This window comes from Enterobacter cloacae complex sp. P15RS (assembly GCF_014895905.1).
GTDB lineage: Bacteria > Pseudomonadota > Gammaproteobacteria > Enterobacterales > Enterobacteriaceae > Enterobacter > Enterobacter quasihormaechei.
The window spans coordinates 1-57,671 of record NZ_JADBQL010000025.1 but is presented as its reverse complement, the minus strand read 5'-3'; the positions used below and the strand labels follow the sequence as shown (position 1 = coordinate 57,671).

At 55.8% G+C, this 57,671-nt stretch carries 52 protein-coding genes (1 of these 52 running past the window's edge); 36 read left to right on the top strand and 16 right to left on the bottom strand.

The annotated features are described in order from the left end of the window. The 7 genes from IM267_RS15685 to fhuB form a co-directional block, all read left to right on the top strand. Nucleotides 1–231 carry the end of a molecular chaperone gene (locus IM267_RS15685; protein ID WP_193033781.1) on the top strand. 483 nt of this gene lie to the left of the window's left edge, so 231 of the gene's 714 nt are visible here — the last part of the coding sequence; the start codon falls outside the window, past its left edge; it ends in the stop codon at nucleotides 229–231. A gap of 20 nt (nucleotides 232–251) precedes the next feature. Beyond that, nucleotides 252–2,729, top strand: coding sequence for a fimbria/pilus outer membrane usher protein (locus IM267_RS15680; protein ID WP_193033780.1), 2,478 nt, complete (start codon nucleotides 252–254; stop codon nucleotides 2,727–2,729). 13 nt (nucleotides 2,730–2,742) lie between these two features. Further along, nucleotides 2,743–3,750: a fimbrial protein gene (locus IM267_RS15675; RefSeq protein WP_193033779.1), complete on the top strand. Its 1,008-nt coding sequence runs from the start codon at nucleotides 2,743–2,745 to the stop codon at nucleotides 3,748–3,750. A 202-nt stretch (nucleotides 3,751–3,952) separates the two neighbouring features. After that, complete coding sequence (fhuA, locus tag IM267_RS15670; protein WP_193033778.1) at nucleotides 3,953–6,163, top strand: ferrichrome porin FhuA; 2,211 nt, start codon at nucleotides 3,953–3,955, stop codon at nucleotides 6,161–6,163. Nucleotides 6,164–6,213: 50 nt separating this feature from the next. Further along, nucleotides 6,214–7,011: a Fe3+-hydroxamate ABC transporter ATP-binding protein FhuC gene (gene fhuC / locus IM267_RS15665; protein WP_064910115.1), complete on the top strand. Its 798-nt coding sequence runs from the start codon at nucleotides 6,214–6,216 to the stop codon at nucleotides 7,009–7,011. Further along, nucleotides 7,011–7,901 carry a Fe(3+)-hydroxamate ABC transporter substrate-binding protein FhuD gene (fhuD, locus tag IM267_RS15660; RefSeq protein WP_193033777.1) on the top strand — a complete coding sequence of 297 codons (891 nt, stop codon included), beginning with the start codon at nucleotides 7,011–7,013 and terminating at the stop codon, nucleotides 7,899–7,901. Before fhuC ends, fhuD begins: the two co-directional genes overlap by 1 nt. Then, on the top strand, nucleotides 7,898–9,880 hold the full coding sequence (gene fhuB / locus IM267_RS15655) for a Fe(3+)-hydroxamate ABC transporter permease FhuB (protein WP_193033776.1): 1,983 nt from the start codon (nucleotides 7,898–7,900) through the stop codon (nucleotides 9,878–9,880). The genes fhuD and fhuB overlap by 4 nt, the downstream gene beginning before the upstream one ends. A 96-nt stretch (nucleotides 9,881–9,976) precedes the next feature. Here fhuB and hemL read toward each other — a convergent pair whose 3' ends face one another. Further along, nucleotides 9,977–11,257 (bottom strand): glutamate-1-semialdehyde 2,1-aminomutase, encoded by a 1,281-nt coding sequence (hemL, locus tag IM267_RS15650; protein ID WP_193033775.1) that lies wholly within the window; start codon nucleotides 11,255–11,257, stop codon nucleotides 9,977–9,979. 177 nt (nucleotides 11,258–11,434) lie between these two features. Between hemL and clcA the strand changes: the two genes are divergently transcribed. Together clcA and erpA are read left to right on the top strand one after the other, a co-directional pair. After that, complete coding sequence (gene clcA, locus IM267_RS15645; protein ID WP_193033774.1) at nucleotides 11,435–12,835, top strand: H(+)/Cl(-) exchange transporter ClcA; 1,401 nt, start codon at nucleotides 11,435–11,437, stop codon at nucleotides 12,833–12,835. Between the two features lie 85 nt (nucleotides 12,836–12,920). Next, nucleotides 12,921–13,265: an iron-sulfur cluster insertion protein ErpA gene (gene erpA, locus IM267_RS15640; protein WP_003856230.1), complete on the top strand. Its 345-nt coding sequence runs from the start codon at nucleotides 12,921–12,923 to the stop codon at nucleotides 13,263–13,265. Between the two features lie 58 nt (nucleotides 13,266–13,323). Here the strand turns inward: erpA and IM267_RS15635 are convergent, their stop codons facing one another. From IM267_RS15635 to mtnN, 3 genes are read right to left on the bottom strand one after another with little or no spacing between them, the layout of a single operon-like run. Next, nucleotides 13,324–13,947, bottom strand: coding sequence for a TRIC cation channel family protein (locus tag IM267_RS15635; protein ID WP_063450603.1), 624 nt, complete (start codon nucleotides 13,945–13,947; stop codon nucleotides 13,324–13,326). A 23-nt stretch (nucleotides 13,948–13,970) separates the two neighbouring features. Then, nucleotides 13,971–14,780 carry a vitamin B12 ABC transporter substrate-binding protein BtuF gene (gene btuF / locus IM267_RS15630; protein ID WP_193033773.1) on the bottom strand — a complete coding sequence of 270 codons (810 nt, stop codon included), beginning with the start codon at nucleotides 14,778–14,780 and terminating at the stop codon, nucleotides 13,971–13,973. Further along, nucleotides 14,773–15,471, bottom strand: a complete 699-nt coding sequence (mtnN, locus tag IM267_RS15625; protein ID WP_063867494.1) for a 5'-methylthioadenosine/S-adenosylhomocysteine nucleosidase — start codon at nucleotides 15,469–15,471, stop codon at nucleotides 14,773–14,775. The genes btuF and mtnN overlap by 8 nt, the downstream gene beginning before the upstream one ends. Before the next feature lie 82 nt (nucleotides 15,472–15,553). On the opposite strand from mtnN, the gene dgt reads away from it, so the two are divergent. The 3 genes from dgt to IM267_RS15610 all read left to right on the top strand — a co-directional run bounded on the left by dgt (nucleotide 15,554) and on the right by IM267_RS15610 (nucleotide 19,941). Further along, nucleotides 15,554–17,068, top strand: coding sequence for a dGTPase (gene dgt, locus IM267_RS15620; protein WP_193033772.1), 1,515 nt, complete (start codon nucleotides 15,554–15,556; stop codon nucleotides 17,066–17,068). A 132-nt stretch (nucleotides 17,069–17,200) separates the two neighbouring features. Continuing rightward, nucleotides 17,201–18,637, top strand: a complete 1,437-nt coding sequence (gene degP / locus IM267_RS15615; RefSeq protein WP_063867496.1) for a serine endoprotease DegP — start codon at nucleotides 17,201–17,203, stop codon at nucleotides 18,635–18,637. 146 nt (nucleotides 18,638–18,783) lie between these two features. Continuing rightward, nucleotides 18,784–19,941: a CdaR family transcriptional regulator gene (locus IM267_RS15610; RefSeq protein ID WP_003856217.1), complete on the top strand. Its 1,158-nt coding sequence runs from the start codon at nucleotides 18,784–18,786 to the stop codon at nucleotides 19,939–19,941. Nucleotides 19,942–20,030: 89 nt separating this feature from the next. Here IM267_RS15610 and IM267_RS15605 read toward each other — a convergent pair whose 3' ends face one another. From IM267_RS15605 to map, 4 genes are all read right to left on the bottom strand, one after another. Beyond that, nucleotides 20,031–20,420: a DUF3461 family protein gene (locus tag IM267_RS15605; protein ID WP_063867497.1), complete on the bottom strand. Its 390-nt coding sequence runs from the start codon at nucleotides 20,418–20,420 to the stop codon at nucleotides 20,031–20,033. 111 nt (nucleotides 20,421–20,531) lie between these two features. Next, on the bottom strand, nucleotides 20,532–21,356 hold the full coding sequence (gene dapD / locus IM267_RS15600) for a 2,3,4,5-tetrahydropyridine-2,6-dicarboxylate N-succinyltransferase (protein WP_003856214.1): 825 nt from the start codon (nucleotides 21,354–21,356) through the stop codon (nucleotides 20,532–20,534). 32 nt (nucleotides 21,357–21,388) lie between these two features. Further along, entirely contained in the window at nucleotides 21,389–24,064 is a 2,676-nt protein-coding gene (gene glnD / locus IM267_RS15595; RefSeq protein WP_063450597.1) for a bifunctional uridylyltransferase/uridylyl-removing protein GlnD, read from the bottom strand. A gap of 62 nt (nucleotides 24,065–24,126) precedes the next feature. Further along, nucleotides 24,127–24,921 carry a type I methionyl aminopeptidase gene (gene map / locus IM267_RS15590; RefSeq protein ID WP_022647104.1) on the bottom strand — a complete coding sequence of 265 codons (795 nt, stop codon included), beginning with the start codon at nucleotides 24,919–24,921 and terminating at the stop codon, nucleotides 24,127–24,129. Nucleotides 24,922–25,242: 321 nt separating this feature from the next. Between map and rpsB the strand changes: the two genes are divergently transcribed. The 20 genes from rpsB to tilS all read left to right on the top strand — a co-directional run bounded on the left by rpsB (nucleotide 25,243) and on the right by tilS (nucleotide 48,723). Further along, nucleotides 25,243–25,968, top strand: coding sequence for a 30S ribosomal protein S2 (gene rpsB, locus IM267_RS15585; RefSeq protein ID WP_003856207.1), 726 nt, complete (start codon nucleotides 25,243–25,245; stop codon nucleotides 25,966–25,968). Nucleotides 25,969–26,085: 117 nt separating this feature from the next. Further along, entirely contained in the window at nucleotides 26,086–26,937 is an 852-nt protein-coding gene (tsf, locus tag IM267_RS15580; protein WP_006810044.1) for a translation elongation factor Ts, read from the top strand. 149 nt (nucleotides 26,938–27,086) lie between these two features. Beyond that, nucleotides 27,087–27,812 carry a UMP kinase gene (gene pyrH, locus IM267_RS15575; protein ID WP_008501910.1) on the top strand — a complete coding sequence of 242 codons (726 nt, stop codon included), beginning with the start codon at nucleotides 27,087–27,089 and terminating at the stop codon, nucleotides 27,810–27,812. Between the two features lie 167 nt (nucleotides 27,813–27,979). After that, nucleotides 27,980–28,537, top strand: coding sequence for a ribosome recycling factor (gene frr / locus IM267_RS15570; RefSeq protein WP_003856180.1), 558 nt, complete (start codon nucleotides 27,980–27,982; stop codon nucleotides 28,535–28,537). A 92-nt stretch (nucleotides 28,538–28,629) separates the two neighbouring features. Next, nucleotides 28,630–29,829, top strand: coding sequence for a 1-deoxy-D-xylulose-5-phosphate reductoisomerase (gene ispC / locus IM267_RS15565; protein ID WP_063450596.1), 1,200 nt, complete (start codon nucleotides 28,630–28,632; stop codon nucleotides 29,827–29,829). Nucleotides 29,830–30,014: 185 nt separating this feature from the next. Beyond that, complete coding sequence (gene ispU / locus IM267_RS15560) at nucleotides 30,015–30,773, top strand: (2E,6E)-farnesyl-diphosphate-specific ditrans,polycis-undecaprenyl-diphosphate synthase (RefSeq protein ID WP_003856176.1); 759 nt, start codon at nucleotides 30,015–30,017, stop codon at nucleotides 30,771–30,773. Between the two features lie 12 nt (nucleotides 30,774–30,785). Then, nucleotides 30,786–31,643, top strand: coding sequence for a phosphatidate cytidylyltransferase (cdsA, locus tag IM267_RS15555; protein WP_193033771.1), 858 nt, complete (start codon nucleotides 30,786–30,788; stop codon nucleotides 31,641–31,643). A gap of 11 nt (nucleotides 31,644–31,654) precedes the next feature. After that, nucleotides 31,655–33,007: a sigma E protease regulator RseP gene (gene rseP / locus IM267_RS15550; protein WP_063450594.1), complete on the top strand. Its 1,353-nt coding sequence runs from the start codon at nucleotides 31,655–31,657 to the stop codon at nucleotides 33,005–33,007. A gap of 31 nt (nucleotides 33,008–33,038) precedes the next feature. Continuing rightward, entirely contained in the window at nucleotides 33,039–35,456 is a 2,418-nt protein-coding gene (bamA, locus tag IM267_RS15545) for an outer membrane protein assembly factor BamA (protein WP_063450593.1), read from the top strand. Between the two features lie 123 nt (nucleotides 35,457–35,579). Then, nucleotides 35,580–36,074: a molecular chaperone Skp gene (skp, locus tag IM267_RS15540; RefSeq protein WP_006810039.1), complete on the top strand. Its 495-nt coding sequence runs from the start codon at nucleotides 35,580–35,582 to the stop codon at nucleotides 36,072–36,074. 3 nt (nucleotides 36,075–36,077) lie between these two features. Next, entirely contained in the window at nucleotides 36,078–37,103 is a 1,026-nt protein-coding gene (gene lpxD, locus IM267_RS15535) for a UDP-3-O-(3-hydroxymyristoyl)glucosamine N-acyltransferase (protein WP_193033770.1), read from the top strand. Between the two features lie 104 nt (nucleotides 37,104–37,207). Next, nucleotides 37,208–37,663, top strand: a complete 456-nt coding sequence (gene fabZ / locus IM267_RS15530) for a 3-hydroxyacyl-ACP dehydratase FabZ (protein WP_003856165.1) — start codon at nucleotides 37,208–37,210, stop codon at nucleotides 37,661–37,663. 3 nt (nucleotides 37,664–37,666) lie between these two features. Further along, entirely contained in the window at nucleotides 37,667–38,455 is a 789-nt protein-coding gene (gene lpxA / locus IM267_RS15525; RefSeq protein WP_102750363.1) for an acyl-ACP--UDP-N-acetylglucosamine O-acyltransferase, read from the top strand. Then, nucleotides 38,455–39,603, top strand: a complete 1,149-nt coding sequence (gene lpxB / locus IM267_RS15520; RefSeq protein ID WP_063867503.1) for a lipid-A-disaccharide synthase — start codon at nucleotides 38,455–38,457, stop codon at nucleotides 39,601–39,603. The genes lpxA and lpxB overlap by 1 nt, the downstream gene beginning before the upstream one ends. After that, the gene (gene rnhB, locus IM267_RS15515) at nucleotides 39,600–40,196 is read left to right on the top strand and encodes a ribonuclease HII (protein WP_193033769.1); all 597 of its coding nucleotides are present in this window, start codon (nucleotides 39,600–39,602) and stop codon (nucleotides 40,194–40,196) included. The genes lpxB and rnhB overlap by 4 nt, the downstream gene beginning before the upstream one ends. 38 nt (nucleotides 40,197–40,234) lie before the next feature. Beyond that, entirely contained in the window at nucleotides 40,235–43,717 is a 3,483-nt protein-coding gene (dnaE, locus tag IM267_RS15510; protein ID WP_131636709.1) for a DNA polymerase III subunit alpha, read from the top strand. Between the two features lie 12 nt (nucleotides 43,718–43,729). After that, the gene (gene accA / locus IM267_RS15505) at nucleotides 43,730–44,689 is read left to right on the top strand and encodes an acetyl-CoA carboxylase carboxyl transferase subunit alpha (RefSeq protein WP_006810033.1); all 960 of its coding nucleotides are present in this window, start codon (nucleotides 43,730–43,732) and stop codon (nucleotides 44,687–44,689) included. Nucleotides 44,690–44,789: 100 nt separating this feature from the next. Next, nucleotides 44,790–46,922 carry a lysine decarboxylase LdcC gene (locus IM267_RS15500; RefSeq protein WP_063867504.1) on the top strand — a complete coding sequence of 711 codons (2,133 nt, stop codon included), beginning with the start codon at nucleotides 44,790–44,792 and terminating at the stop codon, nucleotides 46,920–46,922. A gap of 66 nt (nucleotides 46,923–46,988) precedes the next feature. Beyond that, on the top strand, nucleotides 46,989–47,378 hold the full coding sequence (locus IM267_RS15495; protein WP_193033768.1) for a VOC family protein: 390 nt from the start codon (nucleotides 46,989–46,991) through the stop codon (nucleotides 47,376–47,378). A gap of 58 nt (nucleotides 47,379–47,436) precedes the next feature. Then, complete coding sequence (gene tilS, locus IM267_RS15490; protein ID WP_193033767.1) at nucleotides 47,437–48,723, top strand: tRNA lysidine(34) synthetase TilS; 1,287 nt, start codon at nucleotides 47,437–47,439, stop codon at nucleotides 48,721–48,723. A 26-nt stretch (nucleotides 48,724–48,749) separates the two neighbouring features. Here the strand turns inward: tilS and rof are convergent, their stop codons facing one another. After that, complete coding sequence (gene rof / locus IM267_RS15485; protein ID WP_063450586.1) at nucleotides 48,750–49,010, bottom strand: Rho-binding antiterminator; 261 nt, start codon at nucleotides 49,008–49,010, stop codon at nucleotides 48,750–48,752. Next, nucleotides 48,997–49,197, bottom strand: a complete 201-nt coding sequence (locus tag IM267_RS15480; RefSeq protein WP_003856146.1) for a YaeP family protein — start codon at nucleotides 49,195–49,197, stop codon at nucleotides 48,997–48,999. Before IM267_RS15480 ends, rof begins: the two co-directional genes overlap by 14 nt. A gap of 195 nt (nucleotides 49,198–49,392) precedes the next feature. Between IM267_RS15480 and IM267_RS15475 the strand changes: the two genes are divergently transcribed. From IM267_RS15475 to nlpE, 3 genes are read left to right on the top strand one after another with little or no spacing between them, the layout of a single operon-like run. Then, nucleotides 49,393–49,938: a YaeQ family protein gene (locus IM267_RS15475; protein WP_063867507.1), complete on the top strand. Its 546-nt coding sequence runs from the start codon at nucleotides 49,393–49,395 to the stop codon at nucleotides 49,936–49,938. Then, nucleotides 49,935–50,351 (top strand): alternative ribosome rescue aminoacyl-tRNA hydrolase ArfB, encoded by a 417-nt coding sequence (arfB, locus tag IM267_RS15470; RefSeq protein ID WP_064910107.1) that lies wholly within the window; start codon nucleotides 49,935–49,937, stop codon nucleotides 50,349–50,351. The genes IM267_RS15475 and arfB overlap by 4 nt, the downstream gene beginning before the upstream one ends. Before the next feature lie 39 nt (nucleotides 50,352–50,390). Further along, the gene (gene nlpE / locus IM267_RS15465) at nucleotides 50,391–51,089 is read left to right on the top strand and encodes an envelope stress response activation lipoprotein NlpE (RefSeq protein WP_063867509.1); all 699 of its coding nucleotides are present in this window, start codon (nucleotides 50,391–50,393) and stop codon (nucleotides 51,087–51,089) included. Nucleotides 51,090–51,134: 45 nt separating this feature from the next. Here nlpE and proS read toward each other — a convergent pair whose 3' ends face one another. The 6 genes from proS to metN form a co-directional block, all read right to left on the bottom strand. Then, the gene (gene proS / locus IM267_RS15460) at nucleotides 51,135–52,853 is read right to left on the bottom strand and encodes a proline--tRNA ligase (RefSeq protein ID WP_193033766.1); all 1,719 of its coding nucleotides are present in this window, start codon (nucleotides 52,851–52,853) and stop codon (nucleotides 51,135–51,137) included. Nucleotides 52,854–52,964: 111 nt separating this feature from the next. Beyond that, nucleotides 52,965–53,672, bottom strand: coding sequence for a tRNA (N6-threonylcarbamoyladenosine(37)-N6)-methyltransferase TrmO (gene tsaA, locus IM267_RS15455; protein WP_193033765.1), 708 nt, complete (start codon nucleotides 53,670–53,672; stop codon nucleotides 52,965–52,967). Next, nucleotides 53,669–54,073, bottom strand: a complete 405-nt coding sequence (rcsF, locus tag IM267_RS15450) for an Rcs stress response system protein RcsF (RefSeq protein ID WP_003856133.1) — start codon at nucleotides 54,071–54,073, stop codon at nucleotides 53,669–53,671. The genes tsaA and rcsF overlap by 4 nt, the downstream gene beginning before the upstream one ends. 106 nt (nucleotides 54,074–54,179) lie before the next feature. After that, a complete protein-coding gene (gene metQ, locus IM267_RS15445; RefSeq protein ID WP_006810023.1) occupies nucleotides 54,180–54,995 on the bottom strand; it encodes a methionine ABC transporter substrate-binding lipoprotein MetQ in 816 nt (271 codons plus the stop codon). A gap of 40 nt (nucleotides 54,996–55,035) precedes the next feature. Beyond that, entirely contained in the window at nucleotides 55,036–55,689 is a 654-nt protein-coding gene (locus IM267_RS15440; protein WP_003856130.1) for a methionine ABC transporter permease MetI, read from the bottom strand. Then, on the bottom strand, nucleotides 55,682–56,713 hold the full coding sequence (gene metN / locus IM267_RS15435) for a methionine ABC transporter ATP-binding protein MetN (protein ID WP_063450579.1): 1,032 nt from the start codon (nucleotides 56,711–56,713) through the stop codon (nucleotides 55,682–55,684). The genes IM267_RS15440 and metN overlap by 8 nt, the downstream gene beginning before the upstream one ends. Nucleotides 56,714–56,901: 188 nt before the next feature. Here metN and gmhB point away from each other — a divergent pair, with 188 nt between their 5' ends. Next, nucleotides 56,902–57,468: a D-glycero-beta-D-manno-heptose 1,7-bisphosphate 7-phosphatase gene (gmhB, locus tag IM267_RS15430; protein ID WP_193033764.1), complete on the top strand. Its 567-nt coding sequence runs from the start codon at nucleotides 56,902–56,904 to the stop codon at nucleotides 57,466–57,468. The last annotated feature ends 203 nt before the right edge of the window (nucleotides 57,469–57,671 follow it).

Below are 57,671 nucleotides of genomic sequence, written 5' to 3'. Positions count from 1 at the left end.
CTGATTGCAAAAAATTCCACGCCTTTTTACGTCTCATTTGGCGAACTGGCCGTTGGCGGCAAAAGCGTGCCGGTGGTGGATAACAAAACCACGCCGGGAGCGATTTCCATGATGGTTGCGCCATTCAGCGAGCAGCGTTTCGCCCTGCCCGGATCGGCAAAAGGCGTCGTGACGTGGACGGCAATCAATGATTTCGGCGCGCAAACCCCTCAACGCAGTCAGGCACTGTAAACCGATCATGCTGGTATCGTATGTCATCATCGTCACGGCTCAAACAGGTTCTGAAGGGGATCGCGCTGGCATTGCTGGCCGCGATCCAGCCTGCCGCGGCTGATGACGACTTCAACCTGCGGATTCTGGAGCTGGATACGCCGCTTGAAAATACCGCGACGCTGAAAAACTTCATCAATGATAACGGCCTGCTGCCCGGTAGTTACCAGACCACGATCCTCTGGGACGGGGATGTGCTGGATAAGCGCCCCGTAACGTATGTTCTCTCGGCGGACAAACAGCGTCTGCTGCCTGAGCTGACCAAAGCCGAGCTGCGCGCGCTGGGAGTAAAGGTGGATGCCATTGCCGATATGGCCGGGCTGGACGACGCGGCGCACATCGAAGATATCTCCCGTTTTATAAAAAATGCCCGCTACGAATTTAATCAGGATAATCAAACGCTGACGCTGGTTATTCCCCAGATGTACCGCGATCGGGCGACGGCGGGGGCCATCAGCCCTAAGCTGTGGGATGACGGTGCTCCGGCGGCCTGGACCAGCTATCAGCTTAGCGGTTCGCAGCAGCGCTATAGCGGGGGCAAAACCTCGTCAACCTGGCTGGGCCTGGACTCCGGTATTAACGTGGGCGCATGGCGCCTGCGCAACAACAGTACCTGGAGCGATACCGCCGGCTGGGATGCTATCGGCACCACGCTACAGCGCGACGTTAAGCCGCTGCAAAGCCAGATGGAGATTGGCCAGACCTATACCAACGGTGAACTTTTCGACAGCATTCAAATGACCGGGGTGAAGCTCGAGACCGACACGTCCATGCTTCCCACCGGCCAGCAGGGTTTTGCTCCGGTCATACGCGGCATTGCGAACAGCGACGCGAAGGTCACCGTGAAGCAAAACGGCTACACGATTTACCAGAGCAACGTCTCGCCGGGGCCGTTCGCGATCCGTGATTTGAGCCAGGTGGCGTCGGGCGCCGATCTGGAAGTGACCGTTGAAGAAGCGGATGGCAGCGAGCACAGCTTTATCCAGGCCAGCGCGTCGGTGCCGGTGCTCCAGCGCGAAGGAAACCTGAAATATTCTCTGGCGATGGGGCGCTATCGCGGCAGCGAGGGCGAGGATACGCCTGCGTTTGCCCAGGGAACGGCGATCTATGGCTTTCCGTATGGCATAACGGCCTATACCGGCGTGCTGGGCGCGTCGCTCTATCACGCGGCGCTGGTCGGGGCGGGGGCGGATTTGGGGCGCTTCGGTTCGGCATCGGTGGATGTCACGGGTGCCCGCACCGCTTTTAATGACGGTCGTGATGACGCGAGCGGATTATCCTGGCGCGCGCAATATGCGAAAGATATTCCGGATACGAATACCACCGTCACGCTTGCCAGCTACCGCTACTCCACCGCCGGTTTTTACACCTTTCAGGAGGCAATCGACCAGCGCGACGGTGAGATTGACGACGGGATTTATACCTATCGCCTGACCAACAACCGGCGAAGCCGTATGCAGCTTAACCTTTCTCAGCGCCTTTCGGACTGGGGGTCGGCTTACCTGAACACCTATCAGCAGGATTACTGGGACATGGATGGCCGCGAGCGCAGCGTCAGCGCCGGGCTGAGCTCCAGCTGGCGCGACATCTCCTGGTCATTAAGCTACAGCCTTACCCGGACGCCCGATGCGGATGCTGACCGGCAGATGGCCCTGACGCTGAATATTCCCTTCTCCCACTGGCTGCCCAACGCCTGGGCGAGCTACAGCGTCAACACCGCCAGCGGAGGTTTTGTCTCGCATCAGGTGGGGCTTGGCGGCACCGCGCTTGAGGATAATAAGCTCAGCTACAGCCTTCAGCAGACGTACGCAAATCACGATACCGGCTACGGCGGCAGCCTGTCCGGCCGTTATCGGGGAGCCTCCGGCGATCTGGGACTGGGGTACAGCTATGGCGGCGATAACCGGCAGTGGAACTACAGCGCGCAGGGCTCCGTCGTGGCGCATGAACATGGCGTGACCTTAGGGCAGCCGGTCCGCGACGCGTTCGCCGTTGTACATATCGAGGGCGGCGACAACGTTAAGGTTCAGAACGGCCGGGGGATTTCAACCGATCGCTTTGGCAACGCCGTTGTCCCGTCGCTGACGGCCTACCGGCATAACGTCATCACGGTGAATACCCAGGATCGGGACGATATCGACATTGAGGCAGCGACGCAGGATCTTGTCCCGACGAAAGGGGCGGCGCTGGCCGCAACGTTCGACGCGCGCGTCGGGCGGCGGGCGCTGGTCACGTTGCTTCATCGGGGCAAGGCCGTGCCGTTCGGGGCCGTGCTCGCCCTGCAAAACGCGACCGCCATCGTGGGAGACGAAGGGGAAGTGTATTTAACCGGGCTGCGCGGCAGCACAGCGTTTAACGTGCAGTGGGGAGAAGAGGGGGACGCGCAGTGCCGCGGCACGCTCGACGTACCCGCCGACGGCGCGACAGGCATTTTTAAAACAACGGTGAACTGCCAATAAAATGGGTGAAACAATGCGTCTACGTTTTTCTGTCCCCTCGCTTATCGCCTGCGCGCTGGCGCTGGGCGCGGTTGTCTTTATTCACCCGGCGAGTGCCAGCTGTAGCTTTAGCGGCGGCGAGGGCTATGGCGGGGTCGTCACGTTCCAGCTGCCTGCGGTCATCGCCGTCGCGCCCGACGCGCCGGTGGGCACCGTGATTTATGACGGTAGCGTTGAAAGTCATGAAATTACCGTGGATTGCGGCGGCGCCGACGCCCAGATCCGCCGCGGCTATTTGTCCATCACCAGCGCCGACGCGCGCGAAGACGTCATGCCCGGCGTGTACAGAACCAACGTGCCGGGAATCGGGATCCGCGCTGCCTCATCCACGGAAAAGCACCCCAGCTATACGTCAGGCGATCTCGTGCGCCCATGGGACTTTCTGGGAACCATGCATGGTTATTCGCATCAGGTATTGACCTTCCGCGCCGCCGCGCAGCTGCTGGTGATCGGGAATGTTGAAGAGGGGAACCTCGATACCGGACGATTAACCGCGCAGGATACGCTGGGCGGCGCGGTTATCGGCGAAATGCGCTTCTCGCCCACCAGCGTGCGCATTACGACCAATACCTGTAACCTGGTCGACCGGAATATTTACGTCCCGCTGAAGACCGTTAATACGCAGGATTTCACAGGCCAGTACACCGACGTGCTGACCGACAACAGCTTTAAAATTGAGATAAGCGAGTGTGCGGCAGGCACAAAGGTGGATTATCAGTTTACGAGCACAGGATCGACGGGCGTTACAAACGGGAATACGTTAGGCATTGCCGCCGGGGATCATGCCGCCGCGGGAGTCGGGATCCAGATTCTGGACGGCAATAATACGGTGCTGCAATTCGACCATAGCTATACGGCGATAACAAGCACGCAGGATAACGTGCCCGTGGAAATTCCGCTGAAAGCGCGCTACGTCAAAACGGGAGAGGTGAAAGCCGGCAAGGTTGATGCGGTTGCTACTTTTGAACTTTTTTATCGCTAATCGCCGCCCGCCCGCGCGGGTTTTTACGATCATTTCCCTACACTTTTTAACCCTCTCTTTTCATCTGGTTATTTCTTAAGCCCTCAATTCTTGTAGGGCCGCATATCGCTTGCTATGCCGCCAGCGTTTCGCATATTATTCTGCGGTCATAATAATAATTCTCGTTTACGTTATCATTCACCTTTTTCATCAGAGATCCATCATGGCGCTTTCCAATACTGCTCAGCCAATTAACACGTCGCTGCGTAAAATCGCAGCCGTCGTAGCCACAGCGGTTGCCGGCATGTCTGCTTACGCACAGGCCGCTGAAACCCCCAAGAAAGAAGAAACCATCACCGTGACTGCCGCACCGGCTGCACAGGAAAGTGCCTGGGGTCCTGCACCGACGATTGCGGCAAAACGTACCGCAACGGCGACGAAAACCGATACACCGATTGAGAAAACCCCGCAGTCTATTTCCGTGGTTACACGCGAAGAGATGGACATGAAACAGCCGGGGACGGTTAAACAGGCGTTGGCCTATACCCCAAGCGTTTTCGCAACGCGCGGCTCATCAACAACTTACGATGTGGTTTCGATTCGTGGTTTCACTACCTCCAGCACCGTGAATACCAACCAGTATCTGGATGGTATGAAGTTGCAGGGGGACAACTACTCTGAAGCGTCCATGGATCCGTACTTCCTTGAGCGCGTAGAGCTGCTGCGTGGCCCGACGTCCGTACTGTATGGTAAAAGCCATCCGGGCGGGGTGGTAAGCATGGTCAGCAAGCGTCCGACTACTGAACCGTTGAAAGAAATTCAGTTCAAAATGGGGACGGATAACCTCTGGCAGACCGGGTTTGATTTCAGCGACGCGATTGACGATAACGGTGTATGGTCATACCGTCTGACCGGCCTGGGACGCAGCGAGAACGCGCAGCAGGATATGGTGAAGTCTACTCGTTACGCGATCGCGCCGTCTTTCAGCTGGCGCCCCGATGATAAAACCGACTTCACTTTCCTGAGCAACTTCCAGAGCGATCCGGATGCAGGTTACTACGGCTGGCTGCCGCGTGAAGGTACGGTCGTGCCTTACTATGATGCAGCCGGAAAGGCGCATAAGCTGCCGACCGACTTCAACGAAGGCGATGAAGACAACAAGATCTCTCGCCGTCAGAAAATGGTGGGGTATAGCTTCGCGCATGAATTTAACGACACCTTCACCGTGCGCCAGAACCTGCGGTACACTAAAATCAACACGCTTTACCGTTCAGTTTACGGTAACGGCTATATCGCCCCGGCCCAGATCAGCCGTGCGTATGTACGTTCCGATGAAGACCTGAACTCGTTTACGGTTGATACCCAACTCCAGTCAAAATTCGCGACCGGCGTCGTTGACCATACGCTGCTGACGGGTGTGGATTACCTTCGCATGCGTAATGACATTGATGCTGACTACGGCACTGCCGATCCCATCAGCATGAATAATCCGCAGCACGGCAACGCGAACGTCAATGTGAACTTCCCGTATGCCATGCTCAATCGCCAGGAGCAGACCGGGCTCTATGCGCAGGATCAGGCGGAATGGGATAAGTGGGTACTCACCATGGGTGGCCGCTATGACTTTGCGAAAACGTCTGCCTTTAACCGTAATAACGGGACCACTGCGGAAATCAACGATCGGGCATTCACCTGGCGCGGGGGGATTAACTACCTGTTCGACAACGGGATCACCCCATACTTCAGCTACAGCGAATCCTTCGAGCCTATTTCGGGAACCACCCAGGGCGGCAAACCGTTCGATCCGGCTCGCGGCAAGCAGTATGAAGCGGGCGTGAAGTATGTGCCGAAAGATCTGCCTGTTGTAGTGACGGCAGCGGTATACCAGCTGACCAAAAACAACAACCTGACCGCCGATCCGGCGAACCCGACCAGCGGCTTTAGCGTGCAGGGCGGTGAAATTCGCTCCCGTGGCTTTGAGCTGGAAGCGAAAGCGGCGGTGTCGGCTAACGTGAACGTGACGGCGGCCTACAGCTACACCGATGCGGAATATACCCACGATACCTGGTATGAAGGACGTCGTCCGGCGGAAGTGCCGCGCAACATGGCGTCCCTGTGGGCAGATTACACCTTCCACGAGACCGCGCTGAGCGGCCTGACCGTGGGTGCGGGCGCGCGTTATATCGGTGACACCGTTTCCTACTACTCTTCGGCGTCGCCTAAAGCCTATGAGTCCTTTAACGTTGCGGGCTATGCTCTGGCGGATGCGACGGTGAAATACGATCTGGCACGCTTTGGTCTGCCGGGCTCTTCCGTCGGCGTCAACGTGAACAACATCTTTGACCGCGAGTACGTCTCCAGCTGCTACAGCGAGTATGCATGCTACTGGGGAGCAGGACGCCAGGTTGTCGCCACCGCGACCTTCCGCTTCTAACCTCTTTATGGGCACGGTTCGCCGTGCCCTTTTTATTTAAGTTGGCTGACATGCAGGATAATAAAACGCAATCCGACTCCACCTTCACGCTCAACAATCTCTCCTTCCGCGTACCCGGGCGTACCTTGTTGCATCCGCTCTCTTTGACCTTTCCCGCAGGTAAAGTTACCGGCTTAATCGGCCACAATGGTTCGGGTAAATCGACCCTGCTCAAGATGCTGGGCCGCCATCAGCCGCCGTCCGAGGGCGACATTCTGCTGGATGACCATCCGTTGGCAAGCTGGAGCAGTAAGGCCTTTGCCCGCAAGGTGGCCTATCTGCCGCAGCAGCTGCCGCAGGCGGAGGGGATGACGGTGCGCGAGCTGGTGGCGATTGGACGTTATCCGTGGCACGGTGCGCTCGGGCGTTTTGGCGTCGCTGACAGAGAGAAAGTGGAAGAAGCGATTGCGCTGGTCGGGCTCAAACCGCTGGCGCACCGTCTGGTTGATAGCCTGTCCGGCGGCGAGCGTCAGCGCGCGTGGATCGCGATGCTGGTGGCGCAGGACAGCCGCTGCCTGCTGCTCGACGAACCTACCTCGGCGCTGGATATTGCCCATCAGGTTGACGTGCTGGCGCTGGTGCACCGCTTAAGCCAGCAGCGCGGCCTGACGGTGATTGCCGTTCTGCACGACATCAATATGGCGGCGCGTTATTGCGACTATCTGGTGGCGCTGCGCGGCGGTGAAATGATCGCTCAGGGCACGCCTGACGAGCTGATGCGCAGCGAAACGCTGGAGCATATCTACGGTATTCCAATGGGGATCCTGCCTCACCCTGCCGGGGCCGCTCCCGTGAGCTTTGTTTACTGATGCTGGATTCAACATACATTAGCCGCCGTCGCCTGCTGACGGCCATGGCGCTCTCGCCGCTGCTGTTGAAGATGGCCCCGGCCCGCGCCGCCGCTATCGATCCGCACCGCATCGTGGCGCTGGAGTGGTTACCCGTCGAGCTGATGATGGCCCTGGGTATCACGCCCTACGGCGTGGCCGACATTCCCAACTACACCCTGTGGGTGAATGAACCAAAACTGCCGGACTCCGTCATTGATATCGGTCTGCGCACGGAGCCAAACCTTGAGCTTCTCACGCAGATGAAACCGTCTTATTTGTTCTGGTCTGCGGGGTATGGCCCGTCGGAAGAGATCATGGCGAAGATTGCGCCGGGACGAGGCTTTTCCTTTAGCGACGGTAAAAAGCCGCTGACCATGGCAAAAAAGTCTATCCACGAGATGGCCCAGTTCCTCAACCGGGAAGCGGAAGCAAAACAGCATCTCGATGAGTTTGATGCGCTGATTGAGTCCCTTAAGCCGCGCTTTGCCCGCCGAGGCGATCGGCCTTTGCTGATGGTGACGCTGCTGGACGCCCGCCATATGCTGGTCTTTGGAAAAAACTGCCTGTTCCAGGAGGTGCTCGACAGCTTCGGCATTCGCAACGCCTGGGAAGGCGAGATGACGTTCTGGGGAAGCACCGCCGTGGGCATCGACCGCCTGGCGGCGTTTCGCGACGTCGACGTGCTGTGCTTTGACCACGGCAACGAGCGTGAAATGCAAACCCTGATGGCAACCCCGCTCTGGCAGGCGATGCCGTTCGTTCGCGAGCAGCGCTTCCTGCGCGCTCCTGCGGTATGGTTTTACGGCGCGACGCTGTCGGCAATGCACTTTGCCCGCGTGCTGGACAACGTGATGGGGGGCAAAGCATGAGTACGCGTATTGCCCGTTTCCCGGCGCTGCTGCTGGGGCTGATTTTTCTGGCGGCGCTGGCGCTAACCGGGTTCAACCTCTCCACGGCACTGCCGCGTGAGCAGTGGGCGGCCGCGTTTGCCGCTCCGGATATCGACAATATTCAGCAGATGCTCTTCCACTACAGCCTGCTGCCGCGTCTTAGCATCTCCCTGCTGGTCGGCGCGGGGCTGGGGCTGGTGGGCGTGCTGTTCCAGCAGGTGCTGCGTAACCCGCTGGCGGAGCCCACCACGCTGGGCGTGGCGACGGGCGCACAGCTGGGGATCACCATCACCACTCTCTGGACCCTGCCGGGGGCATTAACCTCGCAGTTTGCCGCGCTGGCAGGCGCCTGCGTCGTGGGCGCGCTGGTCTTTGGCGTGGCCTGGGGAAAACGTCTCTCGCCGGTCACGCTGATCCTCGCCGGGCTGGTCGTCAGCCTCTACTGTGGCGCGATCAACCAGCTGCTGGTGCTGTTTCACCACGACCAGCTGCAAAGCATGTTTATGTGGAGCACCGGCACGCTCACCCAGACCGACTGGAGTATCGTCCAGCGCCTGTGGCCGCAGCTGTTTGGCGGCGTGGTGCTCACGCTGCTGCTGCTGCGCCCGCTCACGCTGATGGGTCTGGATGACGGCGTGGCGCGCAACCTGGGGCTGGCGCTGTCGCTGGCCCGCCTGGCTGCCCTGACGCTGGCGATTGTGCTGAGCGCGCTGCTGGTTAACGCCGTCGGCATCATCGGGTTTATCGGCCTGTTTGCGCCGCTGCTGGCGAAAATGCTCGGCGCGCGCCGTCTTCTGGCGCGCCTGATGCTGGCGCCGCTGATTGGCGCGCTGATCCTCTGGCTTTCCGATCAGCTCATTCTCTGGCTGGCGCGCGTCTGGATGGAGGTCTCCACGGGGTCGGTGACGGCCCTTATCGGCGCGCCGCTGCTGCTCTGGCTGCTGCCGCGCCTGCGCAGCATTAGCGCGCCGGCGATGGATGCCGGGGATAAGGTCTCGGCGGAACGTCAGTCGATAGTGTGGTTCAGCCTTGCCGGGCTGGCGGTGCTGGCGATCGCTTCGTTCGCCGCGCTCTCGCTGGGGCGCGACGCTACCGGCTGGCACTGGGCTACCGGTGATTTACTGAATGAACTTATGCAGTGGCGCTGGCCGCGGATCTTCTCCGCGCTGATTGCGGGCGTGATGCTGGCGGTGGCGGGCTGTATTATCCAGCGTCTGACCGGCAACCCGATGGCAAGCCCGGAAGTTCTGGGGATCAGCTCCGGTGCCGCGTTTGGCGTGGTGTTGATGCTGTTCCTCGTGCCGGGAAATGCGTTCGGCTGGCTGATGCCTGCCGGCAGTATCGGTGCGGCGGCGACGCTGATGATTATCCTGATCGCCTCCGGGCGGGGCGGATTCTCGCCTCATCGTATGCTGCTGGCCGGGATGGCGCTCAGCACCGCGTTTACCATGCTGCTGATGATGTTGCAGGCGAGCGGCGACCCGCGCATGGCGCAGATCCTGACCTGGATTTCCGGTTCAACGTACAACGCCACCGGCAGCCAGGTGGTGCATACGGGGATCGTGATGGTCGTGCTGCTGGCGATAGTTCCGCTGTGCCGTCGCTGGATGACCATTCTGCCGCTGGGCGGTGACACCGCGCGCGCGGTCGGGCTGGCGCTGACGCCAACGCGTATCGCCCTGCTGCTGCTGGCCGCGTGCCTGACGGCGTCGGCCACCATGACTATCGGCCCGCTCAGTTTTGTTGGATTGATGGCACCGCACATCGCCCGTATGATGGGCTTTCGCCGGACAATGCCGCATATCGTCATGTCTGCGCTGACGGGCGGGGCGATCCTGGTCTTTGCTGACTGGTGCGGAAGGATGGTGCTGTTCCCGTATCAGATCCCGGCGGGCCTGCTGTCGACCTTTATCGGCGCGCCGTATTTTATCTATCTGTTGAGAAAGCAGAGTCGGTAGTCAGGTGCGGCCTGATGCCCTCACCCCGTCCCTCTCCCACGGGGAGAGGGAGAACATCGTAGGCCGGGTAAGCGTTAGCGCCACCCGGCAATGCCCTTAAAGCTTCGCAAACGCCTTACGCGCCGCGTCGATGGTGTTATTGATATCTTCTTCGCTGTGCGCCACGGACATAAAGCCCGCTTCAAACGCTGACGGGGCCAGGTATACGCCTTCTTCCAGCATCAGGTGGAAGAAGCGTTTGAAGCGTTCCACGTCGCACTTCACCACGTCCTGATAGCAGGTCACGGTTTTCGCCTCGGTGAAGAAAATCCCGAACATCCCGCCAACGTGGTTCATCACCAGCGGAATACCCGCTTCTTCTGCGGCTTCCAGCAGGCCATTCGCCAGCTGCGTCGTGCGGGCCGTCAGGGTTTCGTGGATGCCTGGCTGGGCGACTTCGGTCAGACAGGCGAAGCCCGCCGCCATCGCAATCGGGTTACCGGAGAGCGTGCCCGCCTGGTAAACCGGACCGGTTGGCGCCAGCGCGTCCATCACGTCCTTACGGCCACCAAACGCGCCGACGGGCATGCCGCCGCCGATGATTTTGCCGAGGCAGGTCAAATCCGGCTCTACGCCGTAATATGACTGCGCGCCCGCCAGCGCTACGCGGAAGCCGGTCATCACTTCGTCGATGATCAGCAGTGCGCCAAACTCATCGCACAGCGCGCGCAGGCCCGGCAGGAAATCTGGCTGCGGTGGAATGCAGTTCATGTTGCCCGCCACCGGCTCAACGATAATGCAGGCGATCTCCTGCGGATACTGCTCGAACGCCGCACGAACGGTGTTCAGATCGTTATAGGTGCAGGTCAGCGTGTGCTTCGCGAAATCAGCCGGTACGCCCGGGGAGTTCGGCTGGCCGAGGGTCAGCGCGCCGGAACCGGCTTTCACCAGCAGGCAGTCGGCGTGGCCATGATAACAGCCTTCGAACTTGATGATTTTGTCACGGCCGGTGAAACCGCGCGCCAGGCGGATAGCGCTCATGGTGGCTTCGGTCCCGGAGTTCACCATACGCACCATGTCCATCGTTGGCACCAGCTCGGTGACCAGCTCCGCCATTTTAACTTCCATCTCGGTTGGCGCGCCGAAGCTCAGGCCGCGCTGAGCGGCTTCAATCACCGCGTTGCGGATAGCCGGGTGGTTATGCCCCAGCACCATCGGACCCCAGGAGCCGACGTAATCGACATAGGCTTTGCCATCCACATCATACAGATACGCGCCGTCCGCACGTTCGATAAACAGCGGGGTGCCGCCCACGCCGGTAAAGGCGCGCACCGGAGAGTTCACGCCGCCCGGGATTAGCTCGCGGGCTGCACTGTAGAGGTTTTCAGACTTGCTCATGGCGTCGTTCCTGGTTCGTAGAAATAAGTTAAGAGGACTATTCTAAGTGATCCAGAAGAGGTTATAAAATTTTTGCCCCTCAACGGGCTTAACAATTGTTAAGTATTTTTCAGGGGACGAGGGGATTGTCTCTGGTAGAATCCTTGCGGCCTTTTGTATGACGAAACAGAACAGGTAATGAACGAGAACACGCCTTCTTTTGAACAACAACAATTTACGCGCGCGAAGCACCGGGTCAGCATCCGGCGGCTGCTCAACCGTGACAAAACCCCGTTAGCCATACTGCTGGCAGCCGCCGTGGTGGGTACGCTGGCCGGGCTGATGGGCGTCGCGTTTGAAAAAGCCGTCAACGCGGTGCTCAACTGGCGCATCGGTACCGTTGCCAGCTTTGCGGATCGGGAATGGCTGGTCTGGGTGTTGGCATTTGGCCTTTCGGCGCTGTTCGCCATGGTGGGGTATTTCCTGGTGCGTAAATTTGCGCCCGAAGCCGGTGGCTCGGGGATCCCCGAAATTGAAGGGGCGCTGGAAGAGCTGCGCCCGGTTCGCTGGTGGCGCGTGCTTCCCGTGAAATTCATCGGCGGGATGGGGACGCTCGGGGCGGGCATGGTGCTGGGTCGCGAAGGGCCAACGGTACAGCTGGGCGGCAACGTCGGGCGGATGGTCGGCGACCTGTTCCGCATGCGCAGCGCTGAAGCGCGCCATACGCTGCTGGCGACGGGGGCGGCGGCGGGGCTGTCTGCCGCGTTTAACGCACCGCTGGCGGGTATCCTGTTCATCATCGAAGAGATGCGCGCCCAGTTCCGCTACAACCTGATCTCCATTAAAGCGGTGTTTACCGGCGTGATTATGTCGAGCATTGTCTTTCGCCTCTTTAACGGCGAAGGGGCGGTGATTGAGGTTGGCAAGCTGACCAATGCCCCGGTCAATACCCTGTGGCTGTATCTGGTTCTTGGGATGATTTTTGGCATCGTCGGCCCGCTTTTCAATACCCTGATTTTACGTGCGCAGGATATGTTTCAGCGCATCCATGGCGGAAATACCACGAAATGGGTGCTGGTGGGAGGCCTGCTTGGCGGCGTGTGCGGGATCCTCGGCTTTATCGAACCGAACGCGGCGGGCGGCGGTTTCGGGCTGATTCCCATTGCCGCGGCGGGGAATTTCAGCGTGGGGCTGCTGCTGTTTATGTTTATCTCGCGGGTGATCACTACCGTGCTGTGCTTCTCCTCCGGCGCGCCGGGCGGCATTTTTGCCCCGATGCTGGCGCTGGGAACGCTGCTGGGCACGGCGTTTGGCATGGCGGCAGCGGTTGGCTTCCCGGCCTATCATCTGGATGCGGGGACGTTTGCGGTGGCTGGAATGGGGGCACTGCTGGCGGCCTCCCTGCGCGCGCCGCTGACCGGGATCGTGCTGGTGCTGGAGATGACCGACAATTACCAGCTCATTTTGCCAATGATCATTACCTGCCTTGGCGCGACACTATTAGCCCAATTCCTGGGTGGAAAACCGCTATACTCCACCATTCTTGCCCGTACCCTGGCAAAACAGGAGGCTGAACAGGCCCTGAAGCAGAATACTTGAATGAATTACCAGGGTATTAGATAATGACAAAAAGAATTGGGTGATTTTTACCCAATAGCAGTCGCAGTATTCATGGGAGCATAAGATGAGTGATGACGTAGCGTTGCCGCTGGAATTTACCGAAGCCGCAGCGAAAAAAGTGAAAACCCTGATTGCCGACGAGGACAATCCGGACCTTAAACTGCGTGTTTATATTACCGGCGGCGGCTGTAGTGGCTTCCAGTATGGTTTTACCTTTGACGACCAGGTCAACGATGGTGATATGACTATCGAGAAACAGGGCGTCGCGCTGGTGGTTGACCCGATGAGCCTGCAATATCTTGTAGGCGGTTCAGTGGACTACACTGAAGGTCTGGAAGGTTCGCGCTTTGTGGTGACGAACCCGAACGCGACCAGCACCTGCGGGTGTGGTTCATCGTTCAGCATTTAAGCCTGAATGCGGATTGTAGGCCCGGTAAGCGCAGCGCCACCGGGCTTATCAACAACCCCTACCTTGAATTTTCATCCAGCGCAAACGTCGGCAGCTTCAGGTGCCAGCGTATCGCCGCTAAACGGATCGCCAGTGTGACCACCATCCCCAGCATCGCCGCGTTTTCCAGCGGGACAGCGAAGGTGTAATACGCCGTGGCGTGAACGATTCCCCCAATGATACAGGCCGTCGCGTAGATCTCCGTTCGCAGTATCATCGGGACTTCTCGCGCCAGAATGTCGCGAATAATCCCCCCGCCCACGCCGGTCAGTACGCCCATGCAGATCGCCACCAGCGGCCCTGTCCCGGCAATAAAGGCTTTGTTGACGCCTATGCCCACAAAGACGGCCAGGCCGACGGCGTCCAGCACCGGCAGCACCCATTTGGGGAGCCTGCGCGGCTGACGCACCAGCACGATGGTCAGCAGGCAGGTGACCATTGCCACCACCAGGTCCGTCGGATCTTTTACCCAGAATACCGGGCCGTTTGCCAGCGCCATATCGCGGATCGTTCCGCCGCCTACCGCCGTAACGACGCCGAGCACCAGCACGCCAAAGGGATCCATGCGCAGTTTTCCGGCAAGCAGAACGCCGGAGATAGCAAAAACGGCTGTGCCAAGAATATCCAGCCAATACACGAGCATCGTTAAATCCTCGAATAGGGTATTTATCTGTTTGAGTGACGCTCTGCCAGTTCGGCGCAGAGTTGTTTTGCGGCGAGGATAATACGCGGGCTGGCGCGTTCAAACCAGTCGCTGTTGAGGGCGATCACCGGAATTTTAAGCTGGTGATGCCAGAATTGTTTAATTTTGGGAATGTCGCTCGCATTTCCGACCACCACGATAGCCTGTGGCTGCCGCGCCAGGACCTGCTCACGGCTGACCTGCGGCCACGGCACCCGGCTTTCGGCAAAGATATTTTCACCTCCACAGGTCTCAAGCACCTGATTCTGGATCGAACCTTTTCCGGTAGTGAACAGCGGCTGGTTGCCAAATTGCAGAAAAACGCGTTGTTTCGGCTGCGTGCCGTACCGGGCTTTTAGCGCGGCAAAATCGTTGAGCATCTGCTGTGCTGCCTGCCCGGCGCGTTGTGGGGTCGGGCTGAAGGGCGCGAGGTCACGCAGGGCTTGCGCCACCTGTTCGATGCTCACCGCATCCACCCATTTCACGGTTATTCCCAGCGATGAGAGCTGGTTCACCTGTCGTTCGGCATTACCGCCGCGCCAGGCGAGGACGAGATCGGGCTTGAGCGCCACAATGCGTTCCAGATTCATTCCCTGCCAGGTGGCAACCTGTTCGATATGGGCGGCCTGCGGGGGGTAATCGGAAAAGCTGCTCACCGCAACGGGCGTGATCCCCGCGGCAAACGCCAGTTCCGTATTGGCAGGGGAGAGGGTAATCACCCGCGGCGCGGCGGTGAGCCAGGCCGGGGCGAGCAGAAGCAGGGCGACCAGCGCCCTGAAGGACACCTTACCCACGCGCCAGTTTCTGCACCAGGGTTTCCACCATCACGGTGGACTGTTTTGCCGCAACGGCCAGGAATTCGTCGAAGCTGATGTGGGACTGCTGGTCCGCCACGTCAGAGATCGCGCGAACGACCACGAACGGCACGCTGAAGTTATGGCACACGTGCGCGATGGCCGTGGCTTCCATCTCAACGGCGACAGCCTGCGGGAAGTTATGACGGATTTTCGCCAGACCGACAGAGCCGTTGATAAAGGCATCGCCGCTGACGATCAGGCCACGTACCGCGTTGAGGTTCAGCTCGTTGATACAGCTTTCAGCGGCGGTAATCAGCTTATCATCCGCCTTAAACCCGGCCGGGCAGCCCGGAAGCTGGCCATATTCGTAGCCAAATGCGGTGACGTCTGCATCGTGGTAACGCGCTTCGTCGGAAACCACGATATCACCCACTTTCAGCGTCGGCGCCAGACCGCCCGCAGAGCCTGTGTTAATGATAACGTCAGGCTTGCAGCGCTCAAGCAGCAGGGTCGCGCCCAGGGCCGCTGCAACTTTACCGATGCCTGATTTCAGCAGAGCCACGTCAACGCCGTTCAGCTGGCCGGTGTAGATCTCACAGCCACCGAGGGAGAGGGTCTGACGGTTCTCAATTTTGTCACGCAGCAGCGTAACTTCTTCTTCCATTGCACCAATAATGCCGATTTTCATAGATTTACTCGCGATGTGCCTTGTTAAGATGCATAGTCTATCATGCGGTTAAGGGGAAACGCATTCTCACGCGGGGGAGCACATGGCACCAATCGATTTTCGCACCAAAATTAACTGGCACCGACGTTTCCGTTCGCCACAGGGCGATAAGAGCGAACATGAGATCCTGCGTATTTTCGAAAGCGATCGCGGACGCATCATCAACTCGCCTGCTATCCGCCGGTTACAGCAAAAAACCCAGGTCTTCCCGCTGGAGCGTAACGCTGCGGTGCGTACGCGGTTAACGCACTCCATGGAAGTGCAGCAGGTGGGGCGCTACATTGCAAAAGAGATCCTCAGCCGTCTCAAAGAGCAACGTCTGCTGGAAACCTACGGGCTGGATGAACTGACCGGGCCGTTCGAAAGCATCGTTGAGATGGCCTGCCTGATGCACGATATCGGCAATCCGCCCTTTGGTCATTTCGGCGAGGCCGCTATAAATGACTGGTTTAAACAGCGGCTTTTTCCCTCTGACGCCATAAGCCAGCCGCTTAGCGATGACCGCTGCGTGGTCCGCGATTTATGCCTGCGCGAGGGCGAAGAGAGCCTGAACGACCTGCGCCGCAAGGTGCGTCAGGATCTGTGTCATTTTGAAGGTAACGCGCAGGGTATTCGCCTGGTGCACTCCCTGATGCGCATGAATCTGACCTGGGCGCAGGTGGGCTGCATTCTTAAATACACGCGTCCCGCGTGGTGGATGGGGGAAACGCCCGCCACCCATAGCTACCTGATGAAAAAACCGGGCTATTACCTGTCGGAAGAAGCGTACGTTGAACGGCTGCGTAAAGAACTTTCGCTGACGCCGAATGGCCGTTTTCCATTGACGTGGATTATGGAAGCCGCCGACGATATTTCCTATTGCGTGGCCGACCTGGAAGATGCGGTTGAAAAAAGAATATTCAGCGTCGAAGAGCTGTATCAGCATCTTCATGATGCCTGGGGGGAGCATGAAAAAGGGTCTCTGTTTGCGCAGGTCGTCGAAAATGCGTGGGAGAAATCGCGTTCAAATACCCTGAGCCGCAGCACCGAAGATCAGTTCTTTATGTATTTGCGGGTCAATACGCTGAATAAACTGGTGCCGTATGCGGCCGCCCGTTTTATTGATAATTTGCCAATGATATATAGTGGGGAATTTAATCACGCTCTGCTGGAAGATGAGAGCAGTTTTAGTCAGCTTCTTGAATTATATAAAAACGTGGCGGTTCGCCATGTTTTCAGCCACCCGGATGTCGAACAGCTCGAGCTGCAAGGATACCGGGTTATCAGTGGGTTGCTGGAGATCTATGGCCCACTGCTCCAGCTGACGGTCGATGAGTTCAGCGAGCTGGTAGAAAATGAGCGTGTTCGCCGTCTGCCAATTGAATCTCGCCTCTATCAGAAACTTTCAACCCGTCACAGGCTGGCATACATTGAAGCCGTCAGTAAAATAGATCGCCATTCTTCACAATGGCCGGTTATGGAATATTATTATCGCTGCCGGCTTATCCAGGACTATATCAGCGGGATGACCGATTTGTATGCCTGGGATGAATACCGCAAGCTGATGGCCGTTGAATAAGCCATGAGTTTTGTAAAGACGACCAATAAATTTTTACTTTTTCCATAAACTTAATCCCGGAACTAAGCGGTATAAAACGAATCTGAGTTACACAGCAATTTTGCGTTATCTGGTAAATCGAGATTGAGAAACATGAAAAAAACCACATTAGCAATGAGTGCACTGGCTCTGAGTTTAGGTTTAGCGCTGTCTCCTCTGGCAGCGACGGCAGCCGAGACAGCTTCCTCGGCAGCGACTGCGCAGCAGATGCCAAGCCTGGCCCCGATGCTCGAAAAAGTGATGCCATCGGTGGTGAGTATTAACGTTGAGGGCAGCACAACCGTCAATACGCCGCGTATGCCGCGTAATTTCCAGCAGTTCTTCGGCGACAATTCGCCATTCTGCCAGGACGGTTCGCCATTCCAGAGCTCCCCGTTCTGTCAGGGCGGCGGTGCAGGGGATGACGGCATGGGCGGCGGCCAGCAGCAGAAATTCATGGCACTTGGCTCGGGCGTGATCATTGATGCAGCCAAAGGCTACGTGGTGACCAATAACCACGTGGTAGATAATGCGAACGTTATTAAAGTGCAGATGAGCGATGGCCGTAAATTCGATGCCAAAGTGGTCGGTAAAGACCCGCGCTCCGACATTGCGCTGATTCAAATTCAGGATCCGAAGAACCTGACGGCGATTAAGCTTGCCGATTCCGACGCGCTGCGCGTCGGTGACTACACCGTCGCCATCGGTAACCCGTTCGGTCTGGGCGAAACCGTGACCTCGGGTATCGTCTCTGCGCTGGGACGCAGTGGCCTGAACGCAGAAAACTATGAAAACTTCATCCAGACGGATGCGGCCATCAACCGCGGTAACTCCGGCGGTGCGCTGGTGAACCTGAACGGCGAGCTGATCGGTATCAACACCGCTATCCTCGCACCGGACGGTGGCAACATCGGTATCGGCTTCGCTATTCCGAGTAACATGGTGAAAAACCTCACTGCGCAGATGGTGCAGTATGGGCAGGTGAAACGCGGTGAGCTGGGTATCATGGGTACCGAATTGAACTCAGAGCTGGCGAAGGCGATGAAGGTGGATGCTCAGCGCGGCGCGTTCGTAAGCCAGGTCATGCCGAACTCCTCGGCGGCGAAGGCCGGTATCAAAGCGGGTGACGTGATCACCTCTCTGAACGGTAAGCCGATCAGCAGCTTTGCCGCCCTGCGTGCCGAAGTCGGTTCTATGCCAATCGGCAGTAAAGTGACCCTCGGCCTGCTGCGTGAAGGTAAGCCGGTCAACGTGAGCCTGGAACTTCAGCAGAGCAGCCAGAATCAGGTGGATTCCAGCACCATCTTCAGCGGTATTGAAGGTGCCGAGATGAGCAACAAAGGGGCAGATAAAGGCGTGGTGGTGAACAACGTGAAAGCGAACTCACCTGCTGCCCGTATCGGCCTGAAAAAAGGTGATGTGATCATGGGCGCTAACCAGCAGCCGGTGAAAAACATTGCTGAACTGCGCAAAATCCTCGACAGCAAGCCTTCCGTGCTGGCGCTGAATATTCAGCGTGGTGATACCTCTATTTATCTCCTGATGCAGTAATCTTCTTAAGCCCCTGTTCGCAGGGGCTTTCTCGTTTCTGTGACCTTTCCCACAACTCCATACATCTCTCTCTGCCTTTGGGCATCTGCACAATGCAGCCTTAGCTGAACTTCCCTATGCTTGAGCTCTGCTCACGGGAGGGTTATATGGCTGGCTGGCATCTGGATACCAAAATGGCGCAGGATATCGTGGCGCGAACCATGCGCATCATCGATACCAATATCAACGTAATGGATGCCCGCGGGCGCATTATCGGCAGCGGCGATCGTGAGCGTATTGGTGAATTGCACGAAGGCGCGTTGCTGGTGCTCTCTCAGGGGCGCGTGGTCGACATTGACGACGCCGTGGCGAAACATCTGCACGGGGTACGTCAGGGGATCAACCTGCCGCTGCGTCTGGAAGGGGAAATTGTTGGCGTTATCGGACTGACCGGCGATCCTGAATCGCTGCGTAAATACGGCGAGCTGGTCTGCATGACGGCGGAGATGATGCTGGAGCAGTCGCGCCTGATGCACCTGCTTGCCCAGGACAGCCGCCTGCGTGAAGAGCTGGTGATGAATTTGATCCAGGCGGAGGAGCATACGCCTGCCCTGAGCGAGTGGGCGCAGCGTCTGGGTATTGACCTGAACCAGCCCCGCGTGGTTGCCGTTATTGAGGTAGATAGCGGTCAGCTTGGCGTAGACAGCGCCATGGTAGAGCTCCAGCAGCTGCAAAACATGCTGGCGACGCCGGAGCGTAACAACCTGGTGGCGATTGTCTCTTTGACGGAAATGGTGGTGCTTAAGCCTGCGCTTAACCAGTTTGGTCGCTGGGACGCGGAAGATCATCGTCGTCGCGTGGAGCTGCTCATCGAGCGCATGAAGGAGAACGGTCAGCTCCGTTTTCGCGTCGCTCTGGGGAATTACTTTACCGGTCCGGGGAGTATCGCCCGTTCATGGCGAACCGCGCGCACCACCATGATGGTAGGTAAACAGCGCATGCCGGAGAGCCGCAGTTATTTCTATCAGGACTTGATGCTGCCGGTCCTGCTCGACAGCCTGCGCGGTGGCTGGCAGGCCAACGAGCTGGCGCGTCCGCTGGTGCGTCTGAAAGCAATGGACAACAACGGTCTGCTGCGCCGCACGTTGCAGGCGTGGTTCCGGCATAACGTGCAGCCGCTGGCAACGTCAAAAGCGTTGTTTATTCATCGTAATACGCTTGAGTATCGGCTAAACCGCATCTCGGAGCTGACGGGGCTGGATTTAGGGAATTTCGACGACCGGCTGCTGCTGTATGTGGCGTTGCAGCTGGATGAGCAGAGATGATGCTGTTTGCCGGGTGGCGGCTTCGCCTTACCCGGCCTACATGCGTTCGTAGGCCCGGTAAGCGAAGCGCCACCGGGCAATAAAACGGCTCATTTGTTACGCGTCAATTTCTCAAGATCTGCTTCAATCTCGCTGATCTTATTGGTGACGACGCTTTCAAGGTGACGAAGATCGTCAAGGATCTTACGTTTTAAATCGATTTCGCTGCGATCGCGCTGGCAGATCTGATCGAGTTCGTCGATCACATAGCGCAGGTTAGGGCTGATTTCCTGTACTTCTTTATATCCCTGACCGATACCGTCAGCGACAACGGTCTTACGCTGGCGTGGGTATTTAAACTTCACGCTTTTGGCGAAAAACTCTCCTTTGTCCTTGTGAAAATAGATTTTCAAAATATCGTTATTCGCTTCCTGGCGGAGACTATAACGATCAATTTCATCAGGATTGGTAATGCCCAGACTTTTCAGATTATCGTACATAGCGGTACCCTTGATCTCAACATAACCTATGAATAATTAACGAAAAAATCTATTTCCGCCACCTTCAGATATAAAAAAAGCGGGGTTGCCCCCGCTTTTTGTTATACCTGATTAATCGATGGTGCGCAGCAGTTCGTTGATACCAACCTTACCGCGGGTTTTCGCGTCCACTTTTTTCACGATAACCGCGCAGTACAGGCTGTATTTACCATCTTTAGACGGCAGGTTGCCGGAGACCACAACGGAACCGGCTGGTACGCGGCCGTAATGGATTTCACCGGTTTCGCGATCGTAAATACGGGTGCTCTGACCGATGTAGACGCCCATGGAGATCACTGAACCTTCTTCGACGATCACGCCTTCAACCACTTCGGAACGCGCGCCGATGAAGCAGTTGTCTTCGATGATGGTTGGGTTAGCCTGAAGTGGCTCCAGAACGCCACCGATGCCCACGCCGCCGGACAGGTGAACGTTTTTACCGATCTGCGCGCAGGAACCGACGGTGGCCCAGGTGTCTACCATGGTACCTTCGTCAACGTAGGCGCCGATGTTCACGTAGGATGGCATCAGCACGGTATTGCGTGCGATGAAGGCACCCTGACGAACCGCCGCCGGTGGCACCACGCGGAAGCCCTCTTTCTGGAAGCGTGCTTCGTCGTAGTCCGCAAATTTCATTGGCACTTTATCGAAGTAGCGGCTTTCTGCTCCGTCGATAACCTGGTTATCGTTGATACGGAAAGAGAGCAGCACAGCTTTCTTCAGCCATTGATGAGTGACCCACTGACCGTCGATTTTTTCTGCCACGCGCAGTGCGCCGGAATCCAGCAGGGAAATAACCTGGTTAACCGCTTCACGGGTCACGGTATCCACATTTGCCGGAGTGATGTCGGCGCGACGCTCAAAAGCGGACTCAATAACGTTCTGTAACTGCTGCATTGTTTACTCTTTCCATTTCACTAAAAAACACGTCACCCTTTATCGTTTGGATTGAGGGCTGCTGTCAACCGTTGTTGCACTTCAAGTTGCAGGTCATTATTAAGGGCACGCCGGTCGGCGGTGGCGATTATAAATAAATCTTCTACTCGCTCGCCAATGGTTGTAATTCGGGCGCCGTGAAGCGAAATTCCCAGATCGGCAAAAACCTGGCCGACGCGGGCGAGCAGCCCTGGCTGGTCGAGCGCGATCAGCTCCAGGAACGATTTACGATCGGTATGGGTCGGCAGGAAATTCACCTCGGTATCGACGGTAAAGTGGCGCAGTTTCGCCGGCTGACGGCGCGGCTGCGGCGGCTGCCAGCTGCGCTGGGTAATCGCCTGTTCCAGACCAAAGCGTATTCCTTCATGACGATCGGCTGAGAGCGGGCTGCCGTCCGGCTCCAGCACAATAAAGGTGTCCATGGCCATGCCGTCGCGGGTGGTAAAAATCTGCGCGTCGTGAACGCTCAGGTTACGCCTGTCCAGCTCTGCACAGACCGCAGCAAATAAATAGGGCCGGTCCGGGCTCCAGATAAAGATCTCCGTCCCGCCGCGCGTGGCCTGCGGGCTGAGCAGGATCATCGGTTTCGTCAGGTCATGCTTCAGCAGATGCCGGGCGTGCCAGGCAAGCTGGTTTGGGCTGTGGCGCACAAAGTAGTTGGCGCGACAGCGCGCCCAAATCTGATGCAGCGCCTCTTCGTTGATGTTATCCATGCGCAGCAGGGCCAGCGCCTGCAACTGGTGGTGACGCACCCGCTCACGCATGTCCGGGGTGTTCTGCATCCCGCGACGCAGCTGTTTTTCGGTGGCGAAGTACAGCTCGCGCAGCAGGCTTTGCTTCCAGCTGTTCCACAGGGTTTCGTTGGTGGCGCAGATATCGGCCACCGTCAGGCAGACCAGATAGCGCAGGCGGTTTTCCGTTTGTACCTCTTCGGCGAACTGCTTGATCACTTCCGGATCCTGAATGTCACGACGCTGAGCGGTAACCGACATCAGCAGATGATGGCGGACCAGCCAGGCCACCAGCTGCGTTTCGCGCGAGTTCAGGCCGTGCAGCTCGGCAAATTTCAGCACGTCCTGGGCACCGAGTACAGAGTGGTCCCCGCCGCGGCCCTTGGCGATGTCGTGGAACAGGGCGGCAATAAGGATCAGCTCCGGGTGCGCCAGACGTGGCCACAAATCAACGCACAGCGGATGGCGGGAGCGCGTTTCTTCTTTAGCGAAACTTTCCAGCTTCAGCATGACGCGGATCGTGTGCTCATCTACCGTATAGGCGTGAAACAGGTCAAACTGCATCTGCCCGACAATATGCGACCACTGCGGCATATAGGCCCACAGCACGCTGTGGCGGTGCATGGGCAGCAGACCGCGGCTGACGGCGCCCGGATGACGAAGCATGCTCAGGAACAGCGAGCGCGCCTCCGGGATGTAGCACAGCGGTTGCTTCAGATGACGCCGTGCATGGCGCAGGTGGCGCAGGGTGGTGGAGTAGATCCCGGTAATCGTGCTGTTGCGCACCATGGTGTAAAACATTCGCAGGATCGCTTCCGGTTCGCGGATGAACAGCGTTTCGTCGCGCAGATCGATCAGCGTGCCGCGCAGCTGAAACTCGTCATCAATCGGACGCGGTTTTTCATCCGCCGTCAGCGCGAGGATCGCCTCATCGAACAGCTGCAACAGCATCTGGTTCAGTTCAGAGACGCGGCGGGTGACGCGGAAGAAATCCTTCATCATCTGCTCAACCGGCTCGTTGCCTTCGCCCTGGTAGTTCAGACGCTGCGCCACGCTGAGCTGGCGGTCAAACAGCAGGCGGTTATCATAGCGGGTGACTTCCAGATGCAGGGCAAAACGGATGCGCCAGAGCAGGTGCAGACACTCATTGAGTTCGTTACGTTCGGCTTCGGTCAGAAAACCGAAACCGACCATTTCGTCCAGCGACGTTGCCCCAAAATGACGACGGGCGACCCATTGCAGCGTGTGGATATCGCGCAGGCCACCGGGGCTGCTTTTGATATCCGGTTCAAGATTATAGCTGGTGCCGTGATAGCGCTGGTGGCGCTGGTTTTGTTCTTCGACTTTTGCGGCGAAGAATTTTTCCGAGGGCCAGAAGCCGTCACTAAATATGTGCTTTTGCAGCTCGAGGAACAGCGCCACGTCGCCAATCAGCAGGCGAGTTTCAATCAGGTTGGTGGCGACGGTCAGGTCAGATAACCCCTCCAGCAGACACTCTTCCAGCGTGCGCACGCTGTGGCCCACCTCCAGCTTTACGTCCCAGAGCAGGGTCAGCAGTTCACCGATTTTTTGCGCCCGATCGTCCGGCAATTTTTTACGGCTTAAGATCAGCAGGTCGATATCAGAGAGCGGATGCAGTTCACCCCGGCCATAACCGCCGACCGCAACCAGCGCGACGTCGCTCACCTGCCCGAAACCGTAGTCGATCCACAGACGTTGCAGGAGCTGGTCGATAAACTCGGTACGCGCTTCAATGAGCTGCTCGGCTGACACGCCTGCGTCAAACGCGCTACCCAGCCAGCGATGGAAAACCGCCATATGGGCTTTGATATGCGCGCAGGTCAGCTCATGCGCCGGCCAGACGCCCGGGTTGTCAGGCTGGTCGGGGAGGGTGGGAAGAGCCGTGTTAGCATACTGTTCGGGTAAAAGATTACTCATCGTGCGCCACCCATAAGAAAAAGCTATCGCCATTAAAAAAGCCGGCATTCGCCGGCTTCTTATCACTCAATGTTCGTCAGTATCGCCGGGATGGTGTCATCCTTGCGCAACGTCATAATTTCGCAGCCGTTGTCTGTTACCACAATAGTATGCTCGTACTGGGCCGACAAGCTTCTGTCCTTGGTTTTTACCGTCCAGCCATCTTTCATGGTGCGGATGCGGTAATCGCCCGCGTTGACCATTGGCTCAATGGTGAAGGTCATGCCTTTTTGCAGGACCACGCCGCCGTCGTCAGCATCGTAATGCAGTACCTGCGGCTCTTCGTGGAACACGCGGCCAATGCCGTGACCGCAGTATTCGCGCACCACGGAGAAACCTTCCGCTTCCACGAACTTCTGAATTGCCGCGCCGATAGTGCGCAGGCGGATGCCCGGCTTCACCATCTTCAGCGCCAGGTAGAGGCTGTCCTGGGTGACCTTGCACAGGCGCTCGCCCAGAATGGTTGGCTTGCCAACGATGAACATCTTAGAGGTGTCACCGTGGTAGTCGTCTTTAATGACGGTCACGTCGATGTTGACGATGTCGCCATCTTTCAGCAATTTCTCGTCATCCGGAATGCCGTGGCAAACCACTTCATTGATAGAGATGCAGACGGATTTCGGGAAACCGTGATAGCCCAGGCAGGCGGAGACCGCGTGCTGCTCGTTGACGATATAGTCGTTACAGATGCGATCCAGTTCGCCAGTGCTGACGCCCGGTTTCACAAACGGTTCGATCATTTCCAGCACGTCCGCGGCCAGACGACCGGCGACGCGCATCTTTTCAATTTCTTCAGGTGTCTTAATAGAGATAGCCATGTAATCTGTCCATCGGTGTCGATTTTTTCGACAATACTAGTGTAAGTGTTGTCAATGGTATCAGTCAGGCGCACCCCGTGCCAAATTGAGAATCATTAACAGCACACTCAGCCAACAACTATTGGTTTCCGACCGTGTTTTATGGTATAAAGCGCGCCGGACTTCCGATCCATCTCAGATATACAGGCTGGACGGGAGCGACAAATCTCACTTTGTGTAACAACACACACGTATCGGCACATATTCCGGGGTGCCCTTCGGGGTCGGTAATATGGGATACGTGGAGGCATAACCCCAACTTTTAATATAGAGGTTTTAAACATGGCAACTGTTTCCATGCGCGACATGCTCAAGGCTGGTGTTCACTTCGGTCACCAGACCCGTTACTGGAACCCGAAAATGAAGCCTTTCATCTTCGGCGCGCGTAACAAAGTTCACATCATCAACCTTGAGAAAACTGTACCAATGTTCAACGAAGCCCTGGCTGAGCTGAACAAGATCTCTTCCCGTAAAGGTAAGATTCTGTTCGTTGGTACCAAGCGCGCTGCAAGCGAAGCTGTGAAAGATGCTGCTAACAGCTGCGACCAGTTCTTCGTGAACCATCGCTGGTTGGGCGGCATGCTGACCAACTGGAAAACTGTTCGTCAGTCCATCAAGCGCCTGAAAGATCTGGAAACCCAGTCTCAGGACGGTACTTTCGATAAGCTGACTAAGAAAGAAGCGCTGATGCGCACTCGTGAGCTGGACAAGCTGGAAAACAGCCTGGGCGGTATCAAAGATATGGGCGGCCTGCCAGACGCGCTGTTCGTAATCGATGCAGACCACGAGCACATCGCAATCAAAGAAGCTAACAACCTGGGTATCCCGGTATTCGCTATCGTTGATACCAACTCCGATCCGGACGGTGTTGACTTCGTTATCCCGGGTAACGACGACGCAATCCGTGCTGTTAGCCTGTACCTGAGCGCTGTAGCTGCTACCGTTCGTGAAGGCCGTTCCCAGGATCTGGCTTCTCAGGCGGAAGAAAGCTTCGTAGAAGCTGAATAATAAGGTTTTACCCCTTATTAGTACCGTGTATGAATAGGGGCCCATTATCGGCCCCTTTTTTCAATTTATACTGTTTGGCTCCCGGCCGGGCAGTTCACATCTCCCGAGGATTTAAGAATGGCTGAAATTACCGCATCCCTGGTAAAAGAGCTGCGTGAGCGTACTGGCGCAGGCATGATGGATTGCAAAAAAGCGCTGACCGAAGCGAACGGCGACATCGAGCTGGCAATCGAAAACATGCGTAAATCCGGTGCGATCAAAGCAGCTAAGAAAGCAGGCAACGTGGCTGCTGACGGCGTGATCATCACCAAAATCGACGGCACCTACGGCATCATTCTGGAAGTTAACTGCCAGACTGACTTCGTTGCTAAAGATGCTGGTTTCCAGGCATTTGCTAACAAAGTTCTGGACGCAGCGGTTGCAGGCAAAATCACTGACGTTGAAGTACTGAAAGCACAGTTCGAAGAAGAGCGTGTTGCGCTGGTTGCTAAGATCGGTGAGAACATCAACATCCGTCGCGTTGCTTCCCTGGAAGGTGACGTTCTGGGCTCTTACCAGCACGGCGCGCGTATCGGTGTTCTGGTTGCGGCTAAAGGTGCTGACGAAGAGCTGGTTAAACAGCTGGCAATGCACATCGCTGCAAGCAAGCCAGAATTCGTTAAGCCAGAAGACGTGTCTGCTGAAGTAGTAGAGAAAGAGTACCAGGTTCAGCTGGACATCGCGATGCAGTCCGGTAAGCCAAAAGAAATCGCAGAGAAAATGGTTGAAGGCCGCATGAAGAAATTCACCGGCGAAGTTTCTCTGACTGGCCAGCCTTTCGTAATGGATCCAAGCAAGTCTGTTGCTCAGCTGCTGAAAGAGCACAACGCTGACGTGACTGGCTTCATCCGCTTCGAAGTGGGCGAAGGCATCGAGAAAGTTGAGACTGACTTCGCAGCAGAAGTTGCTGCAATGTCCAAGCAGTCTTAATGATGCAAAAGGAGCCGCCTGAGGGCGGCTTCTTTTTGTCACCCGTCTCACGAAATCAGACAGGCTCCAGTATCGCTGTGCTGATATGCGACATATCATGTCGCCAGAATTAACCCCATCTTAATCGTTGACAGTCTCAGGAAAGAAACATGGCTACCAATGCAAAACCCGTGTACAAACGCATTCTGCTTAAGCTGAGTGGCGAAGCGCTGCAAGGATCGGAAGGCTTCGGTATTGACGCAAGCATCCTTGATCGCATGGCACAGGAAATCAAAGAACTGGTCGAACTGGGTATTCAGGTTGGCGTGGTCATTGGCGGTGGCAACCTTTTCCGTGGTGCTGGTCTGGCGAAAGCGGGGATGAACCGCGTTGTGGGCGACCACATGGGTATGCTGGCAACCGTGATGAATGGCCTGGCGATGCGTGATGCGCTTCATCGCGCCTATGTGAACGCTCGCCTGATGTCCGCGATTCCTTTGAATGGCGTATGCGATAACTACAGCTGGGCAGAGGCCATCAGCCTGCTGCGCAACAACCGCGTGGTGATCCTCTCCGCCGGTACGGGTAACCCGTTCTTTACCACCGATTCCGCTGCCTGCCTGCGCGGTATCGAAATCGAAGCCGATGTGGTGCTGAAAGCGACCAAAGTGGATGGCGTGTTTACTGCCGATCCGGCAAAAGATCCGTCTGCGACCATGTACGATCAGCTGAGCTACAGCGAAGTGCTGGATAAAGAGCTGAAAGTGATGGATCTTGCCGCCTTTACGCTGGCTCGTGACCACAAACTGCCGATTCGTGTCTTCAACATGAACAAGCCTGGCGCGCTGCGTCGCGTTGTTATGGGCGAAAAAGAAGGCACTTTGATCACGGAATAATTTCCGTCGACGATAAATACAGGTAAGATTCCGCTTTACTTTGTAGTGGTATCTTACCTGGACGCGCCTTTGGCGCTGTCATGATTTAAACGCGACTATACTTAGCACACCTGTAGCGCTGTGCTGGCGGATAGTCTGCCTGAGACAAGTTTTCAAGGATTCGTAACGTGATTAACGACATCAGAAAAGATGCTGAAGTACGCATGGACAAATGCGTAGAAGCGTTCAAAAACCAAATCAGCAAAATCCGTACTGGCCGTGCTTCCCCAAGCCTGCTGGATGGCATCATCGTAGAATACTACGGTACGCCAACGCCACTGCGTCAGCTGGCGAGCGTGACGGTAGAAGATACCCGTACCCTGAAAATCAACGTGTTCGATCGCTCTATGAGCCCGGCCGTTGAAAAAGCCATTATGGCATCTGACCTGGGTCTGAACCCAAGCTCAGCGGGCGCGGACATTCGCGTTCCACTGCCTCCGCTGACGGAAGAGCGTCGTAAAGACCTGATCAAAGTCGTGCGTGGTGAAGCTGAGCAGGGTCGCGTTTCCGTACGTAACGTGCGTCGCGATGCGAACGATAAAGTGAAAGCGCTGCTGAAAGAAAAAGAGATCAGCGAAGACGACGATCGTCGTTCACAGGACGACATTCAGAAAATGACCGACGCGGCGATCAAGAAAATTGATGCGGCGCTGGCAGAAAAAGAAGCGGAACTGATGCAGTTCTGATTTTCGCTGTACACTGATAAACGCCGTTCAGAAGGACATTGAGTCTTGCTGGCGGCGTTTTGCTTTTATCTGGTCTAACTTTTGGGCATCTCATGAAGCATCTCACTCTCCTCGGCTCGACTGGCTCTATCGGTTGCAGCACTCTCGACGTTGTTCGTCATAACCCTGACAGCTATACCGTGACCGCTCTCGTGGCCGGAAAAAACGTGCAGCGAATGGTCGAGCAGTGTCTGGAGTTTACCCCCCGTTTTGCGGTGATGGATGATGAAGAGAGCGCACGGCAGGTGAAAGCGCTGTTACTGGAGAAGGGCAGCCGTACCGAGGTGCTCAGCGGGCAACAGGCGGCCTGCGATATGGCGGCGCTGGATGAGGTTGATCAGGTGATGGCGGCAATCGTCGGGGCGGCGGGTCTTCTGCCGACGCTTGCCGCTATAGATGCGGGAAAAGATGTCCTGCTCGCGAACAAAGAGTCACTGGTTACCTGCGGCCGCCTGTTTATGGAGGCGGTAAAACAGCGTGGGGCGCGTCTATTGCCGGTCGATAGCGAGCACAACGCGATTTTTCAGAGTTTGCCTCAACCTTTTCAGCAGAACCTGGGGTACGCTGACCTCGAGCAGAATGGGGTTGTGTCGATTCTGCTTACCGGGTCTGGTGGCCCGTTCCGTGAAACGCCACTGTCTGAACTGCGCGCAATGACGCCGGATCAGGCGTGTCGCCATCCGAACTGGTCGATGGGGCGTAAGATCTCCGTCGATTCGGCCACCATGATGAATAAAGGTCTGGAATACATTGAAGCTCGCTGGCTGTTTAACGCGTCGGCGAAACAGATGGAAGTGCTGATCCACCCGCAGTCAGTGATTCACTCAATGGTGCGCTATCAGGACGGCAGCGTGCTGGCGCAGTTGGGCGAACCAGATATGCGTACGCCTATTGCTCATTCGATGGCGTGGCCAAACCGCGTGAAATCCGGCGTAAAGCCGCTCGACTTTTGCAAGCTGAGTTCACTGACGTTTAGCGAGCCGGATTACGACCGATATCCGTGCCTGAAGCTGGCGATGACGGCGTTCGATCAGGGGCAGGCGGCGACAACAGCGCTTAATGCAGCCAATGAAGTGACCGTTGAAGCCTTTCTGAATCAGCAGATCCGCTTTACTGATATCGCCGCGTTGAATTTAACCGTGCTGGAGATGATGGATCTGCGTGAGCCACAAAGTGTGGAAGAGGTGCTGGCCGTGGATGCACAGGCACGTATTGTTGCGCGTAAACAGGTGACACGTCTCGCAAGCTGGTGATAAAGCAAGCACTAGTCGTCGTGCTATTTGTTAGCGTTGGGCTTCAGTGATATAGTCTGCGCCACCTGATCGCAGGTATTTGGCTTTAAGTGGTCAGGTAAGCCGTGGTTTGACACGGCTTTTTTATGTATAGGCTTCAGTATTCCTGTGTACCGTTAAATCCTTTCAGGGACTAAAAACGCGTTATGTTGTCTGCGAATCAACCAATAAGCGAAAACTTGCCAGCACATGGCTGTCGCCATGTTGCAATCATCATGGATGGCAATGGCCGCTGGGCGAAAAGACAAGGGAAGATACGAGCCTTTGGGCATAAAGCTGGGGCGAAATCTGTTCGCCGCGCCGTTTCTTTTGCCGCCAATAACGGCATTGATGCGTTAACGCTCTATGCTTTTAGTAGTGAAAACTGGAATCGACCTGCGCAGGAAGTGACTGCGTTGATGGAACTGTTTGTGTGGGCGCTCGATAGCGAAGTAAAAAGCCTGCACCGCCACAACGTCCGCCTGCGTATTATTGGCGAAACCAGTCGTTTTAACTCACGTCTACAGGAACGGATTCGCAAAGCAGAAGCGCTGACGGAAAATAATACCGGCCTGACGCTCAATATCGCGGCGAATTACGGCGGACGCTGGGATATTATCCAGGGGGTTCGGCATTTGGCTGAGCAAGTTCAGGAAGGGCTGCTAAGACCCGACCAGATTGATGAAGAGGCGCTGAGTCAGCAAATCTGCATGAATGAACTGGCACCCGTGGATTTGGTTATAAGGACAGGGGGGGAACATCGAATCAGTAACTTTTTGCTGTGGCAAATTGCCTACGCCGAACTTTACTTTACGGATGTTCTTTGGCCAGATTTTGATGAACAAGACTTTGAAGGTGCGCTGCATGCCTTTGCCAATCGAGAGCGTCGTTTCGGCGGCACCGAGCCTGGTGGCGATAACGCCTGATGGGGGTAGCTTTTGCTGAAGTATCGCCTGATTTCCGCTTTTGTATTAATACCCGTCGTTATCGCAGCGCTGTTTTTACTGCCTCCGGTGGGATTCGCTATTGTTACGCTGGTGGTGTGTATGCTCGCCGCGTGGGAATGGGGGCAGCTTAGCGGCTTTACCTCGCGCACTCAGCGGGTATGGCTGGCGGTACTCTGTGGTTTTTTACTGGCCCTGATGCTGTATACCTTACCTGCATACCATCACGACGTTCACCAGCCGCTGGTGGCCGGATCCTTATGGATATCGCTGGCGTGGTGGATTGCTGCGCTTGTTTTAGTGCTTTTCTATCCGGGCTCTGCGGCAATCTGGCGTAAATCTAAAGTGTTGCGCCTTATTTTTGGCCTGCTCACCATCGTTCCGTTTTTCTGGGGAATGGTTGCGCTGCGCGCCTGGCACTATGACGAAAACCACTACAGCGGCGCGATATGGCTGCTTTATGTCATGATTCTCGTCTGGGGGGCTGACTCCGGAGCCTATATGTTTGGTAAACTGTTTGGCAAACATAAGCTGGCGCCAAAAGTTTCCCCAGGTAAAACCTGGCAAGGCTTCATCGGCGGCCTGTTTACGGCGGCGATCATCTCCTGGGGCTATGGCGTCTGGGCGAATCTTGAGGTTGCCCCCTCAACGCTGCTGATATGTTCGATTTTCGCGGCGCTGGCATCGGTACTGGGTGATTTAACCGAGAGTATGTTTAAGCGTGAAGCAGGGATTAAGGACAGTGGTCACCTGATTCCAGGACACGGCGGAATACTGGATCGCATTGACAGCCTGACAGCGGCTGTTCCAGTGTTTGCTTGCCTGCTTTTACTGGTGTTTGGGACGATATAACGGAAGGTTTTATGCTGAGCATTCTCTGGAATCTGGCGGCGTTCATTGTTGCACTGGGTGTACTGATTACCGTGCATGAATTTGGCCATTTCTGGGTTGCCCGGCGCTGTGGTGTGCGGGTAGAGCGATTCTCGATTGGCTTTGGCAAATCGCTCTGGAAGCGCACCGATAAGCATGGCACCGAGTTTGTCATTGCTCTGATTCCTCTGGGCGGCTACGTCAAAATGCTCGACGAACGCGTTGAGCCCGTCGCCCCGGAACTTCGACATAGCGCGTTTAACAACAAAACGGTTGGACAACGTGCTGCCATCATCGCTGCCGGCCCGGTAGCCAATTTCATCTTCGCTATCTTCGCCTACTGGCTGGTGTTTATCATCGGCGTGCCTGGCGTGCGCCCGGTTGTGGGCGAAATCACCACGGGTTCCATTGCGGCAACGGCGCAAATTGCACCGGGAATGGAACTTAAAGCGATTGATGGTATCGAAACCCCTGATTGGGATGCCGTGAGGTTACAACTGGTCGCCAAAATCGGTGATGAGCAGACAACCGTCAGCGTATCGCCTTTTGGTTCCGACCAGCGGCAGGAAAAAGTGCTGGATTTACGCCACTGGCGCTTCGAGCCTGATAAAGAAGATCCCGTCGCCGCACTGGGGATTCGCCCGCGCGGCGCGCAGATCGAGCCGGTGTTAGCCGAAGTACAGTCTCATTCGGCGGCAAGTAAAGCAGGTTTACAAGCGGGTGACAGGATCGTTAAAGTCGATGGTCAACCATTAACACAATGGATGACCTTTGTTACTCTGGTGCGCGATAATCCAGGCACGCCGCTCGCGCTGGAAGTGGAAAGGCAGGGGAGTTCGCTCTCGCTGACCCTCACCCCGGATACCAAATCGGGCGGCGGTAAGGCGGAAGGGTTTGCCGGCGTTGTGCCGAAAGTGATCCCACTGCCAGATGAGTACAAGACAATACGCCAGTATGGGCCGTTTAGCGCCATCGTTGAGGCCACGGATAAAACATGGCAGCTGATGAAGCTAACGGTCAACATGTTGGGGAAATTGATAACCGGTGATGTCAAACTGAACAACCTCAGTGGGCCAATTTCGATTGCTCAGGGGGCTGGGATGTCAGCGGAGTTCGGGGTGATTTACTATCTCATGTTCCTTGCGCTGATTAGCGTGAACCTGGGGATAATCAACCTGTTCCCGCTTCCCGTATTAGATGGGGGCCATCTGCTGTTTTTAGCGATTGAAAAGCTAAAAGGCGGACCGGTATCCGAGCGAGTTCAAGACTTTAGTTATCGCATTGGCTCGATTTTGCTGGTGCTGTTAATGGGGCTTGCACTTTTCAATGATTTCTCTCGGTTGTAAGAGAGTTAGTTAGGAAGAACGCATAATAACGATGGCGATGAAAAAGTTGCTCATAGCGTCGCTGCTGTTTAGCAGCGCGACCGTATACGGTGCTGACGGGTTCGTAGTGAAAGATATTCATTTCGAAGGCCTTCAGCGTGTCGCCGTTGGTGCGGCCCTCCTCAGTATGCCTGTGCGCCCCGGCGATACGGTTAATGATGAAGATATCAGTAACACCATCCGTGCTCTGTTTGCCACCGGCAACTTTGAGGACGTCCGCGTCCTGCGCGATGGTGATACGCTGGTGGTTCAGGTAAAAGAACGTCCAACTATTGCCAGCATCACTTTCTCCGGTAACAAGTCGGTGAAAGATGACATGCTCAAGCAGAACCTTGAGGCATCGGGTGTTCGTGTGGGGGAATCTCTGGACCGCACAACGCTTGCAGACATTGAAAAAGGTCTGGAAGACTTCTACTACAGCGTCGGTAAGTACAGCGCGAGCGTGAAAGCGGTTGTCACTCCGCTGCCGCGTAACCGTGTTGACCTGAAGCTGGTCTTCCAGGAAGGTGTTTCTGCGAAGATCCAGCAGATCAACATCGTGGGTAACCACGCGTTCAGCACCGACGAACTGATCTCCAACTTCCAGCTGCGTGACGAAGTGCCGTGGTGGAACGTGGTGGGCGATCGTAAATACCAGAAACAGAAGCTGGCGGGTGACCTTGAAACCCTGCGTAGCTACTACCTGGATCGCGGTTACGCCCGTTTCAACATCGATTCAACTCAGGTGAGTCTGACTCCGGACAAGAAAGGTATCTACATTACCGTTAACATCACAGAAGGCGATAAGTACACGCTTTCGGGTGTAGAAGTCAGCGGCAACCTGGCAGGGCATTCAGCTGAAATTGAATCTCTGACCAAAATTCAGCCGGGCGATCTGTACAGCGGTTCTAAAGTGACCAAAATGGAAGACAGCATTAAGAAGCTGCTCGGCCGTTATGGTTATGCGTATCCGCGCGTGCAAACGCAGCCGGAAATTAACGACACGGATAAAACCGTTAAGCTTCACGTTAACGTTGATGCGGGCAACCGTTTCTACGTGCGCAAAATCCGCTTCGAAGGTAACGACACCTCTAAAGATTCCGTTCTGCGCCGTGAAATGCGCCAGATGGAAGGGGCATGGCTGGGAAGCGATCTGGTAGACCAGGGTAAAGAGCGTCTGAACCGTCTGGGCTACTTCGAAACGGTTGATACCGATACGCAGCGTGTACCGGGTCGTCCGGATCAGGTTGATGTTGTCTATAAAGTTAAAGAGCGTAATACCGGTAGCTTCAACTTTGGTATTGGTTACGGTACTGAAAGTGGCGTGAGCTTCCAGGTTGGCGTTCAGCAGGATAACTGGCTGGGTACAGGCTACTCTGTCGGGATCAACGGGACGAAAAACGACTACCAGACCTATTCTGAGTTCTCCGTGACTAACCCTTACTTCACCGTTGACGGTGTAAGCCTGGGCGGTCGTATCTTCTATAACGACTTTAAAGCGGACGACGCGGACCTCTCCTCGTATACCAACAAGAGTTATGGTCTGGATGGTACGCTCGGCTTCCCGGTTAACGAATACAACACCCTGCGTGCAGGTTTAGGGTACGTGCATAACGACCTGTCCAACATGCAACCGCAGGTGGCGATGTGGCGTTATCTGGATTCCATCGGCCAGTCGGCGAGTACGTCCAGCGATGACAACGGTTTCGCCGCGGATGACTTCACCTTCAACTACGGTTGGACCTACAACCGTCTTGACCGTGGCTTCTTCCCAACGGAAGGTTCACGCGTCAACCTGAACGGTAAAGTGACGATCCCGGGCTCCGATAACGAGTTCTATAAGGTCACGCTGGATACGGCGTCCTACTTCCCAATTGATGACGACCACAAGTGGGTCGTGCTGGGTCGTACCCGCTGGGGCTATGGTGACGGTATCGGAAGCAAAGAGCTGCCGTTCTATGAGAACTTCTACGCCGGTGGTTCAAGCACCGTTCGTGGCTTCCAGTCCAATAACATTGGTCCGAAAGCGGTTTACTACGGCGGTAATGACGAAGATAACTGCGCAAGCCGCGATCCGAAACAGGTCTGTAGCTCTGATGATGCGGTAGGCGGTAACGCCATGGCCGTGGCGAGCCTTGAGTTCATCACGCCGACGCCGTTTATCAGCGATAAGTACGCGAACTCTGTCCGTACCTCCTTCTTTATGGATGCAGGTACGGTGTGGGATACCAACTGGGAGAACACCGCCCAGATGCGTGCAGCGGGCGTTCCGGACTACAGCGATCCGGGCAACATTCGCATGTCCGCAGGTATCGCATTACAATGGATGTCACCGCTGGGGCCGTTGGTCTTCTCATACGCCCAGCCGTTCAAGAAATACGATGGAGACAAAGCGGAGCAGTTCCAGTTTAACATTGGTAAAACCTGGTAATAATCCGCTGCAATGGAATGCGTTGGCAGTGTAGCGCTGACAACCGGCGATCGGTAAAACGGTCGCCTTGCCACGCAAAGAACGGCACCCCACGGGTGCCAATGGGATGGTAAGGAGTTAATTGTGAAAAAGTGGTTATTAGCTGCAGGTCTCGGTTTAGCGATGGCAACTTCTGCTCAGGCAGCGGACAAAATTGCAATCGTCAACATGGGTAATTTGTTCCAGCAGGTCGCGCAGAAAACCGGTGTTTCTGCAACTCTGGAAAACGAATTCAAAGGCCGTGCGAGCGAACTGCAACGTATGGAAGGTGATCTTCAGTCCAAGATGCAGCGTTTACAGCGTGATGGTTCTACCATGAAAGCGAGCGAGCGCAGCAAACTGGAAAAAGACGTCATGTCTCAGCGCCAGACCTTCTCTCAGAAAGCGCAGGCTTTCGAGCAGGATCGTCAGCGTCGTTCTAACGAAGAGCGTGGCAAGCTGGTGACTCGCATTCAGTCTGCCGTTAAAGCAGTAGCAGCCGATCAGAGCATCGATCTGGTTGTTGATGCGAACGCCGTTGCATTCAACAGCAGCGATGTTAAAGACATCACCGCTGATGTTCTGAAACAGGTTAAATAAGTAATGCCTTTAATTCGACTGGCTGATTTAGCTCAGCAGTTGGATGCAGAATTACACGGTGATGGCGATATCGTCATCACCGCTGTTGCGTCCATGCAATCAGCTAAAGCAGGCACTATTACCTTCATGGTAAGCCCTAAGTACCGTGAACACCTGGCCCAGTGCCAGGCGTCTGCCGTTGTTCTGACGCAGGACGATCTTCCGTTTGCCGCTTGCGCTGCGCTGGTAGTGAAAAACCCCTACCTGACGTATGCACGTATGGCCCAAATTCTTGATACCACGCCGCAGCCGGCACAGAACATTGCAGCCAGTGCTGCGATTGATCCGACGGCGCAGTTGGGTAACAACGTAGCAGTCGGCGCAAACGCCGTTATCGAGTCCGGCGTTGTGCTGGGCGATAACGTGGTGATTGGCCCTGGCTGCTTTGTTGGAAAAAATACGAAAATTGGCGCAGGGACTCGTCTGTGGGCCAATGTTTCTGTCTACCATGAGGTTGAGATTGGCGAGCATTGTCTCGTTCAGTCCAGCACGGTGATTGGTTCTGACGGATTTGGTTACGCCAACGATCGGGGTAACTGGGTTAAGATCCCTCAGCTGGGTCGCGTGATTATTGGCGATCGCGTTGAGATCGGCGCGTGCACAACCATTGACCGTGGTGCGCTTGACGACACCATTATTGGTAACGGTGTTATCATTGATAACCAGTGCCAGATTGCACATAACGTTGTGATTGGCGACAATACCGCAGTTGCGGGTGGTGTTATCATGGCAGGCAGCCTGAAAATTGGCCGCTACTGCATGATTGGCGGTGCCAGCGTGATCAATGGCCATATGGAAATATGCGACAAAGTCACGGTGACGGGGATGGGCATGGTGATGCGTCCTATCACTGAGCCCGGCGTTTACTCCTCGGGAATTCCGCTGCAACCGAACAAGGTCTGGCGTAAAACAGCTGCTCTGGTGATGAATATTGATGATATGAGCAAGCGACTCAAAGCGATTGAGCGCAAAATCGATCAACAAGACTAAGCGTTCATCCGTTTAACGCTAAATTTCCCGGCCTGTCGGCTTTGTTTATAAACCGGCAGGCCGTGTTATTATTGCTACTTAGTACATTTGACAGGAAGAGTATTTTGACTACTGACACTCATACTCTGCATATTGAAGAGATTTTAGAACTTCTGCCGCACCGCTACCCGTTTTTGCTGGTAGACCGTGTGCTGGATTTTGAAGAAGGTCGTTTTCTGCGCGCAGTGAAAAATGTCTCCGTTAACGAGCCGTTCTTCCAGGGGCACTTCCCTGGTAAGCCTATCTTCCCGGGTGTGTTGATCCTGGAAGCAATGGCACAGGCTACTGGTATTCTGGCGTTTAAAAGCGTAGGTAAACTGGAGCCGGGTGAACTCTATTACTTCGCGGGTATCGATGAAGCGCGCTTCAAGCGTCCGGTCGTGCCTGGTGATCAAATGATCATGGAAGTCACTTTTGAAAAAACGCGTCGCGGCCTGACTCGCTTTAAAGGCGTAGCTATGGTTGACGGCAAAGTTGTTTGCGAAGCGACAATGATGTGTGCGCGTAGCCGGGAGGCCTGATACGTGATTGATAAATCCGCCTTTATTCATCCTACCGCCATTGTGGAAACGGGTGCCATCATTGGCGCAAACGTCCACATTGGCCCGTTTTGTATCGTTGGACCCCAAGTCGAAATTGGTGAGGGTACAGTACTGAAATCTCACGTTGTGGTGAATGGTCATACGACCATTGGCTGCAATAATGAGATCTATCAGTTCGCCTCCATCGGCGAAGTTAACCAGGATCTTAAGTATGCTGGCGAACCGACCCGTGTGGAAATCGGCGATCGTAACCGCATTCGCGAAAGCGTCACCATTCATCGTGGTACAACGCAAGGCGGTGGATTGACGAAGGTGGGCAGCGACAACCTGTTTATGGTTAATGCGCATATTGCACATGACTGTACCGTGGGTGACCGCTGTATTCTCGCCAACAACGCAACGCTGGCGGGACACGTATCGGTTGATGACTTCGCAATTATCGGCGGCATGACCGCAGTCCATCAGTTCTGCATCATTGGTGCGCACGTGATGGTTGGCGGATGCTCCGGTGTGGCGCAGGACGTCCCACCGTTTGTGATTGCGCAGGGCAACCATGCCACGCCGTTTGGCGTGAACATCGAAGGCCTCAAGCGTCGTGGCTTCAGCCGCGAAGCGATTACAGCGATCCGCAACGCGTACAAATTGCTGTACCGTAGCGGTAAAACGCTGGAAGAGGCGAAGCCGGAAATTGCCGAACTGGCGAATAAGCACGATGAAGTGAAGGCGTTCATGGAATTCTTTGAACGTTCCACGCGTGGTCTGATTCGTTAATGGTCGACAGTCGTCCGCTTACCATCGCCCTGGTCGCCGGAGAAACCTCCGGCGATATTCTTGGTGCAGGTCTTATCCGCGCGCTGAAAGCCCGCGTACCCAACGCCCGCTTTGTTGGCGTGGCTGGCCCGCTGATGCAGGCCGAGGGCTGTGAAGCCTGGTACGAAATGGAAGAGCTGGCCGTGATGGGCATCGTCGAGGTGCTGGGTCGCCTGCGTCGTCTGCTGCATATCCGCGCCGATCTTACCCGCCGTTTTACCGACCTCAAACCCGATGTGTTTGTCGGTATTGATGCGCCTGATTTCAATATTACCCTTGAAGGGAACCTGAAAAAGCAGGGTATCAAAACTATCCATTATGTCAGTCCGTCCGTCTGGGCGTGGCGACAGAAACGCGTTTTCAAAATCGGACGGTCCACCAATCTGGTGTTGGCTTTTCTGCCTTTCGAAAAAGCGTTTTACGACAGATTTAACGTCCCGTGCCGTTTTATCGGCCATACCATGGCGGATGCCATGCCGCTGGATCCGGATAAAAACGCCGCGCGTGACGAGCTGGGCATCCCGCACGATGTTCACTGTCTGGCGCTGCTGCCGGGAAGCCGGGGCGCGGAAGTGGAAATGCTCAGCGCTGATTTCCTGAAAACGGCGCAAATTCTTCGCAAGACTTACCCCGATCTTGAAGTGGTGGTGCCGCTGGTGAATGCCAAACGCCGCGAGCAGTTTGAGCGTATCAAAGCCGACGTTGCTCCGGATCTTCACGTCCGCCTGCTGGACGGGAAAGGGCGTGAGGCCATGTTTGCGAGCGATGCCGCACTGCTGGCTTCCGGCACGGCTGCGCTGGAGTGTATGCTGGCAAAATGCCCAATGGTGGTCGGTTATCGCATGAAGCCGTTTACCTTCTGGCTGGCAAAACGTCTGGTTAAAACGGATTACGTATCTCTGCCAAACCTGCTTGCGGGTCGCGAGCTGGTGAAAGAGCTGTTGCAGGATGAATGCCAGCCGCAGGCGCTGGCTGATGCATTACTGCCGCTGCTGGCCAACGGTAAAACCAGCCACCAGATGCACGATACGTTCCGTGAGCTGCATCAACTGATCCGCTGTAATGCTGATGAGCAGGCAGCCGATGCGGTGCTGGAGTTAGCACAATGATGGAATTTATCTATCCCCATACCCACCTTGTTGCCGGTGTGGATGAAGTCGGCCGTGGCCCGTTAGTGGGTGCGGTCGTGACCGCGGCGGTGATCCTCGATCCCGCCCGCCCGATCGTGGGCCTGAACGACTCGAAAAAACTGAGCGAAAAGCGTCGCCTGGCGCTGTTCGATGAAATTAAAGAGAAGGCGCTGGCCTGGAGTCTCGGGCGCGCAGAGCCGGAAGAGATCGACGATCTGAACATTCTGCATGCCACCATGCTGGCGATGCAGCGTGCCGTTGCGGGCCTGAAGGTTGTGCCCGAGTATGTGCTGATTGACGGTAACCGTTGCCCGGCGCTGCCGATGCCTTCAATGGCTGTTGTTAAAGGCGATAGCCGCGTCGCAGAAATCAGCGCGGCGTCAATCATTGCCAAAGTGACGCGCGACGCCGAAATGGCCGCGCTGGACCTCACCTATCCCGCGTATGGTTTCGCCCAGCATAAGGGATATCCAACGGCTTTCCATCTGGAAAAGCTGGCTGAACATGGCGCAACTGAACATCATCGGCGCAGTTTTGGCCCGGTGAAACGCGCGCTGGGACTGGTGTCCTGAATCAAGACGCAAGCAATTAAGTAACGCGGGATTTGAAGATGGCTGAACCACGTTTCGTACACCTGCGGGTGCATAGCGACTACTCCATGATCGATGGGCTGGCTAAGACCGGGCCGCTGGTAAAAAAGGCGGCCTCGCTTGGCATGCCTGCGCTGGCGATCACCGATTTTACCAACCTGTGTGGCCTGGTGAAGTTCTACGGAACGGCGCATGGCGCAGGATTAAAGCCCATCGTCGGCGCGGATTTTCACGTGCAGAGCGACCTGCTCGGCGATGAGATGACGCAAATATCCGTGTTAGCCATGAATAACACGGGTTATCAGAACCTCACTCTGCTGATTTCAAAAGCGTACCAGCGCGGCTACGGCGCGCTGGGGCCGTGGATTGACCGCGACTGGCTGGCGGAGCTGAACGAAGGCCTGCTGCTGATCTCCGGCGGTCGTATGGGCGATGTCGGCAAAAGCCTGCTGCGCGGTAACAGCGCGCTGGTGGATCAGTGCGTCTCGTTCTACGAAGAGTATTTCCCGGATCGCTATTATCTGGAGCTGATCCGTACCGGGCGCGCGGACGAAGAGAGCTATCTGCATGCGGCAGTCGCCCTCGCGGAAGCGCGTGGCCTGCCTGTGGTGGCCACCAACGACGTGCGCTTCCTCGAGGCGGGCGATTTTGACGCGCACGAAATCCGCGTTGCGATCCATGACGGCTTTACCCTCGACGATCCGAAACGCCCGCGCAACTACTCCTCGCAGCAGTACATGCGCAGCGAAGAAGAGATGTGCGAGCTTTTCTCGGACATCCCGGAAGCGCTGGAAAACAGCGTAGAAATTGCCAAGCGCTGTAACGTCACCGTACGTCTCGGCGAATACTTCCTGCCGCAGTTCCCGACGGGCGACATGACCACGGAAGATTTCCTGGTCATGAAATCGAAAGAGGGCCTTGAAGAGCGTCTGGAATTCCTCTTCCCGGATGAAGCGGTCCGTAAAGAGAAGCGTCCTGAATATGACGAGCGCCTGGATATTGAACTCCAGGTGATCAACCAGATGGGGTTCCCGGGCTACTTCCTGATCGTGATGGAGTTCATCCAGTGGTCGAAGGATAACGGCGTGCCGGTAGGCCCGGGCCGTGGTTCCGGTGCCGGCTCGCTGGTGGCGTATGCGCTGAAAATCACCGACCTCGATCCGCTGGAATTTGACCTGCTGTTCGAACGTTTCCTTAACCCGGAACGTGTCTCCATGCCCGACTTCGACGTCGACTTCTGCATGGAAAAACGCGACCAGGTGATTGAGCACGTGGCCGATATGTACGGTCGTGATGCGGTTTCGCAGATCATTACCTTCGGTACGATGGCGGCGAAAGCGGTTATCCGCGACGTGGGCCGCGTGCTGGGCCACCCGTACGGTTTCGTCGATCGTATCTCGAAGCTGGTGCCGCCCGATCCGGGCATGACCCTGGCGAAAGCCTTTGAAGCCGAACCTCAGCTGCCGGAAATCTACGACGCCGACGAAGAGGTGAAAGCGCTCATCGACATGGCGCGCAAGCTCGAAGGCGTGACGCGAAATGCCGGTAAGCATGCGGGGGGCGTGGTTATCGCCCCGACCAAAATCACTGACTTCGCGCCGCTGTACTGCGACGAAGCGGGCCAGCATCCGGTAACCCAGTTCGACAAGAACGACGTGGAATACGCCGGGCTGGTGAAGTTCGACTTCCTCGGCCTGCGTACGCTCACCATCATCAACTGGGCGCTGGAGATGATCAACGCCCGCCGTGAGAAGAACGGCGAGCCGCCGCTGGATATCGCGGCTATCCCGCTTGATGACAAGAAAAGTTTCGACATGCTGCAACGCTCGGAGACGACAGCCGTCTTCCAGCTTGAATCCCGCGGCATGAAAGATTTGATTAAGCGTCTGCAACCAGACTGCTTCGAAGATATGATCGCGCTGGTGGCCCTGTTCCGTCCGGGCCCGTTGCAGTCGGGGATGGTGGATAACTTCATCGACCGTAAACACGGGCGCGAAGAGATTTCCTACCCGGACGTGCAGTGGCAGCATGAAAGCCTGAAACCGGTACTGGAGCCGACCTACGGCATCATTCTGTATCAGGAACAGGTCATGCAGATCGCCCAGGTGCTTTCTGGTTACACCCTTGGCGGCGCGGACATGCTGCGTCGTGCGATGGGTAAGAAAAAGCCGGAAGAGATGGCCAAGCAGCGTTCCATCTTTGAAGATGGGGCGAAGAAAAACGGCGTAGATGGCGAACTGGCGATGAAAATCTTCGACCTGGTGGAGAAATTCGCCGGGTACGGATTTAACAAATCCCACTCCGCCGCCTATGCTTTGGTGTCGTATCAAACGCTGTGGCTCAAGGCCCATTATCCCGCTGAGTTTATGGCGGCGGTCATGACCGCCGATATGGACAACACCGAGAAGGTGGTTGGCCTGGTGGACGAGTGCTGGCGCATGGGGCTGAAGATCCTGCCGCCGGATATTAACTCGGGTCTGTACCATTTCCACGTTAACGATGACGGGGAAATCGTCTACGGGATCGGCGCGATCAAAGGCGTGGGTGAGGGGCCGATCGAGGCGATCATCGAAGCGCGTAACAACGGCGGCTACTTCCGTGAGCTGTTCGATCTGTGCGCCCGTACCGATACCAAAAAACTGAACCGCCGCGTGCTGGAAAAACTGATCATGTCCGGCGCATTTGACAGGCTGGGGCCGCACCGCGCCGCGCTGATGAACTCGCTCGGCGATGCGTTGAAGGCGGCCGATCAGCATGCGAAAGCGGAAGCCATTGGCCAGGCGGATATGTTCGGCGTGCTGGCGGAAGAGCCAGAGCAGATCGAGCAGTCCTATTCCAACTGCCAGCCGTGGCCAGAACAGGTAGTGCTGGATGGAGAGCGGGAAACGTTAGGTCTGTACCTGACGGGGCACCCGATCAACCAGTATCTTAAAGAAATTGAGCGCTATGTCGGCGGCCACAGGCTTAAAGACATGCATCCGACAGAACGTGGTAAAATCACCACGGCTGCGGGGCTCGTGATTGCTGCAAGGGTAATGGTCACCAAGCGCGGCAATCGTATCGGCATCTGTACCCTGGATGACCGTTCCGGGCGTCTGGAGGTGATGTTGTTCACCGACGCGCTGGATAAATACCAGCAATTGCTGGAAAAAGACCGCATACTTATCGTCAGCGGACAGGTCAGCTTTGATGACTTCAGCGGGGGGCTTAAAATGACCGCCCGCGAAGTGATGGACATTGACGAAGCCCGGGAAAAATATGCTCGCGGGCTTGCTATCTCGCTGACGGACAGGCAAATTGATGACCAGCTTTTAAACCGACTCCGTCAGTCTCTGGAACCCCACCGCTCGGGGACCATTCCAGTACATCTCTACTATCAGAGGGCGGATGCACGTGCGCGGTTGCGCTTTGGTGCAACGTGGCGTGTCTCTCCGAGCGATCGTTTACTGAACGATCTCCGTGGCCTCATTGGTTCGGAGCAGGTGGAACTGGAGTTTGACTAATACAGGAATACTATGAGTCTGAATTTCCTTGATTTCGAACAGCCGATTGCAGAGCTGGAAGCGAAAATCGATTCTCTGACAGCAGTTAGCCGTCAGGATGAAAAACTGGATATTAACATCGACGAAGAAGTGCATCGTCTGCGCGAAAAAAGCGTAGAGCTGACGCGCAAAATCTTTGCCGATCTCGGCGCATGGCAGATCGCCCAGCTGGCGCGTCATCCACAGCGTCCGTACACCCTGGATTATGTCCGCCTGGCGTTTGACGAATTTGACGAACTGGCAGGCGACCGCGCATACGCTGACGATAAAGCTATCGTTGGCGGTATCGCGCGTCTGGATGGACGTCCGGTGATGATCATTGGTCACCAGAAAGGCCGTGAAACCAAAGAGAAGATCCGTCGTAACTTCGGTATGCCAGCACCAGAAGGCTACCGTAAGGCCCTGCGTCTGATGGAGATGGCTGAGCGTTTCAATATGCCAATCATCACCTTCATCGACACGCCGGGTGCTTATCCGGGTGTTGGCGCGGAAGAGCGCGGTCAGTCTGAAGCCATCGCACGCAACCTGCGTGAGATGTCTCGCCTGAGCGTACCGGTCATCTGTACCGTTATCGGTGAGGGTGGTTCCGGCGGTGCGCTGGCAATTGGCGTGGGCGATAAAGTGAATATGCTTCAGTACAGCACCTATTCCGTTATCTCTCCGGAAGGCTGTGCCTCCATTCTGTGGAAAAGCGCCGACAAAGCGCCGCTGGCTGCGGAAGCGATGGGTATCATTGCCCCGCGTCTGAAAGAGCTGAAGCTGATCGACACCGTCATCCCTGAACCGCTGGGTGGCGCACACCGTAAGCCAGAAGTGATGGCCGCGTCCCTGAAAGCGCAGCTGCTGGCAGACCTGGCAGACCTGGACGTGCTGAGCAAAGAAGATCTGCTCAACCGTCGTTACCAGCGTCTGATGACCTACGGTTACGCATAAGCCTCACAATTATCCCAAAAGCCGCACATTGTTGCGGCTTTTTTTATACCTGCCGTTTACCTTAACTATGCTTATCTGATGTTTTTCAAGGAGGTAAACCATGAACATCATCGCCATCATGGGGCCACACGGCGTCTTTTATAAAGACGAACCCATCAAGGAGCTTGAACAGGCCCTTAAGGCACGCGGTTATCAGCTGATCTGGCCGCAAAACAGCGCCGACCTGCTGAAATTCATCGAACATAATCCGCGCATCTGTGGCGTGATATTCGACTGGGACGAATACGACATGGAGTTGTGCAGCGAGATCAATAAGCTCAACGAATATCTTCCGCTGTACGCCTTTATCAACACCCACTCGACCATGGACGTGAGCGCGCACGATATGCGCATGGCGCTGTGGTTCTTCGAGTACGCGCTCGGCGTGGCTGAGGACATTGCGACCCGCATTCAGCAGTACACCGGTGAATATCTGGATAACATCACGCCGCCGTTTACACGCGCGTTATTCACCTATGTGAAAGAAGGAAAGTACACCTTCTGTACGCCAGGCCATATGGCGGGGACGGCCTATCAAAAAAGCCCGGTAGGGTGCCTGTTCTACGATTTCTTTGGCGGCAATACGCTGAAGGCGGACGTGTCGATTTCAGTGACCGAGCTGGGCTCGCTGCTGGATCATACCGGCCCGCATCTGGAAGCTGAAGAGTACATCGCTCGCACCTTTGGCGCCGAGCAAAGCTACATGGTGACCAACGGTACCTCGACGTCGAACAAAATCGTCGGGATGTACGCCGCGCCTGCCGGCAGCACGTTGCTGATTGACCGGAACTGCCACAAGTCGCTGGCACATTTGCTGATGATGAGTGACGTGGTGCCGCTCTGGCTGTCGCCCACGCGTAACGCGCTGGGAATTCTCGGCGGCATTCCTCGCCGCGAGTTCACCCATGCCGCCATCGAAAATAAGGTCGCGGCGACCCCTGAGGCAAGCTGGCCCGTTCACGCGGTGATCACCAACTCCACCTATGACGGGCTGCTGTATAACACTAACTGGATCAAGCAGACGCTGGACGTGCCGTCGATCCACTTTGATTCCGCGTGGGTGCCTTATACCAACTTCCATCCGATTTACTCGGGCAAAAGCGGGATGAGCGGCGAGCGCGTGCCGGGCAAGGTCTTTTTCGAAACGCAGTCGACGCACAAAATGCTGGCCGCGTTTTCCCAGGCGTCTCTTATTCACATCAAGGGCGAGTACGACGAGGATACCTTCAACGAAGCCTTTATGATGCACACCACCACCTCACCGAGCTATCCGCTGGTAGCGTCCATCGAAACGGCGGCGGCGATGCTGCGCGGAAATCCGGGTAAACGCCTGATCAACCGTTCGGTGGAGCGGGCGCTGCATTTCCGCAAAGAAGTTCAGCGGCTCAAAGATGAAGCGGACGGCTGGTTCTTTGATATCTGGCAGCCTGAAGAGATCGACGAGGCGGAGTGCTGGCCCGTCGCGCCGGGGGAGAGCTGGCACGGCTTCCGGGATGCCGATGCGGACCATATGTTCCTCGATCCGGTTAAGGTGACGATCCTGACGCCGGGCATGGACGAGCAGGGCGTGATGGGCGATGAGGGGATCCCCGCCGCGCTGGTGGCGAAGTTCCTCGACGAGCGCGGCGTGGTGGTGGAAAAAACCGGCCCTTACAATCTGCTGTTCCTGTTCAGTATCGGGATCGATAAAACCCGCGCGATGGGTCTGCTCCGCGGGCTAATGGAGTTTAAGCGCGCGTACGATCTGAACCTGCGCGTGAAGAACATGCTGCCGGATCTCTACGCGGAAGATCCTGACTTTTACCGCAATATGCGCATTCAGGATCTGGCGCAGGGGATCCACAGACTGATCCGCCAGCACGATCTGCCGCGCCTGATGCTCCAGGCTTTTGACGTGCTGCCGGAAATGAAGCTGACGCCGCACAAGGCGTGGCAGCAGCAGGTGAAAGGGGAGGTGGAAACGGTTGAGCTGGAAAACCTGGTGGGACGGGTATCGGCCAACATGATCCTGCCTTATCCGCCGGGCGTGCCGCTGCTGATGCCGGGCGAGATGATCACCGAGAAGAGCCGGTCAGTGCTCGATTTCCTGCTGATGCTCTGTTCGGTGGGGCGCCACTATCCGGGCTTTGAGACGGATATCCACGGCGCGAAACGCGATGATAACGGCGTGTACTGGGTGAGAGTCCTAAAATAAAAGGGGCCGCTTGCCAGGGGCCGGCTGTCGGTTGTAACGTTCAGGGCATCATAAAAAGGAGAAGCTATGCTGGGTTTAAAAGCTGTTCATCATATTGCGATTATCGCCACCGATTACGCGAAAAGTAAGGCATTCTACTGTGACGTACTCGGCTTCACGCTGTTAAGCGAGGCCTACCGTGAGGAACGCGACTCCTGGAAAGGCGATCTGGCGCTGAACGGGCAATATGTGATTGAGCTGTTCTCTTTTCCTTTCCCGCCCGCTCGTCCTTCGCGCCCGGAAGCCTGCGGCCTGCGCCATCTGGCCTTCAACGTCGACGATCTGGACAGCGCGGTAAAACATCTGGAAGCCCACGGCGTGGCCTGTGAAGCGATTCGCGTCGATCCCTTTACCGATAAGCGTTTCACATTTTTCAACGATCCGGACGGCCTGCCGCTGGAGCTTTACCAGCAGTAATCGCCGTCATGTGTGATAATGCCCGTTCATTTCGGGCATTTTTTATGTGTGATTTCCTATGACCTTACCCGCTATCGCGCACGCCGTTTCGCCCTACCGCCAGCTGCTGGTGGGGTTCAGCGGTGGCCTGGATTCCACCGTTTTGCTTCATCGCCTTAAGCTCTGGCGCGACCGCGAGCCTGACGTCCAGCTGCGGGCGATGCATATCCATCACGGCCTGAGTCCCCATGCTGATGACTGGGTGGCGCACTGTGAAGCGGTGTGCGAAGCGTGGGCAATCCCGCTGATCGTGGAACGGGTCACGCTGGAGGAGGAAGGGCTGGGCGTTGAAGCGCAGGCGCGAAAAGCCCGCTACGCTGCGTTTTCCGGCGCATTGCGGTCTGGAGAAGCGTTGGTTACCGCCCAGCATCTGGACGATCAGTGTGAAACTTTCTTACTGGCGCTCAAGCGGGGGAGTGGGCCCGCGGGCTTATCCGCCATGCCTGAGCGCGCTGATTTTGCCGGAACAGAGCTCATCCGCCCGCTGCTGAACGAGACGCGCGCGTCACTGGAGGCCTGGGCCCATCACTATCATCTGCGCTGGATAGAAGACGAAAGCAATCAGGACGACAGTTATGACCGTAACTTCCTGCGTTTGCGCGTTTTACCGCTTCTGACCGAGCGCTGGGCACATTTTTCCGAAGCGGCAGCCAGAAGCGCCATACTGTGTGCTGAACAGGAAAGCTTGCTGGATGAGCTGCTGAGCGAGGAGCTGACTGCGCTGATTACCGCTGACGGCGCGCTGGATATTGCGCCGTTGAAGATGATGAGCCCCGCGCGTCGGGCTGCCCTGATCCGTCGCTGGCTGGCTTTTCACCGTGCGGCTATGCCGTCCCGGGCGATGCTCAACCGTATCTGGGACGAGGTCGCCCAGGCAAGGGAAGATGCCGCGCCGTGTATACACCTGAACGGTTTTGACGTCAGGCGCTACCAGGACCGGCTCTGGTGGGTAAAATCCGCACCGTCGCTGGCTGACGTTGTGCTCGACTGGCCGTCGCCGGAGAAAGCATTAACGCTACCGTTGAATGCGGGCGTGGTTGCGTTGAGCCGTCCGGGTAACGTGCGTTTACCCGAGCCGGACGAGAAGGTCACCGTTCGCTTCAGGGCCAGCGGCATGCTGCATATCGTCGGGCGTAACGGCGGGCGTAAGCTGAAGAAAATCTGGCAGGAGAATAACGTTCCGCCCTGGAAGCGTGATACCACGCCGCTCCTGTTTTACGGCGATACGCTCGTGGCGGCGGCAGGGGTGTTCATCACGGAAGAGGGGTGGGCTGAAGCGGGTGTGAATTTTGAGTGGAAAGCGTAACGGGCAGCCTGGCTGCCCGTTGGTTATCAGGATTCGCTCACCACGACAGTGCCGATTTCCGGATGGCTGAAACTGGCAATCCTGTCGAGGCGCAGCTCGCGGGTTGCACCTGCATCTTCTACAACCAGATATTCCACGTTTTTACGGGAAACCAGGTCGCTGGCCTTTGCCTTTAGCACTTCGCCATCTTTGAGTTCCAGCGTCAGTATTAAATGATGCTGGCAGGCGAGTTCGAGGTTGTCATAGTCATCACAATTGATGGGTTGATAGGTATCATTCATCGACATAATCGCTCACCAGTAAATTCGCCGCAGCATACGCTGCTTTTTCCCTGACCGATTCAGAAAGGCTCTCATCAGAGGCCACTTCATTTAGCACGTTCAATACACAGCCCAACGCATCCGGGATATACCCCAGATCTCCGCTGGCGATTTCCGCATACCGTCTGCGAATCAACTCACAATAATTATTCACATCCCCTCCTGCCAGCGCACTGACTTACTGTGAGATATCATTAAGCCTACGAAGTTAAACTCGGTTTAGCAAGGTGACTATACCATACTCATTTAAGCATTATCAGCGCCTTGATAAGGGGGATTCGCCACCTCATAACAGCCTTTTGCTGCGGTTTTCGCTACAATGTACGCCTGATTCGAAAGGAGTTCTCTCATGGCGCTGAAAGCGACAATTTATAAAGCTGTGGTCAACGTGGCAGATCTTGACCGTAACCAGTTTCTGGATGCGTCATTGACGCTGGCGCGTCACCCCTCTGAAACCCAGGAGCGCATGATGCTGCGCCTGCTGGCGTGGATTAAATATGCCGATGACCGCCTGCAATTTACCCGTGGCTTAAGCGCGGAAGATGAACCGGAAGCCTGGTTACGCAACGATCATCTGGGTATCGACTTATGGATTGAGCTTGGCCTTCCGGATGAACGCCGGATCAAAAAGGCATGCACCCAGTCCGCAGAGGTGGCGCTGTTTGCCTACAACCAGCGCGCCGCGGAGATCTGGTGGCAACAAAACAAAAATAAGTGTGCGCAGTTCAAAAATCTTACCGTCTGGTATCTGGATGATGAACAGCTGGCACAGCTGAGCGCGTTCGCCAGCCGGACAATGGCGCTCCAGGCAACCATTCAGGACGGCGCTATCTGGCTTTCAGATTCTCAGAATAATCTGGAAATTCATCTTACGGCCTGGCAGCCCGCATCATGATTGTGTTGTCCCGAAACGTCAGCATTCCTGATAACGAGCTGGAGATCACCGCCATCCGGGCTCAGGGAGCAGGGGGCCAGCACGTTAACAAGGCCTCAACGGCTATCCATTTGCGCTTTGACATTCGGGCCTCCAGCCTGCCAGAGTATTATAAAGAAAGTCTGCTTGCCGCCAGCCATCACCTGATCACCAGCGAGGGGGTGATCGTGATCAAAGCGCAGGAATATCGCAGCCAGGAAATGAACCGGGAAGCGGCACTTTCCAGACTGGCGGCGGTCATAAAAGAATTAACAACCGTGCAAAAAAGCCGCCGGGCAACGCGTCCAACGCGGGCATCGAAAGAACGTCGATTGTCATCGAAGGCGCAAAAATCCACCGTAAAATCACTGCGTGGCAAAGTCCGTCACCCGTAACGTGACGAAAGGGACACCCTTTTTCATAAGGAATGTATTGTGAAAAAAGCATTATTATCAGCGCTGGCCGTGACGAGCCTGTTCGCGCTTTTTGGCTGTAACAACCGTTCGGAAACACAGGTATTACCGCCAACGCAAAATGAAGAATTAAAGCCGATGCAGCAGAGCTGGCGCGGCGTATTGCCATGTGCAGATTGTGAAGGCATCGAAACTTCCCTGTTCCTGCAAAAAGATGGCACCTGGGTAATGAACCAGCGATATCAAGGAGCGAAAGAGCCGTCATCTTTTGCAACTTACGGAACGTGGGCGCGTACGGCTGAGAAGCTGGTATTGACCGATACCACGGGCGATAAAACCTATTTTCGCGCCAAAGGCGAGGGGATGGAGATGCTCGATCGCGAAGGCAACCCGATTGAATCCCAGTTCAATTACACGCTGGCCCCGGTGAAAGCGTCCCTGCCTGCAACCCCAATGGCGATGCGAGGGATGTATTTCTACATGGCGGATGCGGCGATCTTCACGGACTGCGCAACCGGTAAGAAAGTCAGCGTGGCGAACAATGCCCAGCTGGAGCGTGACTATGCCGTCGCGCGCGGCAATGACAGTAAGCCCGTGTTGCTGACGGTTGAAGGGCACTTTACGCTGGAGCCAAACCCGGATAGCGGCGAGCTGGTGAAAACGCTGGTTGCTGATAAAGACGCGAAGTTTGCTGCGGGTAAAAACTGCGAAAGCAAATAGGATTTAGCCATTAAAAAACCCCGCGCTTGCGGGGTTTTTTGTTTCTTAACCTTTGATGGCTTTCACCAGGTAATCAAGAATGTCGCCCGTCTTGATCATCTGTTTTTCGCCGTTGCGACGGTACTTGTATTCAATCTCGTCGCTGTCGAGGTTACGGTCGCCGATGACGACGGTGTGCGGAATACCGATCAGTTCCATGTCAGCAAACATCACGCCAGGACGCTCTTTACGGTCATCCATCAGTACGTCGATACCTTTCGCGCTCAGCTCAGCGTAAAGTTTTTCGGCCAGCTCCTGCACGCGGTAAGACTTGTGCATGTTCATTGGCAGGATCGCCACCTGGAACGGTGCGATGTTATCCGGCCAGACGATACCGCGCTCGTCATAGTTCTGCTCAATAGCGGCAGCAACCACGCGGGTTACGCCAATGCCGTAGCAACCCATGGTCAGAACCTGATTACGACCATCTTCGCCCTGAACCGCCGCGTTCATTGCGCGCGAGTACTTATCGCCCAGCTGGAAGATGTGACCTACTTCGATACCGCGTTTGATCATCAGGGTACCCTTGCCGTCCGGGCTTGGATCGCCTGCGACCACGTTACGGATGTCAGCCACTTCCGGCGTCGCCACGTCACGATCCCAGTTGATGCCGAAGTAGTGTTTCCCGTCAATGTTTGCGCCCGCAGAGAAGTCGCTCATTGCCGCAACGGTGCGGTCAATCACCACAGGAACAGGCATATTCACCGGACCCAAAGAACCTGGGCCTGCGTTCACCACGGCGCGGATTTCGGCTTCCGTCGCGAAGGTCAGCGGGCTGGCAACCTGCGGCAGCTTCTCGGCCTTCACTTCGTTCAGCTCGTGATCGCCACGGACCAGCAGGGCAACCAGCGGGTAAGCGCTGCCTTCAGCAGCTTTCACCAGCAGCGTTTTAACCGTTTTTTCGATCGGCAGAGTAAACTGCTCAACCAGCTCGGCGATGGTTTTCGCGTTTGGCGTATCAACCAGCGTCATCTCTTGGGTTGCTGCCGCACGAGGTTCTTTTGGTGCCAGCGCTTCTGCGAACTCAATGTTGGCGGCGTAATCAGAGGAGTCAGAGAAAATGACATCGTCTTCGCCGCTCTGCGCCAGAACCTGGAATTCATGAGAGGCGCTGCCGCCGATTGAACCGGTATCAGCCTGTACAGCACGGAAATCCAGCCCCATGCGGGAGAAGATTTTGCTGTAAGCCACGTACATTTTGTCGTAGGTCTCTTGCAGAGATTCCTGAGAGGTATGGAAAGAGTAAGCGTCTTTCATCAGGAATTCGCGAGAGCGCATAACGCCAAAGCGTGGGCGCACTTCGTCACGGAACTTGGTCTGGATCTGGAAGAAGTTCAGCGGCAGCTGTTTGTAAGAGCTCAGCTCGTTACGGATCAGATCGGTGATCACTTCTTCATGCGTTGGGCCGAGAACAAATGGACGATCGCCACGATCGGCAATACGCAGCAGCTCAGGGCCGTACTGCTCCCAGCGACCGCTCTCCTGCCACAGTTCAGAAGGCTGAACCACCGGCATTAACACCTCGATTGCACCGGCGTTGTTCATCTCTTCACGCACGATGTTTTCGACTTTTTTCAGGACGCGCACGCCGGTCGGCAGCCAGGTGTATAACCCGGAGGCCAGCTTGCGGATCATCCCGGCGCGCAGCATCAGCTGGTGGCTGATCACCTCGGCGTCGGCAGGTGTCTCCTTCAGAGTGGAGAGCAGATATTGGCTAGTACGCATGTTGTTACGGTTCCATTTCGACGATTGGAACAGGCTGAAACGCCAGCCTGACACAAAAAAGTGGTTTAGTTTACCAGTGTGGCAAAGATGCCAAAAGAGAGGAGAACAAAATTACCTGGGTTCCAGGGCAAACACTTCAAAACCCGCTTCAGTCACGCGCCAGCGCACGTTAAAGTCCAGCAGCCAGACGGCGTACGTTTTTCCGGCGTCTTCCTCTTTGCGGTAGGCGGGACGAGGGTCCTGCGCCAACACTTCAACGATAAAGTCACGCAGACGGGGATAGCGTTTTTCCAGCTGGCCGATTTGCGTCGTTATTTCAGACGTAAAGTGAACCGGCATATCGGCCTGCGGCGCGTCCTGAGCATAGCTTGCACGGGCATTCGGCAGCGCTTCGGCAAAGGGCAGGTAAGGCTTAATATCAATGACCGGCGTGCCGTCTACCAGGTCAAGGCTGCCTAACTCCAGGATCACCCGATCTTTCTGACAGCGTATCCCTTTCAGTTCGACCAGCGACATCCCAACTGGATTCGGTCGGAACGTTGAGCGGGTGGCAAAAACCCCCATTCTGGCATTACCGCCCAGACGAGGCGGGCGCACGGTCGGACGCCAGCCGCCTTCCATGGTCTGGTGAAAGACAAAAACCACCCATAAATGGCTGAACGCCTCAAGCCCGCGCACCGCATCGGCCTGATTGTAGGGCGCGACGAGATGCAGCTCGCCGCCGCCGTTAATGACCAGACCCGGCTGACGCGGCACGGCGAACTTTTCTTTATAAGGAGAGCGGATAACGCCTATCTGCTCGAACTGAAATGCACTCATTTCGCCGTGATGTTAAGCGCAGAACCGATGCATACCGCCTGACGGTAGCAGCCTGGCGTACCGCTGGTGACTTCACAGCTGTGCAACAGCACCGCGTTGGCTTTCATTTTCGACGCGTTGATTTGCATACGCTTGCGGGCTGTTGGGATATTTGGAGGGGAGTCCTGATTCGTTGCCTGACAGGATTCGCCGCTCACTTCGCCCAGTTCACGGAATGGCTTACCGACCAGCTCGTCGGCTTTGGTAATAATACGTACCGGCGCAGCGCGAGGCGCTTTCGGTTTTGCTGGCTCCGCTTTTGGCGGGGTTGCAGTGCTTTGAACGGGTTCAACAGGAGATCTGCTTAGCATAGAACAGCCGCTCAGCATCAGTGCTAAAAGACAGATCGGTAAAGCACGCATAATAATTCCTCAGTGGATAATCAAAACGTCAGATATTGAAGCAGTTGACCGCACAAATGACAAGACGGGCAAATGCCCGTCTTGATGATATTACACTGAGGTGAGATTACCAGCCTTTAACAGCGCCGCCGTTAAACACCTTATTGGCTTCCTGGTAAACTTCTTCAGACTGATATGCCTGAAGGAATTTCTTCACGTTTTCCGCGTCTTTGTTGTCTTCGCGAGTCACGATCAGGTTGACGTACGGGGAATCTTTGTCTTCAACGAAGATGCCATCTTTCGCAGGGGTCAGACCGATCTGGCTGGCGTAAGTGGTGTTGATAACGGCCAGCGCGATCTGTGCATCGTCCAGAGAACGTGGCAGCTGAGGAGCTTCCAGTTCAACAATTTTCAGATTTTTCGGGTTTTCGGTGACGTCCAGAACGGTCGGCAACAGGCCAACACCTTCTTTCAGTTTAATCAGGCCCACTTTCTGGAGCAGAAGCAGCGAACGGCCAAGGTTGGTTGGGTCGTTAGGGACGGCAACCTGTGAACCCGGCTGGAGTTCATCCAGAGATTTAATTTTCTTGGAATAACCGGCAATCGGGTAAACGAAGGTGTTACCGACAGCAACCAGCTTGTAGCCGCGATCTTTGATCTGCTGATCCAGGTACGGTTTATGCTGGAAGGCGTTAGCGTCAATGTCGCCTTTGCTCAGCGCTTCGTTCGGCAGAACGTAATCGTTGAAAGTCACCAGCTCAACGTCCAGGCCGTATTTTTCTTTCGCGATTTTCTGCGCGGCCTCAGCAACCTGCTGCTCTGCACCGACGATAACGCCTACCTTGATGTGGTTTGGATCTTTTTCGTCCTGACCGCAACCCACCAGTGCCAGCGAACCAATCAGTGCGCCTACTGCTGCAAAGGTCTTAAATTTAAACGCCATGTTATATCCTTAACTCGTCGAGTTTGTGTTGTTTGTAACGTTATTTATGCGTAACAGCCCGGACGATACGATCGCCAGAGAATTGGATTAAGTAAACCAGCACAACCAGCAATACCAGAACGGTATTCATTACGGTAGCGTTATAGCCAATATAGCCGTACTGATACCCAATCTGGCCTAAACCGCCGGCACCCACGGCACCGCCCATCGCGGAATAACCGACCAGCGTGATAAGCGTGATGGTTGCTGCATTCACCAGCCCAGGTAACGCCTCAGGCAGCAGTACTTTACGAACGATCTGCATTGGCGTTGCACCCATCGCGCGGGAAGCTTCAATCAGGCCCGTTGGGATTTCCAGCAGGGCGTTTTCCACCATGCGGGCAATAAACGGCGCGGCGCCTACGGTTAGCGGGACGATTGCCGCCTGTAAACCAATCGACGTTCCGACAATCACGCGGGTAAACGGAATCATCCACACCAGCAGAATAATGAACGGTATAGAACGGAAAATGTTGACCAGCGCAGAAAGCGTGCGATACAGCTTCGCGTTTTCAATAATTTGACCCGGGCGCGTGACGTACAGCAGCACGCCGACCGGCAGCCCAATCACAAAACCAAAAAAGCCCGATACGAAGGTCATTGCCAGCGTTTCCCAAACGCCGCGAACCAGTAGCCACATCATCGGCTCAGACATAACCCAGTACCTCTACTTTTACATGATGTTCTTGCAGCCAGGCAATTGCCGCCTGGGTTTCTTCCTGCGTGCCGTGCATTTCCGTCAGCATGATGCCGAACTTCACGCCGCCAGCGTAATCCATCTGCGCGCTAATAATGTTGTTGTTCACGTTAAAGCGACGCGCGGTTTCGGAAAGCAGCGGGGCGTCTACGGACTGGCCCGTAAATTCCATGCGCAGCATTGGGACGCTGTCCGCCGCAGCGTCTGTTTTCAGACGTTCCAGATAATCTTCCGGAATATCCAGATGCAGCGTGGACTGAATGAACTGCTGAGCCAGCGGCGTCTTAGGATGTGAAAACACTTCGCTGACCGTGTCCTGCTCGATCAGCTCACCGTTGCTGATGACGGCGACACAGTCGCAGATACGCTTCACCACGTCCATTTCGTGCGTAATAAGGAGGATAGTCAGGCCCAGACGACGGTTAATGTCCTTCAGCAGTTCCAGGATAGAACGCGTGGTGGCCGGATCCAGTGCGCTGGTGGCTTCATCACACAGCAGCACTTTTGGGTTACTTGCCAGCGCGCGCGCAATCGCCACGCGCTGCTTTTGACCGCCGGAGAGATTAGCCGGGTAGCTGTCATGCTTATCACCCAGCCCAACCAGATCCAGCAGCTCGGTGACGCGACGCGTAACTTCTTCCTTCGGCGTGTTGTCCAGCTCCAGCGGCAACGCCACGTTTCCGAAAACGGTGCGTGAGGCCAGCAGGTTAAAGTGCTGGAAAATCATGCCGATCTGACGACGTGCTTTCGTGAGTTCTTTTTCGGAGAGCGCCGTAAGCTCCTGGCCGCCAACTTCTACGCTGCCCTGGGTTGGGCGCTCAAGCAGGTTAACACACCGGATCAGCGTACTTTTACCTGCACCCGATGCGCCAATGACGCCATAAATTTGACCAGCAGGCACATGCAGGCTGACGTTGTTCAGCGCCTGAATGGTACGGTTCCCCTGCTGGAACACTTTGGTGATATTGGAAAGTTTAATCATTAGATTATTTTTATCGTAAGTAAGTTAGCCGTGGCATTTTCTTCTGCCAGATACGGGGTATGACCGTAAACAAAATGGATGTTAAGGCATCCAGACGTCTAAATCAATCCAACTCTGTGCGATGAGCACTTTATTGCGCTGCGATTCATGAGATACTAGCTGAACAAGCCTTTTTCAGGAGCAAACCGGTGGCAAAATCTGTACCCGCAATTTTTCTAGATCGTGATGGCACTATTAATGTGGATCACGGTTACGTCCATGAGATTGATGAGTTCGAATTTATTGAGGGCGTAATAGATGCCATGCGCCAGCTGAAAGAGATGGGTTACGCGCTGGTGGTGGTAACTAATCAATCCGGTATCGCCCGGGGGAAATTCACCGAAGCACAGTTTGAAACGCTGACGGAATGGATGGATTGGTCTCTGGCCGATCGCGGCGTCGATCTTGATGGCATCTATTATTGTCCGCATCATCCACAGGGAACCGTAGAAGCGTATCGTCAGACCTGTGATTGCCGTAAGCCACACCCGGGCATGTTTATCTCTGCCCAGGAATTCCTGCACATTGATATGGCCGCGTCTTATATGGTGGGCGATAAACTGGAAGATATGCAGGCAGCAGCGGCGGCAGGTGTGGGAACCAAAGTATTAGTGCGGACCGGTAAACCTGTCACCCCAGAAGCAGAAAATGCATCCGACTGGGTGATAAATAGTCTGGCTGATCTGCCAAAAGAGATTAAAAAGCACCAAAAATAGACGTTTTGGTGAAAAGGTGAGCGGTTGAAATAAAAATGCATTTTTCCGCTTGTCATTCCTCGGCGGCTCCCTATAATGCGCCTCCATCGACACGGCGGATGTGAATCACTTCACAGACAACCCGGTCGGTTGAAGAGAAAAAATCCTGAAATAACGGGTTGACTCTGAAAGAGGAAAGCGTAATATACGCCACCTCGCGACAG

Bases quoted from the DNA above. Each gene is read 5' to 3' on its own strand.
- metN (WP_063450579.1), bottom strand. From the start codon at position 56,713: ATGATTAAACTTTCCAATATCACCAAAGTGTTCCAGCAGGGGAACCGT.
- glnD (WP_063450597.1), bottom strand. From the start codon at position 24,064: ATGAGTAATCTTTTACCCGAACAGTATGCTAACACGGCTCTTCCCACC.
- tsf (WP_006810044.1), top strand. From the start codon at position 26,086: ATGGCTGAAATTACCGCATCCCTGGTAAAAGAGCTGCGTGAGCGTACT.
- rseP (WP_063450594.1), top strand. From the start codon at position 31,655: ATGCTGAGCATTCTCTGGAATCTGGCGGCGTTCATTGTTGCACTGGGT.
- IM267_RS15440 (WP_003856130.1), bottom strand. From the start codon at position 55,689: ATGTCTGAGCCGATGATGTGGCTACTGGTTCGCGGCGTTTGGGAAACG.
- dapD (WP_003856214.1), bottom strand. From the start codon at position 21,356: ATGCAGCAGTTACAGAACGTTATTGAGTCCGCTTTTGAGCGTCGCGCC.
- lpxB (WP_063867503.1), top strand. From the start codon at position 38,455: ATGGTCGACAGTCGTCCGCTTACCATCGCCCTGGTCGCCGGAGAAACC.
- IM267_RS15675 (WP_193033779.1), top strand. From the start codon at position 2,743: ATGCGTCTACGTTTTTCTGTCCCCTCGCTTATCGCCTGCGCGCTGGCG.
- dnaE (WP_131636709.1), top strand. From the start codon at position 40,235: ATGGCTGAACCACGTTTCGTACACCTGCGGGTGCATAGCGACTACTCC.
- IM267_RS15495 (WP_193033768.1), top strand. From the start codon at position 46,989: ATGCTGGGTTTAAAAGCTGTTCATCATATTGCGATTATCGCCACCGAT.
- rpsB (WP_003856207.1), top strand. From the start codon at position 25,243: ATGGCAACTGTTTCCATGCGCGACATGCTCAAGGCTGGTGTTCACTTC.
- IM267_RS15610 (WP_003856217.1), top strand. From the start codon at position 18,784: ATGGCTGGCTGGCATCTGGATACCAAAATGGCGCAGGATATCGTGGCG.
- proS (WP_193033766.1), bottom strand. From the start codon at position 52,853: ATGCGTACTAGCCAATATCTGCTCTCCACTCTGAAGGAGACACCTGCC.
- rnhB (WP_193033769.1), top strand. From the start codon at position 39,600: ATGATGGAATTTATCTATCCCCATACCCACCTTGTTGCCGGTGTGGAT.
- metQ (WP_006810023.1), bottom strand. From the start codon at position 54,995: ATGGCGTTTAAATTTAAGACCTTTGCAGCAGTAGGCGCACTGATTGGT.
- map (WP_022647104.1), bottom strand. From the start codon at position 24,921: ATGGCTATCTCTATTAAGACACCTGAAGAAATTGAAAAGATGCGCGTC.
- degP (WP_063867496.1), top strand. From the start codon at position 17,201: ATGAAAAAAACCACATTAGCAATGAGTGCACTGGCTCTGAGTTTAGGT.
- fhuD (WP_193033777.1), top strand. From the start codon at position 7,011: ATGCTGGATTCAACATACATTAGCCGCCGTCGCCTGCTGACGGCCATG.
- fhuA (WP_193033778.1), top strand. From the start codon at position 3,953: ATGGCGCTTTCCAATACTGCTCAGCCAATTAACACGTCGCTGCGTAAA.
- rcsF (WP_003856133.1), bottom strand. From the start codon at position 54,073: ATGCGTGCTTTACCGATCTGTCTTTTAGCACTGATGCTGAGCGGCTGT.
- IM267_RS15475 (WP_063867507.1), top strand. From the start codon at position 49,393: ATGGCGCTGAAAGCGACAATTTATAAAGCTGTGGTCAACGTGGCAGAT.
- bamA (WP_063450593.1), top strand. From the start codon at position 33,039: ATGGCGATGAAAAAGTTGCTCATAGCGTCGCTGCTGTTTAGCAGCGCG.
- fhuC (WP_064910115.1), top strand. From the start codon at position 6,214: ATGCAGGATAATAAAACGCAATCCGACTCCACCTTCACGCTCAACAAT.
- mtnN (WP_063867494.1), bottom strand. From the start codon at position 15,471: ATGAAAATCGGCATTATTGGTGCAATGGAAGAAGAAGTTACGCTGCTG.
- tilS (WP_193033767.1), top strand. From the start codon at position 47,437: ATGACCTTACCCGCTATCGCGCACGCCGTTTCGCCCTACCGCCAGCTG.
- ispC (WP_063450596.1), top strand. From the start codon at position 28,630: ATGAAGCATCTCACTCTCCTCGGCTCGACTGGCTCTATCGGTTGCAGC.
- IM267_RS15605 (WP_063867497.1), bottom strand. From the start codon at position 20,420: ATGTACGATAATCTGAAAAGTCTGGGCATTACCAATCCTGATGAAATT.
- IM267_RS15500 (WP_063867504.1), top strand. From the start codon at position 44,790: ATGAACATCATCGCCATCATGGGGCCACACGGCGTCTTTTATAAAGAC.
- dgt (WP_193033772.1), top strand. From the start codon at position 15,554: ATGGCACCAATCGATTTTCGCACCAAAATTAACTGGCACCGACGTTTC.
- clcA (WP_193033774.1), top strand. From the start codon at position 11,435: ATGAACGAGAACACGCCTTCTTTTGAACAACAACAATTTACGCGCGCG.
- IM267_RS15635 (WP_063450603.1), bottom strand. From the start codon at position 13,947: ATGCTCGTGTATTGGCTGGATATTCTTGGCACAGCCGTTTTTGCTATC.
- fhuB (WP_193033776.1), top strand. From the start codon at position 7,898: ATGAGTACGCGTATTGCCCGTTTCCCGGCGCTGCTGCTGGGGCTGATT.
- ispU (WP_003856176.1), top strand. From the start codon at position 30,015: ATGTTGTCTGCGAATCAACCAATAAGCGAAAACTTGCCAGCACATGGC.
- erpA (WP_003856230.1), top strand. From the start codon at position 12,921: ATGAGTGATGACGTAGCGTTGCCGCTGGAATTTACCGAAGCCGCAGCG.
- IM267_RS15680 (WP_193033780.1), top strand. From the start codon at position 252: ATGTCATCATCGTCACGGCTCAAACAGGTTCTGAAGGGGATCGCGCTG.
- pyrH (WP_008501910.1), top strand. From the start codon at position 27,087: ATGGCTACCAATGCAAAACCCGTGTACAAACGCATTCTGCTTAAGCTG.
- accA (WP_006810033.1), top strand. From the start codon at position 43,730: ATGAGTCTGAATTTCCTTGATTTCGAACAGCCGATTGCAGAGCTGGAA.
- lpxD (WP_193033770.1), top strand. From the start codon at position 36,078: ATGCCTTTAATTCGACTGGCTGATTTAGCTCAGCAGTTGGATGCAGAA.
- arfB (WP_064910107.1), top strand. From the start codon at position 49,935: ATGATTGTGTTGTCCCGAAACGTCAGCATTCCTGATAACGAGCTGGAG.
- rof (WP_063450586.1), bottom strand. From the start codon at position 49,010: ATGTCGATGAATGATACCTATCAACCCATCAATTGTGATGACTATGAC.
- tsaA (WP_193033765.1), bottom strand. From the start codon at position 53,672: ATGAGTGCATTTCAGTTCGAGCAGATAGGCGTTATCCGCTCTCCTTAT.
- hemL (WP_193033775.1), bottom strand. From the start codon at position 11,257: ATGAGCAAGTCTGAAAACCTCTACAGTGCAGCCCGCGAGCTAATCCCG.